This is a genomic window from Bacillus sp. 220_BSPC, from assembly GCF_001054655.1.
In the GTDB taxonomy this organism is placed as follows: domain Bacteria; phylum Bacillota; class Bacilli; order Bacillales; family DSM-1321; genus Peribacillus; species Peribacillus frigoritolerans.
On the sequence record NZ_JVPL01000271.1, the window covers coordinates 1 to 46,442 of the forward strand.

Below are 46,442 nucleotides of genomic sequence, written 5' to 3' on the forward strand. Positions count from 1 at the left end.
AAACATTTTCATCCCTTCCATTATCTCGAAATAGTCTTTACCCAGTTGTTTGCCCTTACCGAACATTGGGGCCTCTTTTGAAATAGTGGTGAAAATCATATATCCATTTGGCTTTAACTGATTATAGCAATCTTTAATAAACTTTTCTCTCTCACGATTATTCAATAAGTGAATAAGGGCATAACAAAATATACCATCATAAAGTTTGTTATCAAAAGGCATATCGGTTACTGAACCATGAAAAATATTAAGATTAAGCTCATTTTGCCTTGCCAATTCAATTGCTGTTTTTGAAATTTCGATACCTGTTACATGTATTCCGTTGTCAGTAAAAACCTTTGCATTTCTGCCATATCCTATACCAGGAATCAATAGATCCTTAACTTTCTTTTCAAGAAAAAAATCCTTTGTCAAGATTGCTGAGTCTGAAGGTTCAAATCCCCACATCATTTGATTTTCTATAAAACTTGATTCCCAGATTTCCGTCATACTTCAATCTCCTTTACAAATGGTCTCTTTCTTTAAAAAAGGAATTTATGCCTCCAATAGAAATGCCGCTTCAACTAAATCCATGATGACTCCAGCCGCCGCTTTATTGCCCTCCGCCGCCGCAATCACTAGCTGAGAAGGCGTGCTGAGGGACGTATCCCCGCATGCATATACCCCTTCAACCGTTGTTCGTCCAAATGAATCCACTTTAATCCCGCCGTTCGGAGTGATTTCGCAGCCGAGCTGTTCCGCAAAAGAAGCGGATTGCACCAAGTCTGTCACCACAATACCTGCCTCCCTTTTGGTTTCCTGTCCGTTTTGCAGCCGGATTGATGTCAGCTGCCCTCCGTTCGATTTAAGATCTTCAATTTTTTCTTCCACGACTGTCACTTGCTGCCTAGCCAAGATAGCCTTCTCCTCATCAAGCACCTGATAGCCATTTGTAAACACCATTACATCACCGCTCCAGTTTGACAGCAGTTTTCCCATATGAAAGGCCCGTTCATTTTCTGCAATCACCGCCAATGCTTTGCCGCGCATTTCCCAGCCGTCACAAAAAGGACAGCTGAAAACACTCGTTCCGTATACATTCTGTATGCCTGGAATCTCCGGCAAGACATCCCGAAGACCTGTTGCGAGAAGCACTTTTTTCGCCATGTAATCCGTTCCGCCTTTCGTTTGAATCCGGAACACACCACTGGCTTTTTCAATAATCTCCACCCGCTCCTCCTTAATGGAGACGGACCGATATTTCTGGACATCCGTTCTTGCCCGCTTCTTGAACTCTGACGGCTTTACGCCATCCTGTGTGATAAATCCGTGCGACTCCTGCGTCACCCGGTTACGGGGTTTATCCTCATCGAACAAAATTGTTTTCCGTCCAGCACGCCCCATGACCAATGCGGCATTCAGTCCTGCAGGTCCTCCGCCAATAATTACACAATCCAACACATGCAACACTCCTCCTTTATAAAATCCATTAGAGACCCTTGATATCCTTAATTTGTGTAAAAAAATTTATTTTTCTTTTTTTGTCTCCTTACTCTGCTCCGCAATGCTCTGAATGGTCCTTCCAGCAAGTTCTTTCTTCATGTTGCCTTCCGCCTCGATCATCACGCGCTCAATTAAACAATCGCTTTCTTCATGGTCAAACGCACAGTTGAAAAGCACCGACTGACCCTCCACCGCTTCAATAACATCCAGAAACGAAATGTCCTGCGCGCGGCGTGAAATACTGTAGCCGCCTTTTGCCCCTGGCACTGATTCAATTAATCCAGCCTTCACAAGCTTCGTCAAAATCTTCGACAAGTACGTCGGGGACAAATCCTGCATACACGCCAGCTGATCCACGCTTACCGTATGACCTTTTGGTTCCATCGTTAAATGCACCATTGTATGTAGTGCATAATTGGTTGCCTTTGAATACTTCATTGATGCACCTCATAATTAAAACTATTACAGACTTTTAATATCTGTAATTGATTGTAACTCAAGCTGCAAAAAACCGCAAACTTTTTCATCTCACCTAACAATGATCATACTGCTAAAATTTTTTCTTGTAATAATCTGAACTTACATTTTTTAAACAACAGTACGCTCATATTATGTATTCCTTTTTGAACGGGTATATCCACACAAGAAAATAATCAAAAAAGTATGAGCCCTGTTAAAACAGAACTCATACCCTGCCGATGTCATTTTTTCACAATTGCTTTATTACAATTTCATGAGTCATCAGGATTTGGTTTTTCCGTTCAAAATCCAACCCTGTTTATTCACCAAGCTTCTTCCGGATATCCGCTGCTACGTTCTTTAGCGCCTTTTTCGATCCCCGTTCTAAGTCATGGTTCAATTTCCTTTCCTTGTAGCCGACAAATAAAGTATTAAGATCATAGCCTTCAGGATATAAATCGACGGCCTTTATATCAAGCTCGAGCCTATTGGCATGAACTTCCTTGAAGGTATCTTCGAAAAGTACGACGACATTATTGAAGGAGTCCTTTTTCTTATAAACGATCGCGTGCCCATTCAGTTCGCTTACCTTCACTTTGTCGCCGACTTCATATTCATAAGCTGATTCTAAAGGAACGGCCGCTGGCTTCGCTTTTTTGATTTTACTTTCCTGGACACGCTCCAAGTCGTAGTCTTTATTTTCGATATAGAGCTTTGCCTTTTGCAGAACCTTTTCACGGACATTCATTTTTTTGGCTATCCAAAGGGCATTGCTTTCCCCGGATTGACCGATCAACAGCTTGTATTTTGGCTCAAGTGTTTCGCTGTTGAATTGCATGGCCGCATTCATGAAATCACTGTGTATTTCCGAATAGCGCTTGATTTCACCATAATGGGTCGTCGCAACGGTTATGCACCCTCTTTGATAAAATTCCTCAAGGATGCTAATCGCCAATGCGGCTCCTTCATTCGGTTCCGTTCCGCTCCCGATTTCATCGAACAGCAGCAAGGAGTTATTTGTTAATGCCCCCATGATTCCCGAGATGTTTTTCATATGCGACGAAAACGTGCTCAGTGCATTTTCCATGCTTTGATTATCACCGATATCGACGAATACCTGGTCAAAGACGGCAAGCTCCGTCCCCTCTTTCCCGGCAACATGCAGTCCTGACATGACAGCCAATGTAAGGATGCCGATCGTTTTCAGGACGACAGTTTTACCCCCGGCATTAGGGCCTGTGATAATCAAGCTGCGATAGTCCTTACCGATTTCAAAATCCAAAGGTACGCTGTCTTGCGGCAATAGTGGATGCTTACAGCCCGTTAATTTAATATAACCGTGATCATTGATTTTCGGTTCGATGGCATCCATGCTTTTACTGAACTTGGCTTTCGCGAAGATCATGTCATATTGACTGATCAACTCGATGTTTATCTTGATCGGTTTCAGCTGTTCGAAAACCGTTCCGGATAATGTGGCCAAAAGCTGATACTCTTCCATCGATTCCTCCGCTTTTAAGCTTGCCAATTCTACATTCAATTTCGTAACAGAGGCAGGTTCAATGAACACGGTAGCCCCTTTTGCCGATACTTCCACGATTGTTCCGGCCACTTGATTTTTATAGGAGGCTTTGATCGGGATGGTGTAGCGATCATCCTTTTTACTGATGAAAAATTCCTGAATGAACTCTTTATTGGCTCCGCTCTTCAAGAACTTATTCAGCCTTTCCTCTATTTTACCTTCTGTCTTGATGATTTGGTTCCTGATCCGTTTCAGGTCCTTGCTTGCTTCGGAAACGACAGCATTTCCCTTTATCGTGAATTGGATTTCCTCTTCGATGCTCCTGAACTCAGTCATGGAGCGGGCGTAGGAATGCAGTGTCGGTGCAAAGAACTCTTTATCGGTCATGAATTTCTTAATATTCCTGCAGCCTCTTAAGAAGTCTGCTATCGCCACTAACTCTGACGGCTCCAAAATCATTCCTTTTTCCAGTTTGTCGATATGGAGGCCAATATGTGATATGCCCTTTAAGGGAATATGGTTTTCCGCATTCAGTAAGTTCCTTGCCTCCGTGGTCTCGTTCAAACGATTTTTAACGACCTTCAAGGTGCTGCTCGGCTTAAGCTGATCCAATAACGCTTTTCCTAAACCGCTTACGCAATGGTTTTTGACCATTTCCTTGAGTTGGATATATTGTAATTTTTCATATGTCATTGTATTCATCTAATGATCCTCCTTGAATGAGTGAGTGAATGAAATTCCCGAATCCAAAAAATGCCCGCAATGGTCCCCCCTACCTTTACAAATGAACAAGCCATTTGAGTAGAAAGCTCCTGCGGGCATCGGCCTTATCCATGGATAAGTACCTAAAATCGATAACAAATAGGGCAGCTCGAATAGACCTGCGTACACAAAAAAGCATGATAGGACAAATCCCACCATGCTTTTCGCCGTAACACCTGCATGTTACACGAATTATGGAAAAGGAAGCAGTCTTAAGGTAGGTATTCACAATGCAGAATTGCATTGTAAAAAAAGGCATACGTAATCCACTGACATAACAGTGATTAAATACCTTATTCAACTAAATTAGTTGATACCTACTCCCGACATAAAACACCACACCTTTTCTTAGATTGGAATTAACATACCATATCAGTAAGAAAGAGTCAATTCATTTTTTGCCGTTTTCCAAAGTTTCATTAAAAGATTCAAGAAAAAAATGCAGCCAATCCCATGGTACTCCCTTTTCATTGTCTGAATATTTACTTTAAAATCGGGGTATGTTATCCTTATATTGACATAAACTAAAAACAGCCTCATGCGCTAACATGAGGCTGACAACTAGCAAGAGTGGTTGGTCACAACTAACTTAATTAATCGTCAGAAGAAGAACCATTGCCATCTTGGGAGGATGAGTGGTTCTTTTTCCGTTTCTTGGCGAACATAGACAGGATAAGACTGGTTGCTACAGCAACAAATATCTCTTTACCCATATCTGTAATCAAGTTCAATAAGAAATGAATCAAGCGGTCACCTCCTTTCCAATCTATCATTAGATGGAAAAGCAAAGCGTGACCTACCACTCTATCCTCAGTTGTCCCTCTATTTTATCATATTTTTACCCTAATGGTAATTATATGAAAATAAACAAGTCCAGCTAACATTTGATGCATTAAGAAAAGGGGATTATCCATTGGATAATCCCCTTTTCGGTTTAAGCTTCATCACTCATCATGAGAGGGACTGTTTTCCCTTCGTTCACGTTGATCAATCCATGGTCGGTTATTTTCAGAGCCGGGCTGACAGGAAGCGATAAGGTGCTTAATGACATGATGACATTATAATGTTCGTAGCCTAACGATTTAAGTGCATCTGTCAGGTGCTGAACCTGCTTTGATACGATGTCCATCGGCTCTTCGGAAAGAATTCCTCCAACCGGCAGGGGAATCATCGATAGGACCTTGCCATCGTGGACGCAGCAGACACCGCCTTGCTTCCTTATCACTTCGTTAGCGGCAATCATCATATCCTGCTTATTATGGCCAATCACCAGAAGATTATGGTTATCATGCGAATAGGTTGTGGCGACTGCTCCACGCTTCAATACATCGCCGGTGATCAACCCGTGCGCCCGATTACCGTTTTTCCCGTATCGTTCGAATGTGGCGATTAAACCATAAGGGCTTTCTTCCCAGCTTAATTGACCATCCTTCCCTTCGATACGATCATGGGTTTCAGATGTGAAAGTAGAACCGTTCTGCACGTTTATGATTCGGCACTTGCTGCTTTCAAGACTATCCGGGATCGTGATGTTAAAATCGTTTTCGGTAAGTTCCGCAAGCTTCACACTTTGATAGAAATGCTTAGGAAATTGTTCTTCCTTCACTTCTTGGACATATGGGCGTGAAGATTCATAAACTAGCTCACCTTTTTTGTATACTTGTTCAATTTCAAATGTTTCCAAATCCGATAGCAGCAGGAAATCTGCTGTTTTTCCAGGTGCAATGGCGCCGCGGTCATACATCCGCATCCGCTGTGCAGGTGTATAGGTGCATGCATAAATGGCTTTTTCCGGAGTCATCCCCATTTGGATGGCTTTCTTTAAAAGGACGTTCAGATGTCCTCTGTTTTGGAAAGAGTCGGTCATGACATCATCGGTGACAAAGCAGAAATGTTCATCCACCTGATTTTCCTTCAAGTAATCTATCACTTCTTCAGTCATTGATTTCTCTTGAATCTCAATGAACATCCCGGCTGCGATCCTCGCATCCATCCCTTCCACGGTCTGGTGTGTATGATCTGAATTCACTCCGGCATTAATAATCTTTTGCAAGTCTAAGTCGAGCAGCTTTGGAACGTGCCCCTCTATGATCAGATCTGGATAACGGGAACGGATATGGGACAAGATCTTATTCGTTTTGCAATCCGGATCGGTTATGACCTCATAGTAATTCATGATCTCGCCGAGACATATAATGTCCTCCGTTTGCATCAATTCGTCTATATCATCTATTTCGATCGAACCGCCTGTTGTTTCCATCGATGTGGCTGGAACGGAACTCGGGATGGCATAAAACATATCCGCTACGCAATCCTGACTTGCTTTGATCATTTCCTTCACACCGGAAATGCCGAAAACATTGGCCATTTCATGTGGTTCCGGCACGATTGTCGTCACGCCATTTTTGATTAACCCGTAGGAAAAAGTCGCAGGCGTCACCATCGTACTTTCAATGTGGAGATGGATATCGATCAGACCTGGAACCATATACTTCCCCTGTCCATCGACGATTGTATCCGGCTCGAAGGCATCCAATTCACGTTCTCCAATATAATAGAACTTTCCATCCTTGATGGCTGCATTCCCTTTAATGAATCTTTTAAAATAGCTGTTAAACACGTTGATATCCCTTACAAGCATATCCATTCGCATAACTTACCCTCCTAAGCTAGTCAACAAGCACCATCTGGTTTCTCGGAATTTCAAGGATGATTTCCTGACCCGTCCGATAGGATTCCGCCATTTCCTTGTTCACAGTGAAATCCCCTATTGGAGTTTCAACGACATATTGATAGCTTCTTCCAAGATACGTACTTACCTTGACTCGGCCAGGTAAACTATTTTCCTGAACAGCTCCCGTGTTATCTTTTTCCCTGATCAACAGATCGTCCGGCCTGATGGCGCCTATTTTTCCCGTTGAATTGCTCATCTGCGGATCCTTGTGCAGCACAAATGAGTATCCAGATTTGTTCAGTTCGATTTTACCGTCATGATCTGTCCGCTTATCGAAGTCAATGAAGTTCTTGAAGCCGATGAAGTCCGCGACAAATTTGGTTTCAGGATATTTGTAAATGGTCGCAGGGTCACTAAGCTGTTCGATGATTCCTTTGTTCATGATCGCCACCTGGTCGGATATCGAAAAGCATTCTTCCTGGTCATGGGAAACGTAAACCGTGGTAATCCCCAGCTCTTGTTGGATACGGCGAATCTCGACTCTCATATTCACCCTTAAGTTGGCATCAAGATTACTCAATGGCTCGTCAAATAAGAGGATGTCCGGCTCAATCACCAGCGCCCTGGCAATCGCGACCCGCTGCTTTTGCCCTCCGGAAAGCTCTTGGGGATATCGTTTTTCAAAACCTTTCAAATTAACGATCTCAAGCACATTCATTACTTTTTTTTCGATTTCACTTTTTGAATTCTTTCTCAGACGGAGACCGAATGCAATATTATCGAATATCGACAAATGCGGAAATAATGCATAGTTTTGGAACACAAAGCCAAAGTTCCGCTTGTTGACGGGCACTTTCGTATAGTCCTTTTCCTTGAATAAAAACTTCCCTTCATTCGCCTGTAAAAACCCGGCAATTAAACGGAGGGTCGTCGTTTTCCCACAGCCGCTCGGGCCAAGAAGGGATACCAGTTTCCCTTTTTCAATCTCAAGATTGAAATCCTTTAATATATTCTGTTTGTTATATGCTACAGATATATCTTGTAAAGTGAATAAAGCCACCCATCATTACCTCCTTTATCGTTTTGTGAAATAAGACAATCCCATGAGCCGTTCCACTATAAACATGAAGAAAGCGGTTATGAACATGAGCAATACGGAAATGGCCGAAATGGTGGGATCGAAGTAGTTCTCCACATACGTCAGCATCTGAATCGGAAACGTACTTACCCCAGGACCTGTCATATAAACTGAAATGTCTACATTATTGAAGGATTCCAAGAAGGCGATCATGACTGCCGCCAGAATTCCTGATTTTATATTCGGGAGGACGACTGTAAAGAATGTGCCCAATTTACTCGCCCCGAGACTCTCGGCCGCTTCTTCAATGGAAAAGTCAAAGTTTGATAAGCTTGAAGAAATCACACGGATGATGAAAGGCAGCATGATAACAGTATGTCCCACAAACAGGGCCGCATATATCGGAAGCTGATAAGTCCCCACAATGTAACGTAAAAACGCAAAGCCCAGCACAATTCCCGGTATTAATATTGGCGATACGAAAAAGGCATTTATCACGCTTTTCCCTTTGAAATCAAACCGGCTTAATGCATAGGCGGCCGGCACTCCCAGTAACAGTGCCAAAAGGTTGCCACCCAGTGAAACAAGGATGGACGTTTTAAAAGCGACCAAAAACATGTCCACATTAAAAATATTTTCGTACCATCTGAAAGAAAACTCTTCTGGCGGGAACTTCAAAATATTTCCGCCTTCAAATGACGTAACGGATATGATAAGCAAAGGCCCTAGTAAAAAAAGGAACACCAGGAATGTAAACAGGGCCAATCCTCGATTTTTTTCCTGCATACACCTCTACCCCTTTGGATTTAATTTTTTTGCCAAACCATTCATGATCGATATGATCAGAACAGTCACGGCAATCATTATCGTAGCGACTATCGATGCCACTTGCCATTCGTTCAATGTAATCGCGTTTTGATAAAGAAAGGTCGAAATGACCCGCTGTTTCCCGCCTAATAAAGCAGGCGTAGTATAAGCCGTGAAGCTCCCTACGAAAACAAGGATGCTGCCAATGACCAAACCTGGAACCGAAAGCGGAATGATCACTTTTGTGAATACGGCCAATCTTGATGCTCCAAGGCTTTCCGCCGCTTTTAATAAGTCCGTCTCGATGTTCTCCATCACACCAACCAGCGTCACGATGATCAATGGCAGGAATAAATGGACCAATCCGATGATGATGGCAGTGGGCGTGTACAATATATCAAGCGGCTTCTCAATCAAGCCCATGCCCATCAGCAATTTATTCACGACACCGTTTTTACCGATGATCACCATCCAGCTGAATGAGCGGACAACAGGGCTTGTTAATAGCGGGAAGATCGTCAGCAAAAGCATGATGGCTTTTTTTCGTTGTTTCAGTTTTGAAATATAATAAGCTGCTGGAAATCCCAATAGAATGCAAATGATTGTCGTGAACAGACTCACCCTAAGTGTCGTCAGCAGAATTTCAATAAAGTATCGGTCTTGGAAAAAATCAAGATATCCTTGTACGGAAAAACCGCCGCCTTCATGAAAAAAGGTCGTGCCAATCGTCATTAGGATTGGAATGATCATGAAAATCGTTAAAAATAGTACACCTGGTAACAGCAACAGGTATAGATAGCGTTTCTTCACCTCGGAACCCCCTGTTCGTATTATTTATGAATTGATTATGCGAATGAACAGGTCGAAAAACGCTTCCGCATCGACGTCCAGACAAACTTGCGCATTCGGCTGCTTCATCAGCCTATTTTGAAAGTCGCAAACCATCTGTCCGTCACAAAGCTCGCTTTTTGTTTCAACATCCACATAATATTCTTCTCTGGTGACAAGATCTTCTTGCAAAGCGATGGCTACTGCTAATGGATCATGCATCGCACATGCCCATATGCCGTTACGTTCAAAATACCTTTTCCGGTAATCTGATGTACTTTGCCTTATATAGTCAGCAAGTTCATCGTTTTGAATCAATTGGATATGCTCTTCACCCAATAGAACCTTTCTCGTGACATCAAGACCAACCTGCGTGATGGATGCGAATCCCGCCTGTAATACGATTTTGGCTGCTTCAGGATCGACATACGTGTTATATTCAGAGGTCGGCGTGACATTGCCAACCCCTTTGATCACTCCGCCCATGAAAATGACTTCTTTAACGAGCTTGGTGATTTGCGGACATTTTTTCACCGCCAATGCCAAATTCGTAAGAGGTCCCGTCATGACAAGCGTCACTTCACCAGGAAAATTCAAAATGGAATTGATGATGAAATCAGAAGCAAATCCATCATCAGGCCGCTTTTTGACTGGTACATCCTTCAAGGCTCCGCCAATCCCGTCTTCGCCATGGATCCGGTGTTCAAAAAAGGGGCTCCTGATAATTGGGCTATCTGCCCCCTTTATGACTGAAATGTCCTGTTCATTCAATAAATCCAATATTTTGCATGTATTCAATGTGGCCGTATCAAGTGATACATTCCCGTTCACCGTTGTGACCGCCAATATGTCGAATTGACGGCTTTTAACAGCAAGAATGATCCCGATCGCATCATCTATTCCAGTATCCACATCAAGAATCATTTTTTTCTTCATCAAGCACACCTCATTTTTCTTTCTTAGTGTGTAAGCTCACGATTCCAACGATCGATCCATTGTTTCGAGTTTTCATTAACAAACTTCATGTCCAATACACGCAGGCTGTCAATGACGTCATCTCCGTAGGTTAAGCCTTTCGCTTCCGTTTCAGAGAGCTTGACTTCCGTATTGACAGGAGAATCCACTTTCGCTTTCGCTGATTTTTCCTGAACTTCCTTGCTTAAAATGTAATTCATGAATTCGCCGGCCAATTCTTTTTGATCGCTGGCTTTAACAATATTCACTGTATTCATCACGGCGTAGCCGCCTTCTTGAGGGGAAATGAACTTAGCATTGGGAACGGCTTCCTGTAAATCGCCAAAATACATTTCCATGATCGGGCCTGCAACGATTTCCCCTTGCGAGAACATGTTGACGAACTCTGATGTTTGCCCATATTCCTTCACCGCATTCGGCATGATCTTTTTCATTTGATCGAAGGCTTTATCCTCATTGAACTCTTCACTTCCGCTAACTTTTGAAGCGGCATCCAAAAACATCGGTCCAGTTGTCGAAGTGATGGATGGAATCGTGATCTTCCCTGCCATATCCTTGCTCCAAAGATCCTTCCAAGAGGTGATCGGTTTACTCAATTCATCGGGATTATAGGCAATCCCAAATTGTGCAATGGTATAGGCTGGTCCATACTCAGCGCCATTCGGAGCTTTTGCTTTATCGTAGATATTATCAATATTCGGAATTTTGCTATGGTCAACTTTCTCAAATAACCCTTCATCGATGCCCTGCTGTGCATAATAGTCGGATAAATAGATAACATCCACATCGCTATTCGCTTGGCGCACTTTGTTCAATCGATCTGCATTATTTCCTGAATCAACGACAATCTCGACATTATGCTTCTTTTCAAATGGCTCATAGACTTCAGGACGGAAGAAATCATCGGCGAATCCCCAAGTGGAAACGACCAATTTCGCTGGTTTTTCCTTTCCATTGTCCTTTGAAGAGCATGCCGCTAAAACTAATGTGAACAGTGATAACATCATCAATATTTTTTTCATCATCCAAACCTCCAAGTTCATATTGTTTAAAATTTCCTTTTTACTGATTTACATGTAAAAAAAGACAATCTTAAATAGAATTGAAATTCTACCCAAGATTGTCTTTTCTTTGTAAACAAAGATAAAACTTATCATTTGGTTCTCTAGCGGCGTCCCCTCCAGATAAATCCGAAGGGAAATCCATTTATATGATTATATATTTTTTTCCTTCAATACTATATTGGTGAATGCCAGCTGCGTCGCTGAGTCATAATCCCTCAGGACAGCTTCGATATCCCAATTCGTTTGCGTTTCCAGCTTTTGTTTCAGTTTCTTTTTATAAAGCAGGGACATATGGAAGTCAACCTCCTGCTTCAGGCTGGGAACTTCCCCTTCTAAAGCTTCAGAGCGCGGGGCACGTCGATGTTTGGCTTGAAATGTAATCACATTCTGCTCAACAGTAACCTTCAGCAGCGTCGTACCAAAGCCGAACAATTCCTTCGATACCTCATTATACATATGAGAAAGCAATTTCTTCGTTTCGTTAGCGTTTATCGGTAAGATGACTATCACCTGCCAAACTATCGTTTGAGGTAATTATATATACTTTTTCTTGATTGCACAAGATAATATTCGGATTTTGGATAAAAAAAATGTTTTTTCTTATTAAATAGTACGTTTACTCACCAATACACGAATTATAAAAATAAGCAATAAAGATTTCAATATATTCATATAACTTTTTTATCCCATCCAGCACCTTCTATTAATGAAAACTTTTTCAGAGAAATAAGCACAAGATTGAAAACAGTTGATATAACCTTGCACCGCATTGAAAACGCTCTCAAAGGGATTTAATATAGCTAGTATAGAGCGATAAAAAATAAAGAGTATCAAAGGCTCGTTAAATGAGGGAGGAATCATTATGAAGAAAGCTTTCGAGAAAGCGCAGCAGTTCGGTAAATCCTTTATGCTCCCGATTGCCGTTTTGCCAGCGGCCGGTTTATTGCTGGGAATTGGCGGTGCTCTTTCCAATCCAAATACAGTTGAAGCCTATCCATTTTTAGACTTTGCTTGGCTGCAGGCCATATTCACGATCATGAGTTCTGCAGGAAGCATCGTATTCGGCAACTTGCCGGTTATTTTTGCCGTAGGTGTTGCAGTAGGATTGGCACGTTCGGATAAAGGTACCGCTGCACTGGCTGCCATGATTGGCTATTTCGTCATGAACAGTTCAATAAATGCACTGCTTCAAATAACCGGGGAACTTGCCAAAGACAATTTGGCAGGTGCCGGACAAGGAATGGCGGTCGGGATCCAGACACTGGAGACCGGTGTGTTCGGCGGTATCGTAGTAGGGATCGTTGCCGCACTTTTGCACAATAAATATAATAAAATTCAGCTTCCGCAAGTGTTAGGGTTTTTCGGGGGTTCCCGTTTCATTCCCATCATCGTTTCCTTCGCGTCCATCTTGGTTGGAGCCGTGCTTTTTATCGTATGGCCGTATTTCCAACTTTTCATAAACCAATTAGGTGCGCTGGTAACGAGCACAGGTACGATCGGGACTTTCTTTTACGGATTCATATTACGGATGCTCGGGCCGTTAGGGCTGCACCATATTTTCTACCTTCCCTTCTGGCAAACAGCTTTAGGCGGAACGATGGAGATTAAAGGGCAGCTTGTCAGCGGGACCCAGAACATCTTCTTTGCACAATTGGCCGACCCGACTACCGTCAAGTATTATGAGGGTGTTTCCCGGTTCATGTCGGGGCGGTTCATCACGATGATGTTCGGTCTGCCTGGCGCGGCATTGGCCATATACCATTGCGCTAAACCTAAAAATAAGAAAGTCGTGGCCGGTTTGCTGCTTTCAGCTGCCTTGACCTCTTTCTTAACGGGCATCACCGAACCGCTTGAATTCAGTTTCTTATTTGTCGCACCGATCCTTTATGTTTTTCATGCCTTGTTTGACGGACTTGCCTTCATGATGGCAGATATATTCAATATAACGATCGGTCAAACCTTCTCTGGAGGATTTATTGATTTCACTTTATTCGGGATACTCCAGGGCATCAGTAAAACAAACTGGATTTATGTACTTCTCGTCGGCATTCCGTGGTTTTTCCTATACTACTTCACTTTTAAATTCTTGATCAGGAAGAAGAATTTGAAAGTGGTTGGCCGTGAAGATGATGAACAGGCCGCTGTTACACAAGTAACGGCATCAGAGAGAACCCAGACCATCGTTAACGGATTGGGCGGACAGGAAAATATCGAAATCGTCGATTGCTGTGCAACCCGTCTCCGTGTCACGGTAAAGGATGAAACATTGGTGAAAGAAGACGTCATTAAACAAACCGGTTCAAAAGGTGTCGTAAAAAAAGGAAATGGCATTCAAATAGTTTACGGTCCCCAAGTGACGATCATCAAAAATGAAGTGGAAGAATTCTTGGGTCATTGAGAATATAGACAACGATAAGGACGTGTTAACATGCAACAGGTGCTGGATAAAATTCACAAGGGCTTAATTGTATCATGTCAAGCATTGGAGAATGAGCCGCTGCACAGCTCTTTTATTATGGGACGCATGGCCATTGCTGCCAAAGAAGGCGGTGCGAAGTGCATTCGCGCAAACTCTGTAGCTGACATAATGGAAATCAAGAAAAATGTGGACCTTCCAGTCATAGGGATCATTAAACAGGTGTATGGACAAAACGATGTCTATATCACTCCCACCATGGCCGAAATTGATGCATTGATGGAAACCAAAGCGGAAATCATTGCGACGGATGCTACATCCCGGGTAAGGCCGGACGGTAAAACGTTAAAGCAGTTTTATGGTGAAATAAGGGCAAAATATCCGGATGTCCTGCTAATGGCGGATGTATCCACCATTGAGGAAGCCAAATACGCTGACGATTTAGGATTCGATATTGTGGCGCCCACTTTATACGGCTATACGAACGAAACTCTCGGCGAGAAAATATATCAGGATGACTATGCTGTACTCAAAGAAATAGTAAAAGCAGTGAACAAAGCGAAAGTGATCGCGGAAGGAAATGTCATCACACCAGAAATCGCCCGCTCTGTATTGGATATGAACGTCCATGCAGTAGTGGTGGGCGGTGCCATTACCAGGCCGCAGCAAATCACCAAAAGATTCGTGGATGCCATCCAAGAATAGAAAATGGCACATGGTAATGAAAAGACCCAGACTGACAACGGTTTGGGTCTTTTCTTTTTCATATTCCTGTTTCCGTCCCCTCCGGTTATTGACGTCCCTACTGGATACATTAAACTATAAATACAGATAAGAAATCCGAAACGGGTGATCATATGGAATACCTAGCAGAAAACCTCATATATGGCATAGAATGCAGCATGGACAAGTTCACCAAAACAGAGGAAGAATTGGCCCATTATATTCTGCAGCGCCCTGAAGAAGTAAGTCAGTTAACGATCAGTCAAATAGCTAAAAAGCTCCATATTTCACCTGCAACCATTACGCGTTTCTGCCAGAAATTAGCCTTTTCTGGGTTTAATGAGTTCAGGCATGAGTTAAAAAGGTTCGTCGACCTCCGAAATACGCCGAAAAACATGAAGAACATCAAGCAGGTGGATTATTTCGCTAAACTGTATCAAGATCACTTAGGTATCATCGATAATACCTTTCATATAACGACATATGACAATATCCAAAAAGCTGTCTCTTTCCTTACAAAGGCAAATAAGATTCATGTATATGGAATAGGGAGTTCCGGTATAGCGGCCCAGGAATTCAAGTCCAAGTTCTTTCGTATCGGCTTAACTGTCGAAGCCATTACAGACCCCCATCAGTCCATGATGGATGCAGCTTTAAGTAACGAGAATAGTGTTGTCATCGGCATTTCCATTTCCGGAACGACGAAAGAAGTGATTTCTGCAGTTAAAATCGCAAAGAAGCAAGGCGCATGCATCTTGGTCTTTACTGGAGATAAGAATTCCGACCTCTCCCAGCTTGGCGATCTAACACTAGTGGTCACAAGCAAAAACAGCATGCATATGGGACAAAACATTTCTCCATTGCTTCCGCTCCTATTGCTTTTTGATTTATTATATACAGAGTTGGTAGCTAAAGATTATAAAAACCGGATAAGCATCAGGGAAAAGACTTTAAAGGTATTAACCGAGAACGACTGACTTTCGGCATCTGAAAGTTATCAGTTTGCTCAGCTGAACCTGTGCGATAGTCCTTTTCGTTATTCTTCATAAAAAAAACTGCATCTCCAATTTGGGGTGCAGTTCACTTTTATTCCTTTTAAACTAAATTCCTTATTACTGGCATGGAACGTTCTTGAAGGCTCTCGGATAGAAGACTATACGCGACTACTTTATTCTTGTACTGTTTGACTACGTCCACATGGTCGTTGTACATGTACACATATAACCTAACATCGTTTTTTCCTCTTTTTACATCAATTATAATGGGAGTCCCACTGTTCTCTGGATGTAAAAACAATTTCTCGTTCCCAGGAAATATATGATTTTTTTTCAAAAACTTAGCTTCGTTAAAATAATTAAGCACTTGAATTTTATCTTCACCTTCCAAACGCTTTCCATCAAAGGTAACGATTGCATCCGCATCACTAATTTCAGAATGTATTTTAAATTTACTCATAATCCAATTCACGGCATCGGTTGGAAGACAGGTAACTAATAATTTAAGCAAACTTAAGATAATGGTCAAAATCAATACAGGCCATGTCATATTTGATCATCTCCGCTATTATTTAATGATTCATCTATATATTTTTCATCCATAATTATGTCGAAAGGATTGTTCACTCAGTTTACAAAGGTGATTGTTTCAAGGTATCGATCAGATTCTTTTCGTTCATATTTTTGCCACTTTCGTGAAAAAATTAACATTTTTATACAAATAGATTATGTCTTATGAATCAAGGCAATTTTTCCATTCATTTTGACTATTATAATAATCATTCATATCTTAGGCTGATTTTATTACGAAGTAGATGATGCCCACAGTTAATACTAGGGCGAGACCGATATAAATATAACTAAGGTTCAACAAATTCCCTCTCGTTGCTGCAGAATAATCACTATCACTTTTCCCCGTTAACGAAAGGGTGCCAACCAGGGCAACTATACTAATGGCCACTACTGCTATTACACTTACCGTCATGAATCAACGCCTCCCAATATTATTATCTATTTCCTTGAACCATTTAAAATCATTCCGCTTCTCATCGCATTTCACAGTGTAACTACATAAAGAGATTGCAAAATTACAGGTAGATCGCTCTTTGTGTTTACTGAGTACATATATTAGTAAAACCCTTCCCCTCTATAATAAAAGAACAACCATTTTTAGGACCATCCAATCAAGTAAAATTTCCACCATCCACTTGTTGAATTCTCTCATTAATATCCATAGAGCTAAGATACCGCGGATTGCAGGAACTAATGCCTAACTTGTATCCATAAAGAAGACCTTCAACTCCTCGGATATGGTTACAATTTTTAGATGTTGATTTCCACTTCAGGCACTCGCTTTCCGCGGGCGGTCCGCCCTCGGAACGCCTGCGGGGTCTCCCATGCCACGCTTTTCCCGCAGGAGTCTCGTTCCTTCCGTTCCAATCAACTTTGTTTTATTTAAAACCCTTTTGTTCACAAACTAGATAATAATTGTTTGCCGACAGCTTTTTTGTGGGTTTGTAAAATGGGAACGTTGATTTCCACTTCAGGCACTCGCTTACCGTGGGCGGTCCGGGAGCCTCCTCGGAACGCCTGCGGGGTCTCCCATGCCACGCTTTCCCCGCAGGAGTCTCGTTCCTTCCGTTCCAATCAACTTTGTGTTTTAAAAGAAGAAACTGCTGGCTCGTCTTATTCCAAACCCTCTTTAAGACTAGTTTATCCTTCATGTTGTTTCTCCTGTACTCCTTAATGGATGGAAGAAATTTGTGACACTCCTGCCAAGTAACTGACTGGCTGAGGCCCCGGAGAGGTTTACGTTCCCAGGAGGCTTGGCAGACACTCGGCGGAAAGGGAGCGGTTTTCTGAAATCAACACTTTTTAATAAAAAAAAGCTGCAGGCAAACTGAGTTTTCATCAAGTTTGTCTACAGTCTGGAATCATATGATTATAAACTTTTTACCGCCTCTGCAAACCTTTTGATGCCTTCGTGAATGGAATCCTCCTTTTCCCTTCCAAATGTAAAGCGTACGTATTCCTTATTTGTACCTAGAGTTGAACCCGGAACATATATGACTCCTCTTTTGATGGATTCCTCCAGTAACTTTATTTCGTTCAATGGCACTTTCAGCTTACACCACAAATGAATTCCGCCATTTGGCGAATAATAATCAACTTTTTTTGGCAGGAATTGTTGAAGACTAGAAACCATTGCATCCCTTCTTTTTTCCAGTTGCCCCCTTAAGCCGGCAAGATGGGCAGGAAAATACTCTGAATCCAAAAAATCATTCGCTATCCATTGAGTGAATGAGCCATGACCGAAGTCAACCTGCTGCTTAGCATCCGATAGTCTATCTATGACTGATTTCGGTCCAATGATCCACCCAATTCTTAAACCGGAAGCAACAATTTTTGACAAAGAGCTTATGTATAAAACATTTCCGTTGTCGTCCATCGATTTAAGAGTGGAAATTTCTTCCCCGGCAAAGGAAGTTAAACTATAAGGATCGTCTTCTATGACCGGTATTCCATATTCGGATGAAAGCTCAAGAATCCTTTTACGGCGGTTGATATGCAGGACAGTCCCTGTAGGGTTTTGAAATATAGGGTTCAAAAAAATCATCCTGATCCGATGTTTTTTATGGAGTTCCAGTAAATCCTCTGGGTTGATGCCATCTTTATCAACCGGCAAAGGAAAGGTTCTTAGTCCCGCGGATTGAAAGATGGGAAGGTTGTAACTATATGATGGGTCTTCCAATACAACGGCATCCCCTGGCTTTAACAAGCATTGGACCACCAGATGCAGGGCTTGCTGTGCACCAGAAGTAATGAGTATAGAAGATGGATCCGTGTCAATTCTCCTATACTGTTTAACATGATTGGCTATCGTTTCCCTTAAATTCGCATTGCCTTGAGGGTGATCATAACCTAAGCTACCAATGAAGGATCGATTGGAAATGATTTCACGTAAGGATTGGACTGGAAATAAGTCTTCTGAAAGCTCCCCGCTAGCTAAGTTAATGAGGTTATGCCCTTCCGTCTCTTTACGTATTTTTTGGGTTACTGGCATATTGGGCAAACAAGAACCCGCTTCGATATATCTATTCCAGCTAGGGATACGTTTTCGGGTAATTCCCCAGATATCCTTGCTGATCATCGTTCCGCTTCCTTTTTTTCGTTCTACCAGCCCATTTGCTTCCAATTCATCATAAGCCGCAACAACTGTGCTTCTGTTAACTCCCAGTTCACTTGCCAGGAAGCGTTCAGACGGTAACGGCTTATCCACTAAGAATGTTCCATCAGCAATGCCACTCTCGATGTAAGCGGCTATTTGTTTATATAAAGGCCTCTTGGATTTTCTGTCCGTTTTCCATTCCATAAGCTACATCCTTTAAAATGTTTAGTTAAAAGCGTACTGCATTAATTACTTTATCTACTTATTCATTCAGTATAATCTTCAGCAGAGATTATTGCACTCTGCCATACTACAATATAAAAACGAAAGCCTCCATTCCTTAAATCAAATGGAGACTTTCGTTTCATCTTCTTCAACTATGCAGACTCCCCTTCAGCCAAGGTCGACTCAGATAGTGTCCGATCGGGATTTGAATCAGGCTCGTTTTCCTTTGCGGACCGTCTATCTTATAAAGTTCATCACACATATTCACATCAAAGCCGAGCAGCGGGTGCCCATTCATTCCGAGGGCTGACGATGCCAGCAGTAATTTCTGAACGAGCATCCCCGCCTCCATTTGCTGGATGCGGTATCCTCTATATCCAAGTTGCGTTTTGGAATGGTCCCGCTCACCAACTACATGTATGCAGATCGGCACTTGCTGAAAATTCATGATATCGAGGGACATTCCGTATTGCAATAGGAGCCGATGATCTCCTGGTTGTATCTGCCGTAATGAATGTGTCATGCTGTCATAATGGTAGGCACCATCTTGTATGTCTTCCACATTATATAAACAAGCATAGAGGGAAACGCGATTTCCGTTGTTTCCGTATGTTCCATCCAAGTCATTTCGATAGGAGAACGAAGCGGTTGCCTCATGCAGGAGAGCGGCCAGTTGCGATTGACTGACTTTCCCGAGTATAAAGTCCATTTCAGGTGAAAATCGCTTCCGGCAAACTGTTGCCAAGTCATAGGACAACCGCTTCACGATAGGAAGGGCTACAATTTTCCCTTCTGATTCCGTCCCATTCTTTGGATGGATCCGCCGGAATGATTGGGTCGATTCGATCATGGATGCTTCATTCATTTTAGTCAGCATCGGAAATTCCCTGATCCTTTGCGACCGAACATAGTGTTCAGGCTGAATTCCCTTCAATTCCAGCAATAATTCCGTCGAAGTGACAGGTCGGTCCATACTCCTTTCTTCCCTGAATCTCCAAGAAGGTTCTGCCGATAAGGGGATCGCCGCATACGTGCTCTCTTCCTCCTCCGAAAGCCCGAGCAGATGATTGATGGCCCGATCAAGGAATTGGAAGCACACCCCGGCAGCGATTCCAAAGCGTTTCGCCACTTCGAGCAATTGTCCAAGAAGCACGCCTGCATCAAGACCTTGCAGACGGTATGAAAAGTTATTATATTTATAGAAGTTTTTCCAAAACATCGTCGATACGAAAACCGTGCCAAAGCAAGCGGACATATCAATGGTTCCACCAAGAGCCTTTGTTACATATGAATCGAAATTCCCTTCCCGCAGCAAAACCAGCCGGTGGTGTGCCGCATCATAATGGTATACGCCAGCAGGTAATCCCTCGATCTTCAAATAAACGTATAATTCGCTTGGATACAAAGCTCCCCCTGATGGCGGAAAACGCCGGAATGACTGCATGAGGTCCTCAGATTCCGAGGATCTCGGTACCTGACTGACTTGGGTCAGGCCATAGGCATACCAGAGGAAATGACCGATTCCTTCGAGGTCCTGCTTTGAAGGCCCGCTCTCCCCCTCGAGCGTCAGCGGCACCTCCAGTGATAGTGGATAAACAGGCAAGTCACGGTAAAGCTTATACGTTAACGGTGCATCATCCCAATCCACTTCCCAATTAGGCGGACTTGCCTTTTCAATATCAAAATGTAAATTGTGCAAAAATGCCTCTAGACTCATCCTCCAACCTCCTACGTAACCGCTTATGGAAAAGGATGCGGATGCGGATTGAGCTGTTCGAAATCAAGCGGCCGTTCAGCATATCCAAGTTCCATCGGAACCCTCAGTATTCTCTCAAGGCCCGTTATGCGGGTAAGATGATGGCCGAATGTCATCGGTAGCATCCCCGGGATCAGTACTTTCACGCAATGTAATCCATTCCGTGCAATTTCCGGTGTCGTCTGATCCACCACAATCACCTCGAGTTGCAACCGGCGAAACGCCTGAAGGATTTCCTGCAAATCTTCCGTCAAGTCCGGATGGTTCGCCTTTTCCCCGTATTCTTCAGCGAAAGTTCGCATCGGGCGGTCATCATCCAGCAGAAACTGCAGTCGCTCTTCAGCTTGGGGTAAACCGTACAGCATGCCATGATCATCCATTTTCCGTACCAGTGAGGAATCCTGCAGCATTTTCTCAACCTCATCCCGGTTCTCTTCCAATTTATCGTCAAGTGTCAGCATCATGCCGGCCAGCTCGAAGACCGCGCTTTTCACAGCCCGGACCGGGTCGAGATGGGCCCCTGCCGCACAAATGATATTCAATCCTTTTTGTTTCCTGTTTTTCGCCAGCGCCCATACGCTCGGTATACCATGTTCCATTGTCGCATTATACAAATGGATATCATATCCCGCTGCCGCCCTCGCCCTGCCAATCATCAGCTCAAGTTCTTTGTCATTTGCAGAATAAGGGTCAAGGCGTGTGAGCGGCAGCTGCGCATACCAGGTCAGCAGGAACGAATCACGTTCGACCACTTCCATGATGCCGTAGAAAATGGCCTCCTCCAAACTTCCCCCTAATGCACAGCCATTGGAAGTTTCATAGACAAATCCATGACCGCAGCCCAAGCTATAATAGGAAAGCAACTCCGGGACCAAGATCTGCCTCTCTTGCAAGAATGAGTGGCCCCATACCCAATCTATCGAGCGGTCGGGATTAAATGGTTGAAACGGGAAATCATGCTGTGCATAATTTTCCTTCGAGTGCACCCCGATCCTGGCGGGGTCGAGCGCAGAATCTTTCAGGTTGTTGTAGCTGTCATGTATGACTGTCCGTTTACCGCGGGGCTCCATTCCGCAATACCTTTCCAATCCCTCCAATATGGCCGTCATCTCACTGACCGCATATGAGAGAGTCCTTCCAGCCGCCCCCTCATCGCCTATGAACAAAGGCAAATTAACACTCACATCGGCAAATGGCGGCACAAGGTCTATCATTTTATTATTCAGGAATCCTGTGCGGTGGTCCAAGTAATCCTTGGCCAGCACTTCATTCAGCTCATCCATTGAACGGGTTCGGTAACTGTCGGGACTGATTTTCGGACTTGGCTGCAACGAAATCCTAGCACGCTCCTTCGAGTCATCAGGTAATGTTGAGCAAACCGGACACAATGGATCTGGTAAAAAGGAATGCCAAGAACCATTCAGCGTTTTCAGGCTGATTAAAGATACATGCCCCTCCGAACGGGCGCGCTCTCCTTTCATCACCTTCCTTACCTCTGCACAAATCAAGTGGGCCATCTGTAAAAGGCCAGTGCGGGATGCCGCCGGATCACGCTCCATCCCCCCCTTTTCCTCGAGCTGCTGGCGGATTCCCCACATTTCTTTTCGATCACGCCCGGCCATGAGATGCCTTTGGTCCGCACACTGTGAGCAGCCAGGAACACCCGGGCGCACCAACGGCCCTACCACTCCCTCTCCAAATGATACGAACCCCCGCAGCCATGGAATTCCCGCTTGCCCTAACACCTCTTCTGCCTTTACATGGACAGCGGGATTCCAAGCATCTTGCAGCAGGAGGACCATCGCCGTGGTTTGCGGGATTCCTGCCTCGAAATCGGTTTGGCGATTCACCTGATATTGGCCGGACAGGTCCCCATGAACATGGTCGGCCAACACTCCTACCCCGACAACCAATACGTCAGTTTTCACCCTGATTCCTCCTCTCGCAAAAACACCCCGAACACTCCTGCCATTCCTTCCTTCAAGAGAGGTTCCAGATTTAATTCGAAAACACAGATTCGCTTACTGTTCTTCTTCAAGACTTGAATGGCTGACTGTACTAGTTCGGAATTCCCTTTCACCCCGCATGAAGGAATCACAAGATTCACCTTTTCTTCCTCAAGAACAGGCGATGCCACTAAACCGGGAGCTGTGAGGCAAACGGTCTGGTTTTGGACTTTCATGACAGCCTTTTGCAACGCGTTCCGTAATGCGATCGTTACATTCAAACCGACAGCCCCGGACCAGCCATCGCTCGTTCCTGCCCAAACTACCGGGAAACCGGACACTTCCTCACCCAATGCGATGATCGGATCTCCTTGCAGCCGGGTCAGCGCTTGTAAATAATACCTGCAGCGCTCATCTTCCACTTGAGACAACTGCACCGTCAGAAGTTTCTCCTGGTTGAATCGCTTATTTAAAAACTCTGTATCCAAACTGCTTTGCAGTCCACGGCAAACACATTCAGCAAATGTTTCCCCTGCTCCGACACCGATCGATTCCTTTATTTCGTCTGCTCCCTGAAGTTTCGGAAGAGTCGCCACGAGCTGGCTGAGTGTTCGGGATGCATATGCTTCGACTCCTGCAAGACCGGTTTCCCACCTCGCTTCCTCATGCGTCAGATCTGAACGGATGATTTCGGGCAGGAGTCCGGCCGGACCGGACGACAGCGGATCAACGACCTGAACGCGGCATTGAGCCAACGGCAGCTGTTTTAAATCCCCCTCATCCCATCTATGAAAGATTCCGGTTTCCGAGGATGTCAAACGGCTGAAGTACATAAACACCTTCCCCGGATCACCCGGGTCCGCTTTCAGTTCAAGCCGCCGTTCAAAATCTTCAATCCATGCAGCAGCCCCTTTACCCGTCACGCCAGGGTGGGGAATGAACGGATGCCATTTTCCCTCCAATGTATCCATATCCAGCAGATAAAATTGATTGGCTTGTTCTGCTGTCGTAACGCCTGCAGCCTCTTTAAACCATTCGAATACCATTATATTGGCTAACATCGCTCCGGCTGTGGCGGAAAAGGAAGATGGTTCCTGATTCTTTTCCAGCTCAGCTTGGTGTAAACGATGCCACGCTGACTCCCAGCACCCCTTGGAATCCGGATGGACGAGCGGTCCAGCCATCCCTACTTGATTGATGATCAACGCAGGAAACAGGATTTTTTCCCCTTGCCTGCAAACCGAATGAAGTTCTCTTAATTCCTCTATATCACCCTCCTGTGACACATATAAGATCGAGTCAAAAGGCCGCACGATCTCCTGCCATTCAATCCCTGCTCCCTTTTCAAGCATGACCTCCTCTATGGCAACCTCGTCGTCCGTCTTACGCGCATGTGCCACGATTTCATTCAATCTTTTTCTATTGGTCGGTACCGTGTCCGTAATGAGGATATGGAAGGCAGGCAATCCGGATTCCATCAGTGAGGACACCAATGAAAGGAACAAGGGGCCAGAGCCGATAGCCAACGCCTTTTTCTTTCGATAAGTTTCAAAACGGTGAGCCCCGGAATCGCCGCAGCTTTCCAGGAACTCGATTTGCGAAGCATACCTTTCAAGAACTTGTTCCCTTAATTGATGGGGGCTATCCTGGCTTACATCCCGAACAAACCCATTCCCGTACAAAACCTCGGCAATTTCCATCACCCGGTTCCGGTATGGGCCAGGCAATCCATCGGTCAACTCGCTTAATGTATGGTTCCCGTTGAACATCGGTAATAACTTTTCAATCCACTGAACGATCGAGGCGCCCTCCATACGGAACGAACTTATGTTATTCCTGAAATACACACCTCTGTTTGGTTCCGGAAGAAAAAACGTATCCCTTTTCACTTTCAAACGCATAGAAGGGGTTAAATTCACCATTCCGTTCCTCCTAACCCGATGCATTCTAAGTACTGCTTTTAGCACAGCACTTCACTTTAATCCTATGTAAGACAATTTGTCTCTTATGTCTAATACCATAAAGAAAAGTCCCTGCTGCACCGCAGGGACTTTTCTTTAGTACCTGAAACCTTAACGGCCGCAACGGCCGCAACGACCACCGCATCCGCCGCAGCGTCCGCATCCGCCACAGCGACCGCATCCACCACAGCGACCGCCGCAGCCAAAGCAGCCAAAGCACAAGAAACAGCCAAAACAACCAAAGCCGCCCACACCAATGAATTGCCGAGACGAATCATCCAAATTGTACTGGTTTTGCTCCCAAGGAACTGGCTGTGTCACCTGGAAATCATCGACATTCAGATTTTGCAATTGATTTTGAAATTCATACATTGTATATAACCTCCGTGTATTAATTAATAAGGCAAATCTTAAAACAGGTATTCGAAACGAAATGGTCAGGGAATGAACAGCACATCAAATACTCCCTCCAACAAAATATGTAAGGGGATTGGGTAATGCTACTGATTACAACGCCCATTTCCCATTAAAAGACCCATGAAAAAACAGAAAACCGGAAGGGTAATACCCTTCCGGTTTTCATGATCGCCTCTTCAATCAGCATTGTCGTTTCCCTTTATGTATAACTCTTTCAATCAAAGTCCCATTAGTTATGCAGTTGTTCATAACGAGTCCAGTTGACCGATTTTTCCAGCACGATTGATATCAATACTCCCATTATGAGCCCATTCGTCAAAAAGGGCTGTAATAGCGCGGGCAGGTTCGAAAATGCAGTAGGCAGGACATTCATCAAACTCACGCCAATCAATACGGGTACGGCAAGCCTGAATATCGTGTCTGAAGTGAAATGCTGACCTTTGACGCTGTTGAAAGCCGTACCGAACAGCTGAAGGTAGGCAACGAACAATACTGCATTTCCGACTGTTATCGGCATCGTGGCCAGGAAAGAGATGAAAGGGGGAATGAGCCCGATTATGGTCAATAACATGCCTCCAAGCAAGAAGGGCTTCCGCTCATAGATTTGAGTGCTCTGCAAAAATCCAATCGATGAAGTAAAAGGTGTATACGGAACAAGGCCAAGCAGCGGAGCGAAAATGGTAAATCCGCCAGTCATGAATAAAGAATTTCGATACTGCTTGTGTTCAGCTTCATCACCGATTAATTCCGATGCAGCCTGAATGGATGCGAACGTGTTGCACAAATTCAGCAATCCTGCAAAAAAGGAAATCGCTATGATCCCGAATTGAAGGTTTGGAGCACCTAATGGGAAAAATGAAAAAGCGGCACCCGTCGATCCCATTTCTCCCCCGGCCTCCGGAAATAGCAGCTCGTAAAAAATCCATCCCACTATAATCCCGATCAATATGGAGAAATTGCTTATTGTCCTTGGTCCTTTTATTTTTAATATACTGACTAGAAGTACAATCCCCACAGATAGGAAACTGACCGGGATGTTAATTTCGCCATTCTCCGTAATCCCCAGCATCCCCTTAAAAAAGACAAAAATGAGCTGGAACGTCAGAAGGAATAAATAAACCGTCATGACCATGGGAGTGAAAATCTTCTGGACATGAGAAATCAGGTTGAAGGCCGAAATAATGAGGGTCACGACACCAGCGGCAATGAGACCAGTAGCAATTCCCCCTCCTATCTCAGCATAACCGAGCCCTATGGACGGTGCAGATAACCCTAAATTCAGCATCACTCCCCACAATAGACCGGAGTGCCCTTCCATAAGCGGATACTTATGCCCCTTCCACCCCTGAAACACGCAAGCGATCCCAGTGAAAATGAGCGAGCTTCTCATGGTCATTTCCGTAACATTGGGAGGAAGATCAAAAGCTGCGCCAATCGATATGGGCACAACTACCGTATTTGCAAAAATAAAAAACAACCATTGAAAAGAAGAAAATAGAGTCACAGAAGATCTCCAACTTTTCATAGATTCCATCTCCTTTGAACATGATACTTTTCAAACTCATGGTGAATATCACTTGTCCTTCCCTTGAAAAAGGCGATAGGACATCACCATGTTAATAAACGCGGTCCCGGATGGTCCGCTGCTGCATTACTGGACACATAATTTATGTCGCTGGACCTTTTCAGACGCATGAGTAATGATAACGTTCCCATTAATAGTAACAAAGACTGCGGCTCCCCGCTAATTTGTTGGCTTGATTAAGGTTGCAAGGCCGGCAAGCAAAAGCGGGACATTTTATGATATAAAGACATGCGAGGGCAACCCATATAGCCCAAAAAATCACTTCCACAGCATATAACATATGTAAATAAAAGTACACGGAAGCCGCCAAAAACGAAAAAGGAAATCCGGAAATATCCAGAAATCCTTTTTTGGTTCAGTCCTACCGTTCAATGGACTGCTTTTGTTTATATAGTGAACCGGAAACCAAGCTCCCCTTGTAAATGACCGCTTTACGCTCCGAACGCCTGGCAACTGCCTCTGCAGAACAGCTTGCGTCAATTAACACCAGACTTCCGGCATCCCCAACTTTCGGCCATACCTGGTTACCCTTATCATCCAATGGGGTTTTTCCGCCAGTTATATATCCGAGTGAACGGGAAAGCGAGACTTCATCAATCCATTTGAAACGTTCTGCGAGCCTTCCTGCCCTCTCCAAGATGTCACCATTCCCGAGAGGTGACCATACATCAAAGATATTATCATTTCCTACTGATACTTCAACCCCTCTTTCATGTAATAAATCAACAGGGGGCATCTGCCTGTTGATCGGGACACTGGTGACGATGGAAATCCCCGCCTCCCTAAAAGGAAATGATGATGAACGAGGCTTTTGCAATCGTGGAATCCCGTTTCCAAAGCCGGCTGCAACATGCATCAAAGGAAGATTTAGCGGAGATTGACCGTGCCTTGGACATTCTTCAAACAAAACTTTTTTACTGATGAGCACAAAAAGGGCTCCCGCAATTGAAGTTGACGAAGAATCGACTTCAATCGCGGGAGCTCTTACATTACCTCCATGCATGTTTTATGATCAGGTACCGCAAAAAGTCCGGTAAGGTTTTGTTGACTCAGGCAGTGCGGCGTATTCTGCTTGTTTTTCGCAGTGTGCATAAGGATTTGCAAGAACATCCAACAGCCGTTCCATCACGCTGTAGTCCTCTTTTTCCACTGCCGCCTCCAACGCCTCTTCCACCCGGTGGTTCCGCGGAATCACTGCAGGATTGCTGTTCTGCATCAACTGATTCGAAGACTCTTTCGATTCCTTCTGCCTCCCTAACCTAGCCTGCCAAAGCTCCTGCCACTGGGCGAATTCCGGTGTCCCGAAAAGGACCGTATCCTCCTTTTTATCAAAGGTCAGAGCCCGGAAAGTATTGGTATAGTCGGCACCATGCTTCTTCATCATACTGAGGATGCCATTAATAAGGGCTTCATCCTGAGTCTCTTCGTTGAATATCCCCAGTTTCGCCCTCATTCCCGCTAACCAATTGGAGTGATACAGATCATTAAAAACGGAAATCTTATCTTGGGCCAGTGTAACGGCCTGATCCTCGTCATCATGCAACAGCGGCAATAGGGATTCAGCGAATCGCGCAAGATTCCACCCCCCAATTACCGGCTGGTTACCATAGGCATAGCGGCCTTGCCTATCAATTGAACTGAATACGGTTGCAGGATCATAGGCATCCATGAAGGCGCAAGGACCATAATCGATGGTTTCCCCGCTGATCGTCATGTTGTCGGTGTTCATCACTCCATGAATGAAGCCGACCAGCTGCCATTGGGCAATGAGCTCAGCCTGACGCTTGACCACTTCCTGCAGCAGCGAAAGATAACGGCTTTCATCTGCTTCAATGTCTGGAAAATGACGCTCAATGGCATAGTCGGCAAGTGTCCGAAGCTCCTCGATCGTGCCCCATTTTGCAGCGAATTGAAAAGTTCCGACACGAAGATGACTCGAAGCCACACGGGTCATGATGGCACCAGGCAGCCCGGTTTCACGGATTACCGTTTCACCGGTCGTCACCACTGCCAGACTTCGGGTGGTAGGAATGCCGAGCCCGTGCATCGCCTCGCTGATGATGTATTCCCGCAGCATCGGTCCAAGTGCAGCCCGGCCATCACCACCGCGGGAATATGGCGTTCTTCCTGGACCCTTCAGCTGGATATCGACCCTCCCGCCTTCTGGCAACACCTGCTCGCCAAGCAATATCGCCCGGCCGTCCCCTAACATGTTAAAATGACCGAATTGATGCCCAGCATATGCTTGGGCAAGAGGCGAAGCACCTTCAGGAATCTCGTTTCCGGCAAACACCGCCACACCATCTTCGCTATTCAGCGACTTCACATCCAAACCAAGAGAATCCGCCAAACTCTCATTGAGAATGATCAACTCCGGTGAACGTACAGGAGTCGGGTTCGTGCTCGTGAAAAACTTTTCCGGTAGACGTGCATAGCTATTGTCTAAATTCCATCCTGTTTCATTAGTCATGGTTTCTCCTTTTCTTATTTTGACTTTTTTATAAAAGATATTTCGCTCAAGATTCAGTTAAAACACGCGATAAAACTAAGTTGCAGTCCATTTTTTAATGTCTGCTTCTAACAATTAATTATACCTTTTTTGCATAAAAATGGCTCTTTTAAAGTCGTGTTAAATCCATGACGCCCCAGGATTTCATAAAACGATTGCGGTCCTTAGAATGAAAGAAAGCAGGTACCCTTAATGGGTTCCTGCTTCTTTTCCTAAGAATACCTTTGTCAATCATCGTTCCGCTTTTGCGATGGTGATACGGTTTACGGTCCCGTACGGAATTGGTTCAAGATTTAAGGTTCTTGCTCTATTGATTTTTAAGTTCATCTTCATTTATACGAATCATTGCATCATGGTTCCCGCTATTTAGTTCTATTTTTATGATTCCTTCTCCGGATATTGATTCAAATGAACGAATTGTATCTCCTTTTATTTTTTCAGAGAAAACCTTTTCCCCCGTTGAATCTATTATTATATACTCTGATTCACTGCCAGTTTGATCTATGGAAATTGTATTTTTTTCTTTTAAAGCAGTTTTCATTTCTAGCGTTTTCTTTTTATGAATATAGCCAGAGACACTCATATCAGCCACTGATTCTTTCGAGTTTTTAATATAGGATGTATTAATTTCAAGTCCATCAGGTTTCATTTTTCCTGAATCCGTATAAACATTCATTAAGATTAGTCCAAACAGCAAGGATCCTATTAGCACTATTAATTTTTTCATAATTAAAATCTCCTATCTCATTTTTCCAATCATGATATAAATACTCACTTTAGTGGCCTCAATCAATATTACTACAATTACGGCCGATATAGGTATATTTTATTATAAAAACTATTTTTTATAATAAAAATAACAATTACATATGCCAATAGTTATAATTTTTTGCATCAAAAAAGCCTGCCATTGATTCGGCAGGCTTTTTTCTTCTTTTCTTATTGGTTCCATCCTCCACCCATTCAAAGGTAGGCTTAATTCAGTAAAGTCAGGCTGATAAAGGCAATGCCAAATATACAGTACAGAATGAGGGTAAAGGGCTGGGGAAAAATAATATATACGATCATACTGATGATCATCAGCAGGATGCTGAAGGCATTTATCCTATCTCTCCACATACTCACCTTTGGTCAACTCCTTTTCCACAAGCGTAAGGTACATTTTCATCGCAAACTTCTTCCGGTGCTGCCTGGCCGTCTTTGAGGAACCACTTCTCCCACAGTCAAAGCGAACATCAGCAAAAATTGAGTTTCTTCTTCATCCTTCGTTCCTCTTTGTTATAATGGCTGTGTGTCTAATTTGGATTTTTTTCATTTTTCGTTAGTAAGTAAGCGACTGATAATTTATAATTATAAAATTGAACCCACTAAACAGCCATGTAGCCAAAATGATAAATTCATGAAAATAATTTAAATTTTCAGATTTTTTAAGGGGTATGAAGTGAATGATCTATAAAACTTTCAAGGTTGTATTGAGGACCATGCACAAAGGCCAAACCGAGGAATTCGCCTATGTATATGAAGGGAATAGCCTGCTGATCGGCCGGGCAAGCCAGCACTCCAAAGCTGATTTCAGGCTTTACAATGACTTTGTTTCCAGGGAACATTGCCGGATTTATATGGAGGAAGGGCAGCTCCTCATTGAGGATTTGGCAAGTAAACACGGCACCTCCGTGAACCAGATGCCGCTCGTACCGGGCAATCCATGTCACATTGAACCGGGGGATTCGATTGCTTTGGTCAATGGATTGATTGAATTCATAATCTCCATCGACAACGATTTAACAATGGATTTCACGCCGGTGAACCCCGAATTCCTGCAAACCGTCGCTATCAATGAGCACCTTCAGACCGTGATCATCAATGAAGAAGCACCCATTAAAATGCCGACCAAGGAATTCAATTGCTTTAAGCTGCTATATGAAAATTTGGACAACCTTATTTCAAAGGAAGAAATTGTCCAGCAAGTCTGGCCAGAGCGAGTCGGAGATCCCGAGCAAATTGTGACGGCAGAGGAAATCGCTTCACTTCTGTACCGCGTACGGAAACGGTTAAATGGGCACTTTGCCATAAAAGCCGTCATTCAAAAGGGATATTATATGGAATCCATCCATTCATTCAATTTATCGGACTTATCATGACAATCATTCGAAAACATGAAAAAAAGCATTGTGGATAACAATGCTTTTTTTTCATGCTTATATTGGAGATGGAAAGTGTATATGTCCACGGTCCATTATCATTTCTTTGGCAAATCCAGATTAGTGAATTCATCGACTGGAACGATGTCTTCTTCCATATCCATCACCTTCAGCACAACCCGGTCTCCTACATTCGTCAACACCACATCAGATAGCGCATTGACACCTGGGTCCACCGAGAACCTCTTGGCATTGCCTTCGACGATTAAATGGAATACGTATCCATTCGAGAGATTGGCATCATTGATCCTCATTACCTTCCCCTTTATTTCTTTCATCTCAAATCCTTTTTGAGGCGTCACACCGCTTACTTTCCCTAATGAGGCAATCAGCTTTTTATAATTGCGGAAAGCTTCGTCTTTCGTTTTCCCAAAGACCACTTGGGGATTATCGCTATTGGCGTAAACGATCGCCACACCTTGGAACTTGCTGCCCTTTGTAACCGGAATAACATATGTGGGAGCACCGTAGATCGTATAGAAAATTCCATTAGTGGCTTTCCAGCCTGGATATTTGGACAAAAACTCACTCGCATTGGCGTTGGATTTTGCTTCCTTTCCGGTCAGAACGGACGTGACGCCTTTGTAGTACGTCATTTCACCGGTTTTGGCATTGAAAACACCATAACCTACAAGGGTTTTGGAGTTGCCTTTTGATTTAGCCCGGGTAAAGTCCACTACATAAATCAATTGGCCTTTTTCGTTAAACGTAACCTGCATATTATCCTCATTAGGAATCAGGACATCTTTCTTCGGTCCAATCAGGGACTGGTTTTTCCACCCGTGAATATATTTTCCCCAGTAAGTCCAATATTCCAGGGCTGTTTCCAATGTGAATGTCCGATCTACCCATTTAGGTTCTTTTCTTTTTGGATAGTATTTCGTGTCCCCCGTTTCCGGATTCACCAATACCACCCCGTCCACCACGGGACCGCTGCGGTATTTCAAATAATGTCCGACTGAAGCTACGAAGAAGGGCTTTCCATCTTCGTTCGGTTCCAAATATGAAGCATGGATGATTTTATTCGGATATGCCTTGCGGATGGTCCTTTCCAAATCATGATCAAGGTACTGTGATGGAGCATACAGCATCTTCCCTTTGACAGTACTTGCCCCTTTATCCGTTGATACGGCGGAAATCAGATTATAACCTGGCGTGTATTCCGCTTTCCCGGCTTTTAAAAACCCGTCCATTTCAATGGGTGATGTATAAGCCAATTCATCATTGATATTGGTCAGACGGTATTCTCCTTCAGTGAAATATGAAGCATTTTCTATTTTATTAATTGCCGCATCGCCTTTTGCGTCAGCCATTTTCACTGTAACGAGCGGCATGGTTTTTATATCTTGAACTTCTTCCAGCTCTTTTTTCTTATCGACCTTCGCCAATCCATGCAGCTCCGCGGCAAAAGTGAGCGGGTAAAACAGCATGATAACCCATGCGGCAATCAACACGACACCCATCAAACTGTTGAAATGTACGTTCCAAGGTGTTTTTGGCTGCTTTGCCGCATCATTTCCCCTCCGATTCCGTCGGGTGCTTGAAGATTCACTGGCACTGTACATATACATTCTTGAATCGATGATGAGAATGAGCCCAAGAATAATGGCAAAACTCGAAAAAAATGCTGCGGCAGTAAGATCCAGCAGCATGATATCGATAACGAAAAACAATACGGAAGCAGAAACTAAAAGTCTCAGTCCTTGTTCTATGAAAAAAGGTATATCTTTTTTGGTGATGGCGTTTGTCCATCTCTGCGGAATAAAGGAAAGCCCCAATATGGCAAATGGTATTTTCATTAAAATTCCTTTTAAGATGAAACCGAGTAGTGAAAGTATCATGGTTTGAAAAATCTCTCCTTGTCATGTATGTTCCTATTTACCCATTTTACCACTCTTGTGCAACTAATTTACTATTTTTTAAATCTAGCGAAATTACGTCAAAAACTATTTGCTCCAACGATGCTACTTTTACCGATTCAATGTTTATATAGACTTTAGAAAAGAATCGATGCCAAAGGGGCGAAGCCTTATGATTTATGAAGAAACATACCAATACCTATTAAGAAATGTATCCTCCACTGAATTCGATACGTGTTTGTACGCCTTGCTCCACAGTGATTGGGACGGGGTCATTCAGAGCCCGCTTCATATGATGGCCCGGGGAGTCGGAACGACAGAAAAGTACTTAAGGCAGATCATCCATAAATTCACCGCACCACAAGGATCACTAAAAAAAGTGTTTGTGCCTGTTCATCAAGGTGAAGATGTTTTGTACAAGTTTAACCTTGGTCCTGCAAGTAATCTTGGCTATAACAGGAAGACGGACCGTTATTGCAAAAAGTACCGTTTCTTTTATAGCGCTGCTTTCAAAGCCTTAACGATTCATGGAAAACGGCTGCTGCTTATGGGTGCCTTCCGAATGTCCGTTTTGAAGTCTGAAGAAGTACTGTTCGATTATCATGAAATCGTTCCTGATTCCAGCTCGCCATTCACAAGGCAGCGCTTATTGGATGCAGTCGCTGCAATCCATGACGCTTTAGGCCATATCGTGACGATTTCTTTTGCGAGCAGGGCTTTTTCAAAAAAAGAAGTTCTGGTATTCACCTTTACCGAAGGCGTCTTGGAGGAGTATAAGGAAAATAGGTCGGAACGGACATTGTTGCGGAGAACGATTTTTAACTCTGGCTACCTTGGGCATATCAATGATTCTGTATGCAGGGAATTGGAACGGGTCGGCAAATATATTTTCCGTTCATTTCTGCAAGAAGCGACGAACATCTCCCATGATATCCAAAAGGAACTGCAGAAGTTAGCCCGTTTCATCTATTCTCATTCCCTTAAGAAATTTGGCCAGGCTCTCCCCGCCAATAAGCAGTTGCTTCTTGCCCCAAAACAAGCCTCTGCTTATTTAAGCAAAATCATGTACAATGAAGCATTGGAACAAATGGTCAAGTATGCCCACCAGTCAGAATCCATCAAAAGCCTGCTTGAACGCGACCATTTTCATAGAAACATCTCCGAGAAAGCTCTCCGCCGGGAAGTGAATGATTTGGAAATGGATGAACATATCGAGCCCATTCTCCGTAAATACCATCAAGCGGACTTCATCCGCCATGTGCTGAACGACTGGTGCGAGACATGGCTCATTTCCCGTGTAAAGACAGTGACCGATGAATTCCGGACGGAAGGAAAAAGGAAAAGTACCGATGATAAACGGGTCGCGGCCGAATATATGGCCCGAATAAGAAACGATACATATGGCCAGTTGGACAGGCTGTTGATCTTGCTTCTCCAATTCGGCAATCATGCAGTGGCCCCGGACGTCAGGTACTTCCCTCTCACAAAGAAAAAGGAAACCCTCCAATCCTATTTCGCAATCCAAAAGGAGCGTCTCGATGTTCTCACCATTTCCTCTTAAAATCACACGGTTTTAATATGTTTTCCAAGAGAACGGATCCGTTCTCTTTTTTTTGCTTGTAACAAATGCCGACTGTGAATTGCAGAATGACGATTGTGGTTTGGTGATTGGCGCACTGTGGATTTCTCCTCTGAATTCGTGTGTTGCATATGGCTCTTGTGGATAAGGGGACTTGGGCAGCAAGTTGTTTTGACGGCAGGCCATAACACCTGTAAGGGCAGGGGCATTTATTATGGAGTTATTCCAAGGGTCTAAGCATGGGTTTATATAAAGGAACTTAAAAAGGTTTTAATCATCAGTATGAATAAGGGGTTGAATCTCAGCAGACAAAAAAAAACAGGCCCCCATTTAGAATGGAAAGCCCTCATGATTTGCTATGGTATTAATAATAGTTTCCCCGAACTTTTCCGGCTCTCAAGAAGCCGATGTGCATCCGCCCCATTTTCCAACGAAAAAAGAGTCGGTTCTTTGATGTGGATTTCCCCTGACAGAATCCATTGGAACAGCTCTGCTGTCCTTCTTGTCCGTCCTTCATGGGTAGTCAGGACGTTCCAAAGGTCTCCGCCTATCAATGCCTTGGATGTATCCATTAGCATTCTGGGATCGATTTTCTCTGGATCACCGCCTGCCATCCCAAAGAATACGACAGTTCCTCCAGTCTTGGTCGCACGGAAACTATCCATCAAGGTTTGGCCTACTGATTCATAAACGACATCAACGCCTTTACCACCGGTAACATCCTTAATGGAATCCACCCAGTCCGATCCGTAAAGGAAAACATGATCCGCACCCATTTGTTTGGCAACAGCCGCTTTATCATTTGTTGAGGTCAAGCCAATGACCTGACCGCCCTTCATCCTGATCATCTGTGTCAGTAATTGACCGACTCCGCCTGCAGCGGCATGGACCAGAATGGTTTCCCCTTCTTTAACCGGATGGCTGTCATGCGTTAAATATTGGGCAGTCAATCCTTGAAGTAAAACGGAAGCGGCCGTTTCAAAGGAAATGCCCTCAGGCAGAGGCAACAGCTTATCAGCTGGAACTGAAACCAGCTCCGCATTGGCATGGGGAACATCAGCGAACCCGACACGGTCTCCTGCTTTCACATGATGGACATCTTCCCCGGCATATTCGATGACCCCTGCCCCTTCATACCCTAGAATGAAGGGGGGATCACCCACCAAATGATAATTCCCTTTCCTTCTATATACATCAGCAAAATTCAGTCCAATTGCTTTCATTCGAACGATCACGGCTGATTTTGAACGTTCAGGTTCTGCAATTTCCCTTACAGACAGAACTTCCGGACCGCCGAAATCATCAAAGACAAGTGCTTTCATCATCCTAACTCCCTTCAATGCTTCTTCATTCTTTAAGATATAGGATGGACCCTTTGATGGCAAGAAACACAAAAGACCGCCCTGCCCATTAAAGGCAGGAGCGGTCACCACGTTTACTCAATCTGTATTGGAACCAGGACCGTTCTTTCGTTTATTTGCAGAATATTCCTTACCGTGTGCTTCATGTTCTGCAATGATATCCGCTTTCGGTATATGGTTATTCTTTTTTGGTGAAGCGATGCGGTTGCGATGTTTTTTTCCCATGATCTATCTCCCCTTTAAATTGAACTAATGTTAGCTTGTCCGATTACCACCGAAAATACCGGCAAAATAAGCACTTCATAATAAAGGAAAAACCTTTGTGGGGACCGAATAGATAGAAAACTGATTTATGAGGAGGGAAAAAAATGTTTCCTGAATTGAACACGGAAAGGTTACGCTTACGGGAAATTCGTGAAAGTGATGCGGAAGCTCTTTTCCAATGCTTATCAAAAGATGAAGTCACCCGCTTTTATGGACAGGATTCATTGGAGAATGTCGGACAGGCCAAGGATATTGTAGCAGCCTTTGCGAAAAACTATCATGAAAAACGAGCCGTTCGATGGGGAATTGAAAGAAAAGATACACAGGAATTGATTGGCACCATCGGTTTTCATGCCCACAGTCCCAAATACAGGCGGGCGGAAATCGGTTATGAAATCCATCCAGCACATTGGCGCAAAGGATTTGCGTCAGAAGCGCTTAAGGAAGCAATCGCCTACGGTTTCACGGACCTTGATTTAACCCGTATCGGCGCGGTCGTTTTTCTGGAAAATCAGCCATCAAGTGAGCTCTTGCTTAAGCTGGGTTTCATCCAGGAAGGAGTATTAAGGAGTTATATTTACCAAAACGGGATTCCTCATGATACATATGTCTATTCCTTGCTGAAGTGAAACCTCTGGAAGGTTGGACCTGAAGTAATTCGCGACAGTCGGCGGAAAGGGTGCGAAGATTCGGTTCTGTCCGGAGCATCCCTTCCCCATTCCATTTACTTATTTTGACAGGATAAAATCGCAAAAAAATATTCCTTTATATTCCAAATTACCTACAAAAAAAAGTCACCAAAACATGGCGACTCCCACTTCACGATTTAGGTGCCTACAAGATAGTCCTTCAATGCCTGCTGCAGCGTACCCTTTGTTTCTGCTTTATTATCGAGCTGAATCCCTGAACGGATCATTTTCGTAACAACCTCTGGGCGTAATCCAGTCACAACAGCTTTACACCCCATCATTGCCGTTCCATCGAGGATTTTCATCAAATCAGTGATCATTTCAACTTCGATTTCGATGATACCGGACAAATCCAAGATCAAGGTCTGTATCCGCAGTTTGCCTATCTCCATCAATACCTTTTCTTCGATTATCTGTATCCGTGAATAATCGATTGTCCCAATTAACGGAAGGACACAGGTGGTGGAAGTGATGGGAATGATCGGGACGGATAGATTTTCCACCAAGTTTTGCTGTGCGAGAATCAATTTGTCTTTGTAATCGGAGTAACTTACGAAAAAGGATTTAAGAAATTCATCAACCTTTTCATTCACTATTTTCTCTAAATCAAAAAAGACCTTGGAATCCTCAATAAACGCTTTCTTTTCTTGTTCGAACTTATAAAGAAAGGTCCAAAGCGTTCTGCGGAGGGCCTGAATCCACTCCAGCTTGAATGAAAGCGTCATGGAGTGGGTTGCCCACGTAACTCCTTCTTGTTCGGCAAAGGCAATCAAATCCGTTTCATTCTGCTCCACTATATAACGGACGAGCTTATGTGCATTATTCAAAAGATCGACATTTCCAATCAGGAGGATTTCTTCGATTTTATCCCTGACATTGACCGCTGCTGATAAAAGATATTCTTCAAACTCACTCTTATTCTGCAAAAGGAATTCCATTATTTTATCTTCATCATAAACAAAACTCACTCTTCTCCACTCCCTTTTTGAACATCAACTGTGATTTTTGTTACTATTTACTTTCTATATTGGTGGAGTTATTTCCTGCTAATCGCTCATATATTAAAGAGAAGGAAAGTAAATGTGTTGAAGCCGGTTAAATCTCCTCCTGAAAAAACTTTTTCGATGCGGAAGAAAAGATCAGATGAGTGGAAGATTTCCCGTATTTAATGGCTTCATCGACGAAGTCTTCCAGCGTTTCCATCGAATATGTACTTATTTTAATAAGATAACTGTATTGACCGGCTAACCGGTGGCATTCCAGAACCTCCGGATGGCTCAAGCTAAATTGATAAAAATCCTTGCATCTATCCGTTTCGAATAATATGAATGCCGTAATGCTCCTATCAAGTTTTTCAAGTGATATTTCCGTTTTATATCCCTTTATCACTCCGCTTTCCTCTAATTTTTTCACACGTTCTTTCGTTGCTGGAGCCGTTAAGGACACTTCTTGTGCCAGTTCTTTCATGGACATGCGCCCATTATTCTCCAGCAAGGAAAGTATTTTTTTATCCGTTCGATCCGACTCAATCGCCCCCACTTTTTATTATTAACAGAATCCTTTCAAATACATTATAAAATAAAAAGAAATGTGATGAATACGTAATTAATCGTATGTATTAGGGAATTTGCTTTTTATATAATTAATTCAAATATAAATAAGGGGATGCTGTTATGAAAAAAGTATTGATGCTGCTATCCAATGGATTCGAAGCGGTTGAAGCAAGTGTGTTTACAGATGTATTGGGGTGGAATAAATTAGAGGGTGATGGCACCACTGACCTGGTTACGGTGGGACTTCACGAACGATTGAAATGCACCTGGAATTTCATCGTGCAGCCCGAACTGACCCTCGATCAAGTGAACCTTGATGACTACGATGCTTTGGCCATTCCAGGAGGCTTTGAAGAAGCCGGTTTCTATGAAGATGCCTATGATCAGAGGTTTCTTGATGTAATCAAGCATTTTCATAATAAGAACAAAATCATCGCCACCATTTGTGTAGGCTCCCTCCCACTAGGAAAAAGCGGAATATTGAATGGAAGAAAAGCCACAACATACAACCATCCAACCAGTAAGAGACAGGGGCAGCTAAAAGATTTTGGTGCGATTGTCGTGAACGAACCGATTGTCGTCACGGACAATATCATTACATCCTACAATCCATCCACAGCTTTCGATGTTGCCTTTACGCTCTTGGAAATGCTCACTTCACAAGCTAATTGTGAACATGTGAAGGAATTGATGGGCTTCCATTAAGGAATGACACGATAGGGATATTGATTACCGCTCCAGGCACTCACTTATCCAGAGGCGGTCGTGGAGCCTCCTTTAGACGCGCTTTGCCGCAGGAGTCTAGAACCTTCCATTCCAATCATCTGGAACGTTTTTCAACTAAAAAATGCAGACCAAACTCACTATTCTTCGAGTTTGATCTGCAGTCTGGGGTTCCGAGTGAATTCGGAACCTGTTTCACGTTATTTCCAATAAGCCAATGAACGGGTTTTCATGGATGCACGGAACTGTTTTGTTGATTCCGGCAGGGCTTTATTCGTTGCATAATCGATGATGACACCATACTGGCGAATGACATCGAGACTATCCAGCTCACCATTGGCGAATTTATCTTCCACGCTTTGGATGTTTTCCTCAAGCCATTGTTTGCGATTGTTCCTGATATAAGACCTAGCTTGTTCCGTTGCTTCCAAATCTATTTCGAATAAATCAAGATCTTTATCGATTTCCTTGATCACGACTCCATAATCTTTTTTAGCCCGCTCGATTGAAACATATTCATCGATAACATCTTCCAAAACAGCTTCGGGACTTCTTTCAAGCGGATCTCCCAGTCCCCCTCCCCCAGCTGATGGGCGTACAAAGGAATCTCCTTGCTGTACTTTTACATTTGAGAAAATCGCACCTAAATATCGTTCATCTTCCTTGCCCGGATTAAGCCATGCTCCATGCGGGGATGAAGGAAGCCCTCCAAAAATTCCCCATGTTATTGAACGGGAACGGTCACAGCAATAGGACATAACGGCGTTTTTGACATTTGTTAGTGTACCGCCCTTTTCTACACCGCACCCGCCGCGGTATTTACCCGGCCCGGCAGAGTCGGTAATGATTTCATGCTTCATCGTCACGACAGGCGACAATCTTTCTTGCCCTTCGCAAGGCTGTACGCTGAGCCCCAAACCGAATGTTGGCGAAGTGGCGTTCACACCGTCCCGATCATAGCGGCCTCCATGTCCGCCTGCCATCCAGTCGTACCACATGAAGTATTTATCCTGCTCCTGGCGTTGGTCCCAACCGCCGATCAGTAAATACTCCAGGTTAAATGAGCATGCTATCGCTCTTTCCGGCATGATGTTGGACCAGAGTTCGAAGCACGCACTCATGATTTTTTCATAGGCCCCTGAACAAAAACCGGTTACGGCAATCGGTGCCGGGGCATTGACGACGGAGTTTTCCGGCAATTCGATCTTCACCACTCTGTAAAAACCGGAGTTCAGGGGTATTTCAGGAAAGAATGTCTTGGTTCCTGAGTATGCCGCTGATAAAGAAGCTCCGAAACCAGCATTCAAAAAGCAGCCGATATAAGAATGCGATCCAGAAAGATCATAAAGGATCTCGTCTTCCGTGATTGTCATCTTAACCCGGATCGGGATCAGACCGTCTCCGGCTTCCGGGTCCATATCAATATAATCAACGGTCTCCCATGTTCCATTCGGTAAAGCTGCAACCTTGGCCCTTGCCAAACGCTCCACATAATTCTGCACTTCCGCAAAGGCAGACAAAGTCGTATCGATTCCATACTTCTCGATGATAGCAAACAACTGGCGCTCGCCTACTTTGGCCGCTTCCACTTGAGCACGCAGATCGCCGACACGTTCTTCAGGAACGCGCATGTTCGAAACGAGCACATTGACCACATCTTTTAAAAATGTTCCTTTACTATATATCCTGAGCGGCGGAATCCTTACTCCCTCGCCGAAATGTTCCTTGGCATTGATATCAAAGGAGCCGGGTGTCGAGCCACCCATGTCGGCCCAGTGTCCGTTCGTCTGCATGAACGCAATGAGCTTGTTCTCATGAAAAACAGGCAAGAGAACCCGGGTGTCATTGAAATGAGTACCGCCCCGATACGGATCATTGACCAAGAATACGTCCCCAGGATGGATATCACCCTCGAAGTCCTCTAGCACCGCCTTTGCCGTTAGATGCAGTGTGCCTACATGGACCGAAATATCCTGCGTTCCTTGCATGACTGTATTTCCTTCTGCATCACAAAGCGCACAGCTGAAATCCCGATTATAAATGACGAAGGAATAGCATGTACGAAGGATTTGTTCAGCCATCTGATCTACAAGGTTAACGAAGCCATTTTTTATCACTTCAAATGTCACCGGATCTAAACCTGTTCCAACTCCAGATTGGTCAATCAATTGTTTATTCGACAATGAAATCCACCTCTTTTTATTTATTTTGGGAAAGAATCAAGTTTCTGTATTTATCAACTTTAGCCCTGAAATTTGGTGGAATGACAGTCGTTGTATCAAGCTGATCTATGATGGCAGGTCCCGTTATTTCAGAGAAGGCCGGAATGAGTTCCCGGTTATACACGTTCGTATTCACATACCCTTCCTCTTCAAAATAGACATCACGCGTTTCCTTCAAGGCATCAGCAAGTGTCCCCCCAGGTTCATAAGTCGGAAATTCAGGTTTTGGCACAGTTCCGATAGCGGTAACGAGCAGCCCGTAGATTTCCACGGCCTGTTCTTTATCGGAGAATGAAAATTCGCGCTCATGCTCTTTATGGAAACGGTCAAGGGTCTCTTCCAATGAAGAAATCGGGCAATCGACTTCTATCGCCAATGAACGCCACTGTCCCATATACCTCATGTCAATATAGCGCATCAATGTGGAAGCTTCTTTAGCGACCCCTTCTTCCTGCAATAATTTAGCGGCCTCTTTTTCCATTCCGATGAATTCTTTCTCTAAATCCTTTACCGATACATCCTTGACGTTTTTTACATAGGTTTTGGATATATCATGACGAACATCTACCAGCAGGCATCCCATTGCCGCGGCTACACCGGGATGCGGCGGGATGATGACTGTTGGGATTTCCATTTCCTTGGCCAAGTATGCCCCATGCAAGGGTCCAGCCCCACCGAAAGCCACAAGTGCAAAGTCGCGGGGGTCGTATCCCCTTCTGACTGAAATCAGCCTTAACGCATCACACATATTGGCATTGGCCACACGTGTGATAGCATTCGCCGCTTCTTCAATCGTATAATTGAATTTCTTGGCGATCTTATCCACGGCTTCAATCGCTTTTTGTTTATCCAGTTCCATTTGTCCATCCAATAGCTTTGTGCCAAGTCGTCCCAAAACAATATTGGCATCGGAATTGGTCGGTTCCACGCCGCCCCTGCTATAGCAAGCAGGTCCAGGAACCGCGCCTGCACTTTGAGGGCCATTGCGTAAAGAACCGCCTTCATCCACCCAAGCTAAGCTTCCGCCTCCTGCTCCTATCGTCAAGATCTCGATACTTGGGAACCCAATCGGATATCCATACTCGATATACCAATCTTTAGTAATCCGCAAATCCCCTTCATGCATCAAGGAAATATCAGTGCTTGTTCCTCCCATATCCAGACCAATGGCATTATTAAAGCCGCAAAGCTGGGCGATATGTTTACTGGCAATCGCACCTGCAGCGATTCCGGAGCTTGCAAGCCTTGCCGCATAACGAGGAACGGTTTGGGATGTCATCACCCCTCCGCCTGAGTGAAGCACTAATATGTCATCTTCATATCCCCGTTTATTCATTTCACCTTCAAGGGTTTTAATATAGTTGCTGACAGTCGGTCCTAAAACGGCATTGACAATCGTCGTACTCATGCGCTCATGCTCAAAAATCTCAGGAAGGACTTCACTTGAAATGCATATATAGACATCCGGGAATTCCTCCTGGATGATTCGTTTCACTTTCGCCTCATTGCTTCCATTTACATACGAGTTCATGAAGCAAACCGCAATGGATTCGGTACCGCGTCGTTTTAATTTCCTTGCCAGTGACCGTACTTCCTCTTCATTGATTTCCGTCAAGACATTCCCTGCAAAATCGATGCGCTCTTCCACTTCAAAACGGTCTCTTCTTTGAATGTACGGTTTGGCTACATCATCATATGTATCCCATAACTCAAGCTTGGTTCCTCGGCGGATTTCCGATACATCCCGAAATCCAGCGGATGTGATCAATGCTGTCTTTGGCAACTTCCTTTCAATCAAGGCATTGGTGCCCACTGTTGTCCCATGGGAAAAAACTTTAATATTTTCACAATCGATTTCCGCTTTCGCAATTCCATCCAAAATACCGACCTCTGGATTCAGAGGAGTCGACGACGTTTTCGTGATCGAAATTTCCTTCGTGCTTTCATCAAAAACGAAAACATCCGTAAATGTTCCGCCTACATCAATTGCGAGCCTAGTTTGCTTCGTACCTATCATATAATTCCCACCCCTGCTACAAGATTTAAGATACTTTTTACCTTTTGACATTCTCTCGCGCCATTTGCATCGCTAAATACAACTGTGTGAATGAGTAGCAGCCAGCCGCTGGATTTTCTCAGGCCAAAAACGGGACAAGGTGAATGATGAAATAAAAAAAACCAGTCATATCAATAAGAAATAATTGATATAACTGGTTTTTGATCTAGGATTAGCTTCGCTGGCCAGCGAAGTCTATTAGATTCGACAGTTATTTATAGATTCATCTTTTTAAGTCACCGAGTCCATTTTAGGCGATGGCAGAGTAGAAAACTACCTGTTTACACCATGGCTATATACCTTATCTTACGTCAATTCATGATAAAGTCAAGGCCATTTTTAGAATATTGAAATAACTCCAGTTTGAGAATGAAGAGTCGATTTATTACAAAAATAAGTAAGCATAACTGTTTGGCTATGCTTACACAACAATATTATTTATCAGGTGTTTCCGATGTGCCTTCCTCGCTGTTTTTGAGGTAAACTTCAGAAATTCCATTCATACCTTCCATTAGTTGCGCTTTAGTATATTCCATACTGCCAACCAGTTTATGAAGCTTCTTATCATTATTCTCTTCTGTAAGTTTAGATTCTGAATCAGTCACATTTATTCACCTCCATCATTTAGGATGGCAAATCAAGATGGAAATATGTATGAAAGGCGTCGATGGCAGACACCCTCTTAAAGTGCACTTTAGGAAAAAACAGGTAATTTTCGTTAAAATCTGTACTTCAAATAAGCAGGAAAAGATGATTTTATGAATCTTTTTTAAAAAATCAGCTGTTTTCAAGCCACTAAAGGGATATACTATAGTTTAGCTTTTATTACATTTTTGTTAGTATTTTTTCTTGTCTCACATTGTGTAATATTTTACAAGTTTTTCTTATTACATCAACAAAATGCTTATTGCAAAGGAGAATTGGATATGTCAGAAACGATTACCCAATCACAAACTGAACAACTTAATGCCCGCCAAAAACAATTAGATGTACTGGACCAATTATTGAAGCCTGAGGTTCAGGAATCATTGAACACTTTAGTCGAGCAGTTACCAAAACTAACTGAGTTAGTGAATATTTTAACAAAGTCTTATGATTTCGCTCAATCGGTTGCGACTGATGATGTGTTGAAAAATGATACGGTCAGCGCCATTTCGGAGATCGCGACACCTGTGGTCCATTCAGTGAAAGGACTTGCAGCAAATGCCATCGAAGCTAAGGATCGTGCAGAAGCGAATAATGATGTGATCGGTCTTTTTGGTCTGTTAAGGATGATGAAAGATCCGGAAGCACAAAAGCTTTTCCGTTTCGCCCAAGCTTTTCTTGAAGTCTCTGCAGAACGTAAAAACCAAAAATAATTTGATAAACTTTCAATCAGTAAGGACGGGGGATTAACTATGTCAAAACAAATCGTCATCTTAGGTGCAGGTTACGCAGGATTACTATCTGCTTTATCCGTACGTGAATATTACAATAAAGATGAAGTGCAGGTTACGGTGGTGAACCAATTTCCAACGCACCAAATCATCACCGAATTGCACCGTCTTGCAGGCGGATCCATTTCTGAACAAGCCGTTTCCATTCCGTTGGAAAAGCTTTTCAAAGGAAAAGATATCGACCTTGTCATTTCCAAAGTGGAGTCATTCTCGGTTGATAATAAAGAAGTGAAACTTGCCAATGGTTCCACATTATCTTATGATGCCCTGGTTGTTGCTTTGGGAAGTCAAACAGGATTCTTCGGCATTCCGGGACTTGAGGAAAACAGCATGGTCTTGAAATCCGTAAATGATGCAAACAAGATTTACAAACATATCGAAGATCGCATCCGCGAATATTCTCAAACGAATAATGAAGCGGACGCAACCATCGTGATCGGCGGCGGCGGATTGACGGGCGTTGAGTTAATCGGTGAAATCGTGGACCATTTCCCTAAAATCGCCAAAAAGTTCGGAGTGGACTTCAAGGACTTGAAAATCAAGCTTGTGGAAGCTGGTCCAAAAATCCTTCCGGTCCTGCCTGATCACTTAATCGAACGTGCCATGACAAGCTTGGAAGCACGCGGCGTTGAATTCTTGACAGGTCTGCCTGTAACGGGTGTTAAAGGAAATCGAATCGAATTGAAAGATGGACAAACGATAACGGCCAATACGCTTGTTTGGACAGGCGGAGTTGCGGCTCTTCCTATCGTAGGCGAATCAGGCCTTGAAGTGGATCGCGGCAAAGCAACCGTCAATGAGTATTTGCAATCCAAATCCCATAAAGACGTATTCGTTGTCGGCGACAGTGCCGTTGCGTTCCCTCCAGAAGGCGGCCGTCCATATGCTCCTACTGCACAAAATGCTTGGCAAATGGGTGAGCTTGTTGGATACAACCTATATGCAGCCTTTGAAGGCAAGAAACTTGAAGTATTCTCACCTGTAAACTCAGGTACACTTGCGAGCCTTGGCCGTAAGGATGCAGTGGCAACCGTTGGGGCCAATAACACGTCCCTTAAAGGCCTGCCGGCTACATTGATGAAAGAAGCAAGTAATGTTCGCTACCTATCACACATCAAAGCCCTATTCAGCCTGGCTTATTAATTC

Annotated in this window: 40 protein-coding genes and 2 pseudogenes; 9 read left to right on the plus strand and 33 right to left on the minus strand. The window is 43.8% G+C overall.

From position 1 onward, the window contains the following. The 12 genes from ADA55_RS21400 to ADA55_RS21450 form a co-directional block, all read right to left on the minus strand. Positions 1-489 (minus strand): class I SAM-dependent methyltransferase (locus tag ADA55_RS21400; protein WP_048687491.1); only part of this gene is annotated, 489 nt, incomplete at its 3' end. Positions 490-534: 45 nt separating this feature from the next. After that, entirely contained in the window at positions 535-1,440 is a 906-nt protein-coding gene (locus ADA55_RS21405; protein ID WP_082162884.1) for an NAD(P)/FAD-dependent oxidoreductase, read from the minus strand. A 66-nt stretch (positions 1,441-1,506) separates the two neighbouring features. Continuing rightward, a complete protein-coding gene (locus tag ADA55_RS21410; RefSeq protein ID WP_048687492.1) occupies positions 1,507-1,920 on the minus strand; it encodes an RrF2 family transcriptional regulator in 414 nt (137 codons plus the stop codon). A 340-nt stretch (positions 1,921-2,260) separates the two neighbouring features. Then, on the minus strand, positions 2,261-4,165 hold the full coding sequence (locus tag ADA55_RS21415; RefSeq protein WP_048687493.1) for an endonuclease MutS2: 1,905 nt from the start codon (positions 4,163-4,165) through the stop codon (positions 2,261-2,263). Positions 4,166-4,818: 653 nt separating this feature from the next. Beyond that, entirely contained in the window at positions 4,819-4,971 is a 153-nt protein-coding gene (locus ADA55_RS29585) for a hypothetical protein (protein ID WP_153246156.1), read from the minus strand. 188 nt (positions 4,972-5,159) lie between these two features. After that, a complete protein-coding gene (locus tag ADA55_RS21420) occupies positions 5,160-6,878 on the minus strand; it encodes an adenine deaminase (RefSeq protein WP_048687494.1) in 1,719 nt (572 codons plus the stop codon). A gap of 16 nt (positions 6,879-6,894) precedes the next feature. Continuing rightward, on the minus strand, positions 6,895-7,959 hold the full coding sequence (locus ADA55_RS21425) for an ABC transporter ATP-binding protein (protein ID WP_048687495.1): 1,065 nt from the start codon (positions 7,957-7,959) through the stop codon (positions 6,895-6,897). Between the two features lie 15 nt (positions 7,960-7,974). Continuing rightward, positions 7,975-8,763: an ABC transporter permease gene (locus ADA55_RS21430; protein ID WP_048687496.1), complete on the minus strand. Its 789-nt coding sequence runs from the start codon at positions 8,761-8,763 to the stop codon at positions 7,975-7,977. A 6-nt stretch (positions 8,764-8,769) separates the two neighbouring features. Next, on the minus strand, positions 8,770-9,594 hold the full coding sequence (locus ADA55_RS21435) for an ABC transporter permease (protein ID WP_048687497.1): 825 nt from the start codon (positions 9,592-9,594) through the stop codon (positions 8,770-8,772). Positions 9,595-9,618: 24 nt separating this feature from the next. Further along, on the minus strand, positions 9,619-10,548 hold the full coding sequence (locus ADA55_RS21440) for a nucleoside hydrolase (RefSeq protein WP_048687498.1): 930 nt from the start codon (positions 10,546-10,548) through the stop codon (positions 9,619-9,621). Between the two features lie 23 nt (positions 10,549-10,571). Beyond that, on the minus strand, positions 10,572-11,609 hold the full coding sequence (locus ADA55_RS21445) for an ABC transporter substrate-binding protein (RefSeq protein ID WP_048687499.1): 1,038 nt from the start codon (positions 11,607-11,609) through the stop codon (positions 10,572-10,574). 192 nt (positions 11,610-11,801) lie between these two features. After that, positions 11,802-12,152: a DUF2294 domain-containing protein gene (locus ADA55_RS21450; protein WP_105718871.1), complete on the minus strand. Its 351-nt coding sequence runs from the start codon at positions 12,150-12,152 to the stop codon at positions 11,802-11,804. A 361-nt stretch (positions 12,153-12,513) separates the two neighbouring features. On the opposite strand from ADA55_RS21450, the gene ADA55_RS21455 reads away from it, so the two are divergent. From ADA55_RS21455 to ADA55_RS21465, 3 genes are all read left to right on the plus strand, one after another. Next, positions 12,514-14,049: a maltose/glucose-specific PTS transporter subunit IIC gene (locus ADA55_RS21455; RefSeq protein ID WP_048687501.1), complete on the plus strand. Its 1,536-nt coding sequence runs from the start codon at positions 12,514-12,516 to the stop codon at positions 14,047-14,049. Positions 14,050-14,079: 30 nt separating this feature from the next. Beyond that, positions 14,080-14,772: an N-acetylmannosamine-6-phosphate 2-epimerase gene (locus ADA55_RS21460; protein ID WP_048687502.1), complete on the plus strand. Its 693-nt coding sequence runs from the start codon at positions 14,080-14,082 to the stop codon at positions 14,770-14,772. Between the two features lie 152 nt (positions 14,773-14,924). Beyond that, complete coding sequence (locus tag ADA55_RS21465; protein ID WP_048687503.1) at positions 14,925-15,767, plus strand: MurR/RpiR family transcriptional regulator; 843 nt, start codon at positions 14,925-14,927, stop codon at positions 15,765-15,767. A 118-nt stretch (positions 15,768-15,885) separates the two neighbouring features. Here ADA55_RS21465 and ADA55_RS21470 read toward each other — a convergent pair whose 3' ends face one another. The 13 genes and pseudogenes from ADA55_RS21470 to ADA55_RS21525 all read right to left on the minus strand — a co-directional run bounded on the left by ADA55_RS21470 (position 15,886) and on the right by ADA55_RS21525 (position 30,080). Further along, positions 15,886-16,335: a YfmQ family protein gene (locus ADA55_RS21470; protein WP_048687504.1), complete on the minus strand. Its 450-nt coding sequence runs from the start codon at positions 16,333-16,335 to the stop codon at positions 15,886-15,888. Positions 16,336-16,575: 240 nt separating this feature from the next. Next, entirely contained in the window at positions 16,576-16,770 is a 195-nt protein-coding gene (locus ADA55_RS21475; protein ID WP_048687505.1) for a hypothetical protein, read from the minus strand. 466 nt (positions 16,771-17,236) lie between these two features. Continuing rightward, positions 17,237-17,509 carry a hypothetical protein gene (locus ADA55_RS21480; protein WP_048687506.1) on the minus strand — a complete coding sequence of 91 codons (273 nt, stop codon included), beginning with the start codon at positions 17,507-17,509 and terminating at the stop codon, positions 17,237-17,239. Positions 17,510-17,727: 218 nt separating this feature from the next. After that, the gene (locus ADA55_RS21485) at positions 17,728-19,158 is read right to left on the minus strand and encodes a PLP-dependent aminotransferase family protein (RefSeq protein ID WP_048687507.1); all 1,431 of its coding nucleotides are present in this window, start codon (positions 19,156-19,158) and stop codon (positions 17,728-17,730) included. A gap of 169 nt (positions 19,159-19,327) precedes the next feature. Further along, complete coding sequence (locus ADA55_RS21490; protein WP_048687508.1) at positions 19,328-20,896, minus strand: SagB family peptide dehydrogenase; 1,569 nt, start codon at positions 20,894-20,896, stop codon at positions 19,328-19,330. Positions 20,897-20,919: 23 nt separating this feature from the next. Next, complete coding sequence (locus ADA55_RS21495; protein WP_048687509.1) at positions 20,920-22,863, minus strand: TOMM precursor leader peptide-binding protein; 1,944 nt, start codon at positions 22,861-22,863, stop codon at positions 20,920-20,922. After that, on the minus strand, positions 22,860-24,803 hold the full coding sequence (locus tag ADA55_RS21500) for a putative thiazole-containing bacteriocin maturation protein (protein WP_048687510.1): 1,944 nt from the start codon (positions 24,801-24,803) through the stop codon (positions 22,860-22,862). Before ADA55_RS21500 ends, ADA55_RS21495 begins: the two co-directional genes overlap by 4 nt. Positions 24,804-24,892: 89 nt before the next feature. Beyond that, a complete protein-coding gene (locus ADA55_RS31490) occupies positions 24,893-25,027 on the minus strand; it encodes a hypothetical protein (RefSeq protein WP_373689815.1) in 135 nt (44 codons plus the stop codon). A gap of 49 nt (positions 25,028-25,076) precedes the next feature. After that, positions 25,077-25,214: pseudogene (locus ADA55_RS31495) on the minus strand (heterocycloanthracin/sonorensin family bacteriocin); the annotation flags it as partial. Between the two features lie 274 nt (positions 25,215-25,488). Further along, positions 25,489-26,784, minus strand: coding sequence for a uracil/xanthine transporter (locus tag ADA55_RS21510; RefSeq protein ID WP_048687512.1), 1,296 nt, complete (start codon positions 26,782-26,784; stop codon positions 25,489-25,491). A 421-nt stretch (positions 26,785-27,205) separates the two neighbouring features. Beyond that, positions 27,206-27,625 (minus strand): annotated as a pseudogene (locus ADA55_RS21515) (deaminase); the annotation flags it as partial. A gap of 231 nt (positions 27,626-27,856) precedes the next feature. Beyond that, positions 27,857-29,314, minus strand: coding sequence for a protein adenylyltransferase SelO (locus tag ADA55_RS21520; protein WP_048687513.1), 1,458 nt, complete (start codon positions 29,312-29,314; stop codon positions 27,857-27,859). Positions 29,315-29,660: 346 nt separating this feature from the next. Beyond that, positions 29,661-30,080 (minus strand): hypothetical protein, encoded by a 420-nt coding sequence (locus ADA55_RS21525; RefSeq protein WP_048687514.1) that lies wholly within the window; start codon positions 30,078-30,080, stop codon positions 29,661-29,663. Positions 30,081-30,798: 718 nt separating this feature from the next. On the opposite strand from ADA55_RS21525, the gene ADA55_RS21530 reads away from it, so the two are divergent. Continuing rightward, positions 30,799-31,494, plus strand: a complete 696-nt coding sequence (locus ADA55_RS21530; protein ID WP_048687515.1) for an FHA domain-containing protein — start codon at positions 30,799-30,801, stop codon at positions 31,492-31,494. A 98-nt stretch (positions 31,495-31,592) separates the two neighbouring features. Here the strand turns inward: ADA55_RS21530 and ADA55_RS21535 are convergent, their stop codons facing one another. Continuing rightward, positions 31,593-33,395, minus strand: a complete 1,803-nt coding sequence (locus ADA55_RS21535) for a hypothetical protein (protein ID WP_048687516.1) — start codon at positions 33,393-33,395, stop codon at positions 31,593-31,595. A gap of 190 nt (positions 33,396-33,585) precedes the next feature. Here ADA55_RS21535 and ADA55_RS21540 point away from each other — a divergent pair, with 190 nt between their 5' ends. Then, positions 33,586-34,974: a hypothetical protein gene (locus ADA55_RS21540; RefSeq protein WP_048687517.1), complete on the plus strand. Its 1,389-nt coding sequence runs from the start codon at positions 33,586-33,588 to the stop codon at positions 34,972-34,974. Between the two features lie 374 nt (positions 34,975-35,348). On the opposite strand, the gene ADA55_RS21545 is transcribed toward ADA55_RS21540, so the two are convergent. Both ADA55_RS21545 and ADA55_RS29590 read right to left on the minus strand, forming a co-directional pair. Beyond that, positions 35,349-36,314 carry a quinone oxidoreductase family protein gene (locus tag ADA55_RS21545; RefSeq protein WP_048687518.1) on the minus strand — a complete coding sequence of 322 codons (966 nt, stop codon included), beginning with the start codon at positions 36,312-36,314 and terminating at the stop codon, positions 35,349-35,351. Positions 36,315-36,431: 117 nt separating this feature from the next. Then, positions 36,432-36,578, minus strand: coding sequence for a hypothetical protein (locus ADA55_RS29590; RefSeq protein WP_100298038.1), 147 nt, complete (start codon positions 36,576-36,578; stop codon positions 36,432-36,434). Between the two features lie 143 nt (positions 36,579-36,721). Between ADA55_RS29590 and ADA55_RS21550 the strand changes: the two genes are divergently transcribed. Beyond that, a complete protein-coding gene (locus tag ADA55_RS21550; RefSeq protein WP_048687519.1) occupies positions 36,722-37,246 on the plus strand; it encodes a GNAT family N-acetyltransferase in 525 nt (174 codons plus the stop codon). Between the two features lie 197 nt (positions 37,247-37,443). Here the strand turns inward: ADA55_RS21550 and ADA55_RS21555 are convergent, their stop codons facing one another. Both ADA55_RS21555 and ADA55_RS21560 read right to left on the minus strand, forming a co-directional pair. Further along, the gene (locus tag ADA55_RS21555) at positions 37,444-38,274 is read right to left on the minus strand and encodes an STAS domain-containing protein (RefSeq protein ID WP_105718870.1); all 831 of its coding nucleotides are present in this window, start codon (positions 38,272-38,274) and stop codon (positions 37,444-37,446) included. A 127-nt stretch (positions 38,275-38,401) separates the two neighbouring features. Next, positions 38,402-38,845: an Lrp/AsnC family transcriptional regulator gene (locus ADA55_RS21560; protein ID WP_226990523.1), complete on the minus strand. Its 444-nt coding sequence runs from the start codon at positions 38,843-38,845 to the stop codon at positions 38,402-38,404. Between the two features lie 134 nt (positions 38,846-38,979). Between ADA55_RS21560 and ADA55_RS21565 the strand changes: the two genes are divergently transcribed. Next, positions 38,980-39,564, plus strand: coding sequence for a DJ-1/PfpI family protein (locus ADA55_RS21565; RefSeq protein ID WP_048687521.1), 585 nt, complete (start codon positions 38,980-38,982; stop codon positions 39,562-39,564). A gap of 218 nt (positions 39,565-39,782) precedes the next feature. Here the strand turns inward: ADA55_RS21565 and ADA55_RS21570 are convergent, their stop codons facing one another. The 3 genes from ADA55_RS21570 to ADA55_RS29595 all read right to left on the minus strand — a co-directional run bounded on the left by ADA55_RS21570 (position 39,783) and on the right by ADA55_RS29595 (position 44,465). Further along, a complete protein-coding gene (locus tag ADA55_RS21570) occupies positions 39,783-41,765 on the minus strand; it encodes a hydantoinase B/oxoprolinase family protein (protein WP_082162885.1) in 1,983 nt (660 codons plus the stop codon). Positions 41,766-41,781: 16 nt separating this feature from the next. Beyond that, positions 41,782-43,821 carry a hydantoinase/oxoprolinase family protein gene (locus tag ADA55_RS21575; protein ID WP_048687522.1) on the minus strand — a complete coding sequence of 680 codons (2,040 nt, stop codon included), beginning with the start codon at positions 43,819-43,821 and terminating at the stop codon, positions 41,782-41,784. 473 nt (positions 43,822-44,294) lie between these two features. Continuing rightward, a complete protein-coding gene (locus ADA55_RS29595) occupies positions 44,295-44,465 on the minus strand; it encodes a hypothetical protein (RefSeq protein ID WP_153246157.1) in 171 nt (56 codons plus the stop codon). A 321-nt stretch (positions 44,466-44,786) separates the two neighbouring features. Between ADA55_RS29595 and ADA55_RS21580 the strand changes: the two genes are divergently transcribed. Further along, a complete protein-coding gene (locus ADA55_RS21580; RefSeq protein WP_048687523.1) occupies positions 44,787-45,218 on the plus strand; it encodes a DUF1641 domain-containing protein in 432 nt (143 codons plus the stop codon). Positions 45,219-45,257: 39 nt separating this feature from the next. Continuing rightward, a complete protein-coding gene (locus ADA55_RS21585; protein WP_048683989.1) occupies positions 45,258-46,439 on the plus strand; it encodes an NAD(P)/FAD-dependent oxidoreductase in 1,182 nt (393 codons plus the stop codon). Positions 46,440-46,442: the final 3 nt, after the last annotated feature.

Bases quoted from the DNA above. Each gene is read 5' to 3' on its own strand.
- ADA55_RS21440 (WP_048687498.1), bottom strand. From the start codon at position 10,548: ATGAAGAAAAAAATGATTCTTGATGTGGATACTGGAATAGATGATGCG.
- ADA55_RS21500 (WP_048687510.1), bottom strand. From the start codon at position 24,803: ATGGTGAATTTAACCCCTTCTATGCGTTTGAAAGTGAAAAGGGATACG.
- ADA55_RS21520 (WP_048687513.1), bottom strand. From the start codon at position 29,314: ATGACTAATGAAACAGGATGGAATTTAGACAATAGCTATGCACGTCTA.
- ADA55_RS21540 (WP_048687517.1), top strand. From the start codon at position 33,586: ATGATTTATGAAGAAACATACCAATACCTATTAAGAAATGTATCCTCC.
- ADA55_RS21475 (WP_048687505.1), bottom strand. From the start codon at position 16,770: ATGACGGTAAGTGTAATAGCAGTAGTGGCCATTAGTATAGTTGCCCTG.
- ADA55_RS21530 (WP_048687515.1), top strand. From the start codon at position 30,799: ATGATCTATAAAACTTTCAAGGTTGTATTGAGGACCATGCACAAAGGC.
- ADA55_RS21550 (WP_048687519.1), top strand. From the start codon at position 36,722: ATGTTTCCTGAATTGAACACGGAAAGGTTACGCTTACGGGAAATTCGT.
- ADA55_RS21525 (WP_048687514.1), bottom strand. From the start codon at position 30,080: ATGAAAAAATTAATAGTGCTAATAGGATCCTTGCTGTTTGGACTAATC.
- ADA55_RS21575 (WP_048687522.1), bottom strand. From the start codon at position 43,821: ATGATAGGTACGAAGCAAACTAGGCTCGCAATTGATGTAGGCGGAACA.
- ADA55_RS21465 (WP_048687503.1), top strand. From the start codon at position 14,925: ATGGAATACCTAGCAGAAAACCTCATATATGGCATAGAATGCAGCATG.
- ADA55_RS21490 (WP_048687508.1), bottom strand. From the start codon at position 20,896: ATGAGTCTAGAGGCATTTTTGCACAATTTACATTTTGATATTGAAAAG.
- ADA55_RS21410 (WP_048687492.1), bottom strand. From the start codon at position 1,920: ATGAAGTATTCAAAGGCAACCAATTATGCACTACATACAATGGTGCAT.
- ADA55_RS21545 (WP_048687518.1), bottom strand. From the start codon at position 36,314: ATGAAAGCACTTGTCTTTGATGATTTCGGCGGTCCGGAAGTTCTGTCT.
- ADA55_RS21480 (WP_048687506.1), bottom strand. From the start codon at position 17,509: ATGAAGGATAAACTAGTCTTAAAGAGGGTTTGGAATAAGACGAGCCAG.
- ADA55_RS21470 (WP_048687504.1), bottom strand. From the start codon at position 16,335: ATGACATGGCCTGTATTGATTTTGACCATTATCTTAAGTTTGCTTAAA.
- ADA55_RS21565 (WP_048687521.1), top strand. From the start codon at position 38,980: ATGAAAAAAGTATTGATGCTGCTATCCAATGGATTCGAAGCGGTTGAA.
- ADA55_RS21485 (WP_048687507.1), bottom strand. From the start codon at position 19,158: ATGGAATGGAAAACGGACAGAAAATCCAAGAGGCCTTTATATAAACAA.
- ADA55_RS21460 (WP_048687502.1), top strand. From the start codon at position 14,080: ATGCAACAGGTGCTGGATAAAATTCACAAGGGCTTAATTGTATCATGT.
- ADA55_RS21510 (WP_048687512.1), bottom strand. From the start codon at position 26,784: ATGAAAAGTTGGAGATCTTCTGTGACTCTATTTTCTTCTTTTCAATGG.
- ADA55_RS21420 (WP_048687494.1), bottom strand. From the start codon at position 6,878: ATGCGAATGGATATGCTTGTAAGGGATATCAACGTGTTTAACAGCTAT.
- ADA55_RS21455 (WP_048687501.1), top strand. From the start codon at position 12,514: ATGAAGAAAGCTTTCGAGAAAGCGCAGCAGTTCGGTAAATCCTTTATG.
- ADA55_RS21585 (WP_048683989.1), top strand. From the start codon at position 45,258: ATGTCAAAACAAATCGTCATCTTAGGTGCAGGTTACGCAGGATTACTA.
- ADA55_RS21430 (WP_048687496.1), bottom strand. From the start codon at position 8,763: ATGCAGGAAAAAAATCGAGGATTGGCCCTGTTTACATTCCTGGTGTTC.
- ADA55_RS29590 (WP_100298038.1), bottom strand. From the start codon at position 36,578: ATGGGAAAAAAACATCGCAACCGCATCGCTTCACCAAAAAAGAATAAC.
- ADA55_RS21580 (WP_048687523.1), top strand. From the start codon at position 44,787: ATGTCAGAAACGATTACCCAATCACAAACTGAACAACTTAATGCCCGC.
- ADA55_RS21415 (WP_048687493.1), bottom strand. From the start codon at position 4,165: ATGAATACAATGACATATGAAAAATTACAATATATCCAACTCAAGGAA.
- ADA55_RS21535 (WP_048687516.1), bottom strand. From the start codon at position 33,395: ATGATACTTTCACTACTCGGTTTCATCTTAAAAGGAATTTTAATGAAA.
- ADA55_RS21445 (WP_048687499.1), bottom strand. From the start codon at position 11,609: ATGAAAAAAATATTGATGATGTTATCACTGTTCACATTAGTTTTAGCG.